This window comes from Micromonospora sp. NPDC126480 (assembly GCF_040302465.1).
Lineage (GTDB): Bacteria > Actinomycetota > Actinomycetes > Mycobacteriales > Micromonosporaceae > Micromonospora.
In genome coordinates, this window is record NZ_JBEORU010000016.1 from 1 (window position 1) to 56,042 (window position 56,042).

53 protein-coding genes, 3 pseudogenes and 1 riboswitch (1 of these 57 running past the window's edge) are annotated in these 56,042 nt (G+C 75.1%); of the genes and pseudogenes, 30 read left to right on the forward strand and 26 right to left on the reverse strand.

All coding sequences use genetic code 11. The annotated features are described in order from the left end of the window. Positions 1-220: 220 nt before the first annotated feature. The 4 genes from ABTW87_RS16570 to ABTW87_RS16585 are packed head-to-tail and all read right to left on the reverse strand — an operon-like array spanning position 221 to position 3,301. Positions 221-1,285, reverse strand: a complete 1,065-nt coding sequence (locus ABTW87_RS16570) for an ABC transporter ATP-binding protein (RefSeq protein ID WP_350651682.1) — start codon at positions 1,283-1,285, stop codon at positions 221-223. Continuing rightward, positions 1,282-2,115: an ABC transporter permease gene (locus ABTW87_RS16575; protein ID WP_350651683.1), complete on the reverse strand. Its 834-nt coding sequence runs from the start codon at positions 2,113-2,115 to the stop codon at positions 1,282-1,284. The genes ABTW87_RS16570 and ABTW87_RS16575 overlap by 4 nt, the downstream gene beginning before the upstream one ends. After that, the gene (gene modA, locus ABTW87_RS16580) at positions 2,112-2,882 is read right to left on the reverse strand and encodes a molybdate ABC transporter substrate-binding protein (protein ID WP_502891596.1); all 771 of its coding nucleotides are present in this window, start codon (positions 2,880-2,882) and stop codon (positions 2,112-2,114) included. Before modA ends, ABTW87_RS16575 begins: the two co-directional genes overlap by 4 nt. After that, positions 2,879-3,301, reverse strand: coding sequence for a TOBE domain-containing protein (locus ABTW87_RS16585; protein ID WP_350651684.1), 423 nt, complete (start codon positions 3,299-3,301; stop codon positions 2,879-2,881). Before ABTW87_RS16585 ends, modA begins: the two co-directional genes overlap by 4 nt. Positions 3,302-3,505: 204 nt before the next feature. On the opposite strand from ABTW87_RS16585, the gene ABTW87_RS16590 reads away from it, so the two are divergent. Continuing rightward, on the forward strand, positions 3,506-3,976 hold the full coding sequence (locus ABTW87_RS16590) for a Fur family transcriptional regulator (protein WP_350651685.1): 471 nt from the start codon (positions 3,506-3,508) through the stop codon (positions 3,974-3,976). Between the two features lie 53 nt (positions 3,977-4,029). On the opposite strand, the gene smpB is transcribed toward ABTW87_RS16590, so the two are convergent. Both smpB and ABTW87_RS16600 read right to left on the reverse strand, forming a co-directional pair. Next, positions 4,030-4,521, reverse strand: a complete 492-nt coding sequence (smpB, locus tag ABTW87_RS16595) for an SsrA-binding protein SmpB (RefSeq protein WP_350651686.1) — start codon at positions 4,519-4,521, stop codon at positions 4,030-4,032. Positions 4,522-4,543: 22 nt separating this feature from the next. Then, the gene (locus ABTW87_RS16600) at positions 4,544-6,766 is read right to left on the reverse strand and encodes a hypothetical protein (protein ID WP_350651687.1); all 2,223 of its coding nucleotides are present in this window, start codon (positions 6,764-6,766) and stop codon (positions 4,544-4,546) included. A gap of 168 nt (positions 6,767-6,934) precedes the next feature. On the opposite strand from ABTW87_RS16600, the gene ABTW87_RS16605 reads away from it, so the two are divergent. Then, positions 6,935-7,474 (forward strand): RNA 2'-phosphotransferase, encoded by a 540-nt coding sequence (locus ABTW87_RS16605; RefSeq protein WP_350651688.1) that lies wholly within the window; start codon positions 6,935-6,937, stop codon positions 7,472-7,474. Positions 7,475-7,484: 10 nt separating this feature from the next. Here the strand turns inward: ABTW87_RS16605 and ABTW87_RS16610 are convergent, their stop codons facing one another. The 3 genes from ABTW87_RS16610 to ABTW87_RS16620 all read right to left on the reverse strand — a co-directional run bounded on the left by ABTW87_RS16610 (position 7,485) and on the right by ABTW87_RS16620 (position 9,074). Continuing rightward, positions 7,485-7,997: an NUDIX domain-containing protein gene (locus tag ABTW87_RS16610; protein ID WP_350651689.1), complete on the reverse strand. Its 513-nt coding sequence runs from the start codon at positions 7,995-7,997 to the stop codon at positions 7,485-7,487. A gap of 73 nt (positions 7,998-8,070) precedes the next feature. Then, the gene (locus ABTW87_RS16615) at positions 8,071-8,712 is read right to left on the reverse strand and encodes an SRPBCC family protein (RefSeq protein WP_350651690.1); all 642 of its coding nucleotides are present in this window, start codon (positions 8,710-8,712) and stop codon (positions 8,071-8,073) included. Then, entirely contained in the window at positions 8,712-9,074 is a 363-nt protein-coding gene (locus tag ABTW87_RS16620) for an ArsR/SmtB family transcription factor (protein WP_350651691.1), read from the reverse strand. The genes ABTW87_RS16615 and ABTW87_RS16620 overlap by 1 nt, the downstream gene beginning before the upstream one ends. Before the next feature lie 198 nt (positions 9,075-9,272). Between ABTW87_RS16620 and ABTW87_RS16625 the strand changes: the two genes are divergently transcribed. Then, entirely contained in the window at positions 9,273-10,412 is a 1,140-nt protein-coding gene (locus ABTW87_RS16625; RefSeq protein WP_350651692.1) for a carboxylate-amine ligase, read from the forward strand. A gap of 45 nt (positions 10,413-10,457) precedes the next feature. Here ABTW87_RS16625 and ABTW87_RS16630 read toward each other — a convergent pair whose 3' ends face one another. Both ABTW87_RS16630 and ABTW87_RS16635 read right to left on the reverse strand, forming a co-directional pair. After that, a complete protein-coding gene (locus tag ABTW87_RS16630; RefSeq protein WP_350651693.1) occupies positions 10,458-12,239 on the reverse strand; it encodes an N-acetylglutaminylglutamine amidotransferase in 1,782 nt (593 codons plus the stop codon). A gap of 177 nt (positions 12,240-12,416) precedes the next feature. After that, on the reverse strand, positions 12,417-13,181 hold the full coding sequence (locus tag ABTW87_RS16635; protein ID WP_350651694.1) for a TetR family transcriptional regulator: 765 nt from the start codon (positions 13,179-13,181) through the stop codon (positions 12,417-12,419). 96 nt (positions 13,182-13,277) lie between these two features. Between ABTW87_RS16635 and ABTW87_RS16640 the strand changes: the two genes are divergently transcribed. From ABTW87_RS16640 to ABTW87_RS16650, 3 genes are all read left to right on the forward strand, one after another. Continuing rightward, positions 13,278-14,201, forward strand: coding sequence for an ABC transporter ATP-binding protein (locus ABTW87_RS16640; RefSeq protein ID WP_350651695.1), 924 nt, complete (start codon positions 13,278-13,280; stop codon positions 14,199-14,201). Further along, a complete protein-coding gene (locus tag ABTW87_RS16645) occupies positions 14,198-15,817 on the forward strand; it encodes an ABC transporter permease (RefSeq protein WP_350651696.1) in 1,620 nt (539 codons plus the stop codon). The genes ABTW87_RS16640 and ABTW87_RS16645 overlap by 4 nt, the downstream gene beginning before the upstream one ends. 280 nt (positions 15,818-16,097) lie before the next feature. Beyond that, positions 16,098-17,051, forward strand: coding sequence for a DUF559 domain-containing protein (locus tag ABTW87_RS16650; RefSeq protein ID WP_350651697.1), 954 nt, complete (start codon positions 16,098-16,100; stop codon positions 17,049-17,051). Between the two features lie 200 nt (positions 17,052-17,251). Here the strand turns inward: ABTW87_RS16650 and ABTW87_RS16655 are convergent. Next, a pseudogene (locus ABTW87_RS16655) lies at positions 17,252-18,223 on the reverse strand (hypothetical protein); the annotation flags it as partial. Positions 18,224-18,432: 209 nt separating this feature from the next. On the opposite strand from ABTW87_RS16655, the gene ABTW87_RS16660 reads away from it, so the two are divergent. From ABTW87_RS16660 to ABTW87_RS16670, 3 genes are all read left to right on the forward strand, one after another. Continuing rightward, positions 18,433-19,002 (forward strand): carboxymuconolactone decarboxylase family protein, encoded by a 570-nt coding sequence (locus ABTW87_RS16660; RefSeq protein ID WP_350651698.1) that lies wholly within the window; start codon positions 18,433-18,435, stop codon positions 19,000-19,002. A gap of 56 nt (positions 19,003-19,058) precedes the next feature. Next, on the forward strand, positions 19,059-20,603 hold the full coding sequence (locus ABTW87_RS16665) for a plasmid pRiA4b ORF-3 family protein (RefSeq protein ID WP_350651699.1): 1,545 nt from the start codon (positions 19,059-19,061) through the stop codon (positions 20,601-20,603). A 116-nt stretch (positions 20,604-20,719) separates the two neighbouring features. Continuing rightward, positions 20,720-20,857 carry a hypothetical protein gene (locus tag ABTW87_RS16670; protein ID WP_350651700.1) on the forward strand — a complete coding sequence of 46 codons (138 nt, stop codon included), beginning with the start codon at positions 20,720-20,722 and terminating at the stop codon, positions 20,855-20,857. A gap of 41 nt (positions 20,858-20,898) precedes the next feature. Here ABTW87_RS16670 and ABTW87_RS16675 read toward each other — a convergent pair whose 3' ends face one another. From ABTW87_RS16675 to ABTW87_RS16690, 4 genes are all read right to left on the reverse strand, one after another. Beyond that, positions 20,899-21,318 carry a PIN domain nuclease gene (locus ABTW87_RS16675; protein WP_350651701.1) on the reverse strand — a complete coding sequence of 140 codons (420 nt, stop codon included), beginning with the start codon at positions 21,316-21,318 and terminating at the stop codon, positions 20,899-20,901. After that, positions 21,315-21,524, reverse strand: coding sequence for a type II toxin-antitoxin system VapB family antitoxin (locus tag ABTW87_RS16680; RefSeq protein ID WP_168002763.1), 210 nt, complete (start codon positions 21,522-21,524; stop codon positions 21,315-21,317). Before ABTW87_RS16680 ends, ABTW87_RS16675 begins: the two co-directional genes overlap by 4 nt. Positions 21,525-21,598: 74 nt before the next feature. Further along, complete coding sequence (locus tag ABTW87_RS16685; protein ID WP_350651702.1) at positions 21,599-22,096, reverse strand: hypothetical protein; 498 nt, start codon at positions 22,094-22,096, stop codon at positions 21,599-21,601. After that, positions 22,093-22,371: a DivIVA domain-containing protein gene (locus tag ABTW87_RS16690; RefSeq protein ID WP_350651703.1), complete on the reverse strand. Its 279-nt coding sequence runs from the start codon at positions 22,369-22,371 to the stop codon at positions 22,093-22,095. The genes ABTW87_RS16685 and ABTW87_RS16690 overlap by 4 nt, the downstream gene beginning before the upstream one ends. Positions 22,372-22,668: 297 nt before the next feature. On the opposite strand from ABTW87_RS16690, the gene ABTW87_RS16695 reads away from it, so the two are divergent. Then, complete coding sequence (locus ABTW87_RS16695) at positions 22,669-22,908, forward strand: winged helix-turn-helix domain-containing protein (protein WP_350651704.1); 240 nt, start codon at positions 22,669-22,671, stop codon at positions 22,906-22,908. Between the two features lie 2 nt (positions 22,909-22,910). Here the strand turns inward: ABTW87_RS16695 and ABTW87_RS16700 are convergent, their stop codons facing one another. Together ABTW87_RS16700 and ABTW87_RS16705 are read right to left on the reverse strand one after the other, a co-directional pair. Continuing rightward, a complete protein-coding gene (locus ABTW87_RS16700; protein ID WP_350651705.1) occupies positions 22,911-23,651 on the reverse strand; it encodes an HD domain-containing protein in 741 nt (246 codons plus the stop codon). A 30-nt stretch (positions 23,652-23,681) separates the two neighbouring features. Beyond that, positions 23,682-24,290, reverse strand: a complete 609-nt coding sequence (locus ABTW87_RS16705) for a glycine zipper family protein (RefSeq protein WP_350651706.1) — start codon at positions 24,288-24,290, stop codon at positions 23,682-23,684. An 85-nt stretch (positions 24,291-24,375) separates the two neighbouring features. On the opposite strand from ABTW87_RS16705, the gene ABTW87_RS16710 reads away from it, so the two are divergent. The 3 genes from ABTW87_RS16710 to ABTW87_RS16720 all read left to right on the forward strand — a co-directional run bounded on the left by ABTW87_RS16710 (position 24,376) and on the right by ABTW87_RS16720 (position 28,822). Next, positions 24,376-25,350: an adenosine deaminase family protein gene (locus ABTW87_RS16710; RefSeq protein ID WP_350651707.1), complete on the forward strand. Its 975-nt coding sequence runs from the start codon at positions 24,376-24,378 to the stop codon at positions 25,348-25,350. A 10-nt stretch (positions 25,351-25,360) separates the two neighbouring features. Further along, complete coding sequence (locus tag ABTW87_RS16715) at positions 25,361-25,837, forward strand: NUDIX hydrolase (protein ID WP_350651708.1); 477 nt, start codon at positions 25,361-25,363, stop codon at positions 25,835-25,837. A 213-nt stretch (positions 25,838-26,050) separates the two neighbouring features. Beyond that, entirely contained in the window at positions 26,051-28,822 is a 2,772-nt protein-coding gene (locus ABTW87_RS16720; protein WP_350651709.1) for a M36 family metallopeptidase, read from the forward strand. 66 nt (positions 28,823-28,888) lie between these two features. On the opposite strand, the gene ABTW87_RS16725 is transcribed toward ABTW87_RS16720, so the two are convergent. The 3 genes from ABTW87_RS16725 to ABTW87_RS16735 all read right to left on the reverse strand — a co-directional run bounded on the left by ABTW87_RS16725 (position 28,889) and on the right by ABTW87_RS16735 (position 31,849). After that, positions 28,889-30,037, reverse strand: a complete 1,149-nt coding sequence (locus ABTW87_RS16725) for an FAD-dependent oxidoreductase (RefSeq protein ID WP_350651710.1) — start codon at positions 30,035-30,037, stop codon at positions 28,889-28,891. Positions 30,038-30,083: 46 nt separating this feature from the next. Next, positions 30,084-30,788 carry an alpha/beta hydrolase gene (locus ABTW87_RS16730; RefSeq protein ID WP_350651711.1) on the reverse strand — a complete coding sequence of 235 codons (705 nt, stop codon included), beginning with the start codon at positions 30,786-30,788 and terminating at the stop codon, positions 30,084-30,086. 74 nt (positions 30,789-30,862) lie between these two features. Then, positions 30,863-31,849 (reverse strand): LacI family DNA-binding transcriptional regulator, encoded by a 987-nt coding sequence (locus ABTW87_RS16735; protein WP_350651712.1) that lies wholly within the window; start codon positions 31,847-31,849, stop codon positions 30,863-30,865. A gap of 164 nt (positions 31,850-32,013) precedes the next feature. On the opposite strand from ABTW87_RS16735, the gene ABTW87_RS16740 reads away from it, so the two are divergent. Further along, a complete protein-coding gene (locus ABTW87_RS16740) occupies positions 32,014-33,231 on the forward strand; it encodes an MFS transporter (RefSeq protein ID WP_350651713.1) in 1,218 nt (405 codons plus the stop codon). Positions 33,232-33,399: 168 nt separating this feature from the next. Here ABTW87_RS16740 and ABTW87_RS16745 read toward each other — a convergent pair whose 3' ends face one another. After that, positions 33,400-34,056, reverse strand: coding sequence for a hypothetical protein (locus ABTW87_RS16745; protein WP_350651714.1), 657 nt, complete (start codon positions 34,054-34,056; stop codon positions 33,400-33,402). A gap of 97 nt (positions 34,057-34,153) precedes the next feature. Here ABTW87_RS16745 and ABTW87_RS16750 point away from each other — a divergent pair, with 97 nt between their 5' ends. The 13 genes and pseudogenes from ABTW87_RS16750 to ABTW87_RS16810 form a co-directional block, all read left to right on the forward strand. After that, positions 34,154-34,495, forward strand: a complete 342-nt coding sequence (locus ABTW87_RS16750; RefSeq protein ID WP_350651715.1) for a hypothetical protein — start codon at positions 34,154-34,156, stop codon at positions 34,493-34,495. Positions 34,496-34,552: 57 nt separating this feature from the next. After that, positions 34,553-34,682, forward strand: a riboswitch (cobalamin riboswitch). A gap of 285 nt (positions 34,683-34,967) precedes the next feature. After that, positions 34,968-38,636 carry a cobaltochelatase subunit CobN gene (gene cobN, locus ABTW87_RS16755; protein ID WP_350651716.1) on the forward strand — a complete coding sequence of 1,223 codons (3,669 nt, stop codon included), beginning with the start codon at positions 34,968-34,970 and terminating at the stop codon, positions 38,634-38,636. Then, positions 38,633-40,795: pseudogene (locus tag ABTW87_RS16760) on the forward strand (VWA domain-containing protein); the annotation flags it as partial. The gene cobN and the pseudogene ABTW87_RS16760, both read left to right, overlap by 4 nt. Before the next feature lie 125 nt (positions 40,796-40,920). Beyond that, the gene (gene cobO / locus ABTW87_RS16765; RefSeq protein ID WP_350651717.1) at positions 40,921-41,532 is read left to right on the forward strand and encodes a cob(I)yrinic acid a,c-diamide adenosyltransferase; all 612 of its coding nucleotides are present in this window, start codon (positions 40,921-40,923) and stop codon (positions 41,530-41,532) included. Then, a complete protein-coding gene (locus ABTW87_RS16770; protein ID WP_350651718.1) occupies positions 41,526-42,884 on the forward strand; it encodes a cobyrinic acid a,c-diamide synthase CobB in 1,359 nt (452 codons plus the stop codon). The genes cobO and ABTW87_RS16770 overlap by 7 nt, the downstream gene beginning before the upstream one ends. Next, entirely contained in the window at positions 42,881-43,630 is a 750-nt protein-coding gene (gene cobI / locus ABTW87_RS16775) for a precorrin-2 C(20)-methyltransferase (RefSeq protein WP_350651719.1), read from the forward strand. The genes ABTW87_RS16770 and cobI overlap by 4 nt, the downstream gene beginning before the upstream one ends. Then, the gene (gene cobM, locus ABTW87_RS16780) at positions 43,627-44,451 is read left to right on the forward strand and encodes a precorrin-4 C(11)-methyltransferase (protein ID WP_350651720.1); all 825 of its coding nucleotides are present in this window, start codon (positions 43,627-43,629) and stop codon (positions 44,449-44,451) included. Before cobI ends, cobM begins: the two co-directional genes overlap by 4 nt. After that, positions 44,448-45,617, forward strand: coding sequence for a cobalt-precorrin-5B (C(1))-methyltransferase (locus ABTW87_RS16785; protein ID WP_350651721.1), 1,170 nt, complete (start codon positions 44,448-44,450; stop codon positions 45,615-45,617). The genes cobM and ABTW87_RS16785 overlap by 4 nt, the downstream gene beginning before the upstream one ends. 146 nt (positions 45,618-45,763) lie before the next feature. Further along, entirely contained in the window at positions 45,764-47,083 is a 1,320-nt protein-coding gene (gene cbiE / locus ABTW87_RS16790) for a precorrin-6y C5,15-methyltransferase (decarboxylating) subunit CbiE (RefSeq protein WP_502891597.1), read from the forward strand. Next, a complete protein-coding gene (cobJ, locus tag ABTW87_RS16795; RefSeq protein ID WP_350651723.1) occupies positions 47,080-48,813 on the forward strand; it encodes a precorrin-3B C(17)-methyltransferase in 1,734 nt (577 codons plus the stop codon). Before cbiE ends, cobJ begins: the two co-directional genes overlap by 4 nt. Then, positions 48,801-49,019: a DUF362 domain-containing protein gene (locus ABTW87_RS16800; protein WP_350651724.1), complete on the forward strand. Its 219-nt coding sequence runs from the start codon at positions 48,801-48,803 to the stop codon at positions 49,017-49,019. Before cobJ ends, ABTW87_RS16800 begins: the two co-directional genes overlap by 13 nt. Then, positions 49,016-49,606, forward strand: coding sequence for a precorrin-8X methylmutase (locus ABTW87_RS16805; protein ID WP_350651725.1), 591 nt, complete (start codon positions 49,016-49,018; stop codon positions 49,604-49,606). The genes ABTW87_RS16800 and ABTW87_RS16805 overlap by 4 nt, the downstream gene beginning before the upstream one ends. Beyond that, a pseudogene (locus tag ABTW87_RS16810) lies at positions 49,603-50,538 on the forward strand (sirohydrochlorin chelatase); the annotation flags it as partial. The gene ABTW87_RS16805 and the pseudogene ABTW87_RS16810, both read left to right, overlap by 4 nt. Positions 50,539-50,673: 135 nt before the next feature. Here ABTW87_RS16810 and crcB (ABTW87_RS16815) read toward each other — a convergent pair. The 3 genes from crcB (ABTW87_RS16815) to ABTW87_RS16825 all read right to left on the reverse strand — a co-directional run bounded on the left by crcB (ABTW87_RS16815) (position 50,674) and on the right by ABTW87_RS16825 (position 52,576). Continuing rightward, entirely contained in the window at positions 50,674-51,033 is a 360-nt protein-coding gene (gene crcB, locus ABTW87_RS16815; protein ID WP_350651726.1) for a fluoride efflux transporter CrcB, read from the reverse strand. Continuing rightward, on the reverse strand, positions 51,030-51,578 hold the full coding sequence (gene crcB / locus ABTW87_RS16820) for a fluoride efflux transporter CrcB (protein ID WP_350651727.1): 549 nt from the start codon (positions 51,576-51,578) through the stop codon (positions 51,030-51,032). The genes crcB (ABTW87_RS16815) and crcB (ABTW87_RS16820) overlap by 4 nt, the downstream gene beginning before the upstream one ends. A gap of 236 nt (positions 51,579-51,814) precedes the next feature. Then, positions 51,815-52,576: a methyltransferase domain-containing protein gene (locus tag ABTW87_RS16825; RefSeq protein WP_350651728.1), complete on the reverse strand. Its 762-nt coding sequence runs from the start codon at positions 52,574-52,576 to the stop codon at positions 51,815-51,817. Positions 52,577-52,798: 222 nt separating this feature from the next. Here ABTW87_RS16825 and ABTW87_RS16830 point away from each other — a divergent pair, with 222 nt between their 5' ends. The 3 genes from ABTW87_RS16830 (at position 52,799) to paaI (ending at position 55,038) form a co-directional block, all read left to right on the forward strand. Continuing rightward, positions 52,799-53,233, forward strand: coding sequence for a DUF6766 family protein (locus ABTW87_RS16830; RefSeq protein WP_350651729.1), 435 nt, complete (start codon positions 52,799-52,801; stop codon positions 53,231-53,233). A gap of 91 nt (positions 53,234-53,324) precedes the next feature. Further along, complete coding sequence (gene paaK, locus ABTW87_RS16835) at positions 53,325-54,632, forward strand: phenylacetate--CoA ligase PaaK (protein WP_350651730.1); 1,308 nt, start codon at positions 53,325-53,327, stop codon at positions 54,630-54,632. Between the two features lie 28 nt (positions 54,633-54,660). Further along, positions 54,661-55,038, forward strand: coding sequence for a hydroxyphenylacetyl-CoA thioesterase PaaI (gene paaI / locus ABTW87_RS16840; RefSeq protein ID WP_350651796.1), 378 nt, complete (start codon positions 54,661-54,663; stop codon positions 55,036-55,038). A gap of 107 nt (positions 55,039-55,145) precedes the next feature. On the opposite strand, the gene ABTW87_RS16845 is transcribed toward paaI, so the two are convergent. Continuing rightward, positions 55,146-56,042 carry the end of an AAA family ATPase gene (locus ABTW87_RS16845; protein WP_350651731.1) on the reverse strand. It continues 1,398 nt past the right edge of the window, so only the last 897 of its 2,295 coding nucleotides appear in the window; its start codon lies beyond the right edge, outside the window; its stop codon occupies positions 55,146-55,148.

Genomic DNA, 56,042 nt, shown 5'->3' on the forward strand with positions numbered 1-56,042 from the left:
AATTGGTGTGGTAACCGTGATCCTCCTGGTCAGGAGCACCCTCATTCACTCGACACGCCCGCACCCAAGCCGAGTACCGGTGGATTCAGGCTGAGCCGCGGCTCCCGGAGCCGGCAGGCCGACCGAGCGCGACGCTTCCGCGCCGACCGAGCGCGACGCTTCCGCGCCGACCGAGCGCGACGCTTCCGCGCCGACCGGGCCGTGCGAGCGGCCGGCGCCGTCACACCGCCGGGTACGCGTGCGTCTCCGCCGCCTTCACGGCCGCCCACACCGGCTGGCCGGGGGCGAGGCGCAGCGCCGCCGCGGCGGCCGGGGTCACGTCCGCGGCGACCGCGATCGGCCCGTCCAGCTGCACACGCAGGTTGTCGCCGTGCCGCTGCACCCCCGCCACGGTGGCGGGCCAGGTGTTGCGCGGGCTGCCGTCGGGCCGGCCCGGGTGCAGGGCCACCGCCGAGGGCCGGAACGCGACGAAGGCGTCCCCGTCGAGACGGTCGGCGACGGTGAGGACGAGCCCGTCGGCGACCCGGACGTGGTGCCCCTCGGCCCGGCCCCGGTGCAGATTCAGGCCGACCAGCCGGGCGACGTAGTCCGTGCGCGGCCGGGCGGTGATGGCGGCCGCGTCCCCCTCCTGCACCACCCGGCCGCCCTCGACGATCACCAGCCGGTCGGCGAGCACCAGCGCGTCGAGCGGGTCGTGCGTGACCAGCACGGCGACGCCGGGATGGGCGGTGAGGTGCCGGTGCAGCTCGGCGCGGGTGTCCAGCCGGGTACGCGCGTCCAGGGCGGCGAGCGGCTCGTCCAGCAGCAGCAGCGCCGGCTCCACCGCGAGCGCCCGGGCCAGCGCCACCCGTTGCGCCTGACCGCCGGAGAGTTGCCGGGGCCGCCGGTGGGCGTGCTCGGCCAGATCCACCCGGGCCAACCAGTCACGGGCCGTCCGCCGCGCCGACCGCCGGTCGGCGCCGCGCCGGCGCGGCCCGAAGGCCACGTTGTCGAGCGCGCTCAGGTGCGGAAACAGCAGATAGTCCTGGAAGACCACGCCGACCGACCGCCGCTCGGTCGGCGTGAACGCGCGCCGGTCCGGCCGGTCCAGGTCGGCGCCGCCGACGGCGACGTGGCCGGCGGTCAGCGGCTGCAGGCCGGCGAGAGCCCGCAGGGCCGTCGTCTTGCCGGCGCCGTTCGGGCCGAGCAGCGCCACCACCTCGCCGGCGGCCACCCGCAGCGGCACGTCCAGCCGGAAGCCGCCCCGGTCCACCACCAGGTGCGCGTCGAGCAGGTCCGCGGTCACGGCGACGTGATCCACCGGTCGCGCAGCGCGGCCAGGATGGCGACCGAGACGACGAGCAGGATCAGGCTGAGCACGACGGCGGCCTGCACGTCCGTCTCCAGCGCCAGGTAGACCGCGAGCGGCATGGTCTGCGTCCGGCCCGGGAAGTTGCCGGCGAAGGTGATCGTCGCACCGAACTCGCCCAGGGCGCGCGCCCAGCAGAGCACCGCGCCGGCGGCCAGGCCCGGTGCCACCAGCGGCACGGTGACGTGGGTGAACGTCGTCCACCGGCCGGCGCCGAGCGTCGCCGCGGCCTCCTCGTACCGGTGGTCGGCGCCGCGCAGCGCCCCCTCCACCGCGATGACCAGGAAGGGCATCGCGACGAACGCCTCCGCGAGCACCACCCCGGCGGTGGTGAACGGCAGGGTGATCCCGAAGGTCTGGTCGAGCCACCCGCCGAGCAGGCCGCGCCGCCCGAACACCAGCAGCAGCGCCACCCCGCCGACCACCGGCGGGAGCACCAGCGGCACGGTGACGAGGGCGCGGACCAGCCGTCGGCCGGGGAACTCCACCCGGGCCAGCAGCCACGCCAGCGGCACCCCCAGCACCAGGCAGAGCAGGGTCGCCAGGGTCGCCGTGACAAGCGACAGCCGCAGCGCGGTGAGCACACCCGGCTCGGCAAGCCGCTGCGGGAGGGTGCTCCACGGCGTACGGGCCAGCAGGCCGGCCAGTGGCAGGATCAGGAAGGCCAGGCCGAGCACCGCCGGCAGCAGCAGGCCCAGCGGTATCCGGGCGCCGCCACGCCGACGGCTCCCGACCGGCGGTCGCGGGGCCCGGTCGAGGGTCGTCACGGCGCCTGGAACCCGGCCTCGGCGAGCACCGCCTGAGCCTGCGCCGAGCGTACGTGGGCCACGAACGCTCGGGCCCCGGTCGGGTTCGGCGCGTCGGCGAGGACGGCGACCGGGTAGTCGTTGACGGCCCGCGCGGACTCGGGGAACTCCACCGCGACGACGTCCGCGGCGGCCCGCGCGTCGGTGCGGTAGACGAGCGCGGCGTCCACCTCGCCCAGGCGCACCTTGGCCAGGGCGCCCTTCACGTCCTGCTCGACGGTCACCGGGGTCAGGGCGACACCGGCGGCGTCCAGGGCGGTGCGGGCCGCCGACCCGCAGGGGACCTGCTCGGCGCAGAGCGCCACCTTCAGCCCGGGCCGGGTCAGGTCGGCGAGGGCGCCGACGCGCAACGGGTTGCCCGGCGCGACCGCGATCACGAGCTGGTTGCGGGCGAAGACGGTCGGTTCGCCGTCGATGTCGCCGGCCTCGGCGACGGTGGCCATGTTGCGGGGTGCGGCGGAGGCGAAGACATCGGCCGGCGCGCCCTCGACGATCTGCGTGGCGAGGGACGAGCTGCCGGCGAAGTTGAACACCACGGTGGTGCCCGGGTTGGCGGCCTCGAAGTCCCGCCCGATCCGGGTGAACGACTCGGTGAGCGACGCCGCGGCGAAGACCGTCACCGTCCCGGTTCCGTCGCCGCCCGCCGAACCGCCGCCGCCTGCGCAGGCGGCCAGCGCCGCGGTGGCGGTGACACCCGCGACGACGGTACGCGCCCAGCGTCCTCTCACGGCGTGGCCTTTCCCCGGGCGCCGGCCGGTGCGGCCCGCTCGACCACCACGGTCGTCGACTTGACGACGGCGACGGCGAGCGACCCGACCCGCAGGTCCAGCTCGTCGACCGCCTCGCGGCTCATCAGGGAGACGATCCGGAACGGGCCGGCCTGGATGTCGACCTGTGCCATCACCGTGTCCTTGACGACGTTCACGACGATGCCGCGCAGCCGGTTGCGGGCCGACGAGGCGTCGGCCCGCTCGTCCGGCTCGGCCGCCTGCGCGCGGGCGAACGCGGCGAGGTCGACTCCGTCGACCGTCCGGTGGCCGTGCTCGTCCCGGGCCGCCCGCAGGCGCCCGGCGTCGACCCACCGGCGCACGGTGTCGGTGCTCACGCCGAGCAGCTCAGCCGCCTCCCCGATCCGGAACCTCGCCACCGGATCACCCTACCGCCGCAAACCCCAGCCAAAAAGCCCCCCACCCCTAGCACCCGCAACCCCCACCCTGCCCATCCCCTAGCACCCACAACCCCCCACCCACGCGGCGATCATGGAGTTGTGGTGCCTGACAACAGCGGCGAAACCGGCCGAAACGCCCACCACGACTCCATGATCGACAGGGGGTGGGGGTGGGTGCGCATAATGGGGGGCAGCCGAGGGTGGGGGCCGAGAGGCGGTCCGGACAGGGGAGATGGCGGTAGCACGGTGACGCAGGCGATCCCGAACGTGACCCGGAACACCCGGCAGCGCGCCGAGGTGCTCGCGCTGCTCCGGGAGGTCGAGGGCTTCCACACGGCGCAGCAGCTGCACCGGATGCTGTGCGACCGGGACGCCCGGGTCGGCTTGACCACGGTCTACCGCACCCTTCAGCTCCTGGTCGACGCCGGTGAGATCGACTCCACGCGGCTGCCCGGCGGCGAGCAGCTGTTCCGCCGGTGCAGCCAGAGCCGCCACCACCATCACCTGGTCTGCCGCTCCTGCGGCCGGACGGTCGAGGTGGCCGGCCCGGCGGTGGAGCGCTGGGCCGAGCAGGTGGCCGCCGAGCACGGCTTCACCGACGTGGGCCACACCCTGGAGATCTTCGGCACCTGCGCGGTCTGCGCGAAGGCCTGACCCGACTGCCCCTGGCGGCCGGCGGGGGCGGCACCCCGCCGACCGCGTGCGGGTCACCGGTCGCGCTGCCGGCGGCCCTTGAGGCGGCGGCCCAACTCGCGGGCGATCTCCCGCTGCGCGTCGCGTTCGGCGAGCGCCTGCCGCTTGTCGTACGACCGCTTCCCCCGGGCCAGGGCCAGCTCCACCTTGGCCCAGCCGTTGGCGAAGTACATCGACAGCGGCACCAGCGTGATCCCGCCGTCGCGCAGCTTCTCCCGGATCCGGTCGATCTCGACCCGGTGCAGCAGCAGCTTTCGGGTGCGCCGGGGCGCGTGGTTGGTCCAGGTGCCGTAGCCGTACTCGGCGATGTGCAGCCCGTAGAGCAGCAGCTCACCGTCGCGCTCCTGCGCGAACGCGTCCACAAGCGACGCCCGCCCCGCACGCAGCGACTTCACCTCCGTGCCGGCGAGCACGATCCCCGCCTCGTACGTCTTGAGGACGGTGTAGTCGTGCCGGGCCTTCTTGTTGGCGGCGATCAGCGTGCGTTCCGGCTTCCGGCTGCTCACCCGGTGCAGGATATGCCGCCGGTCAGGGCGACCGGCGCAGCCGGTCCACCAGCTCCCGTACGGCGTCGGCGAAGCGCGGGTCGGACTCGGCCGGCCAGTGGCCGAGGATCGGCGGCGGGACACTGTCGTCGGGCGGGACCACCACGTCCGCCGGGTCGCGCAGCCGGCGGTCCACCACGCCCGCCGGCCCGGCGACGACCGTCGGCTCGCCCGGCCGGTGCGGCGAGAACATCCACCCCCCGAGCGGGTCGGTGTCCCGCCACAGGTTGAGCCACCGCCAGCCCACCCGCCCGCCGATCTCGTCCAGCACCTCCGGATTCACGTACGCGGGGAACCACCGCGAGTAGAGGCGGCGCAGCGGCGACCCGTACGTCAGCAGCGCCACCCGATCGCCCGCACCCGGCTCCAGCTGGAGCACGGTCGCGGCCAGCAGCACCGAGCCGTGACTGTGTCCGGTGAGCAGCACCCGGTGACCCTGGCCGGTCAGGTACGCGATCCGGCGGGCCAGCTCCGGCACCGCCCGCTCCGCATAGCAGGGCGGGGCGAACGGGTGCGCCATCCGGGGCCAGAACGTGCCCAGGTCCCACAGCACGCCGACGTACCGGCGGAACTCGGCCGTCCGGTACGCGAAGAGCCCGCCGATCACCAGCGCCAGCACCAGCGCGGCGATCACCCAGCTGCCCGTGGCGATCCCGAAGTGCACAAACGCGGCGGGGATCTCGAGCCACCCCTCGATGAGGGTGCCCGGTTCCAGACCCAGCAGGCCCACGGTGCTTGTCGCCATGCCGAAGCCGGCGAGCCAGGCGTACGAGATGGCCAGCGGGACCAGCCGCTCCGTGAAGCGGGCCCGCGCGATCGCCCGCTGGACCTGTCGCAGGCGCGGCGCGGCGCCCGGCGGCGCGTCCGGGAAGTCCCGCCCGGTGATCGCCGTGGCCGCCCGGCACCGGGCGCGCCGGGTCAGCACGCCCACCACGGCGGCGAGCGCCGACGCGCCCAGCACCGCGAGGAAGAACCCGAAGATCGCCCACTTGTACGCCAGCGGCGGGCCGACGGCGATCGGCTCGGCCCCCGGGTCGGTGCGGTCCAGCAGGTCCGCCGCCCGGTAGACCAGTTCGGCGGAGAACGCCACCGCGAGCCCGGTCGCCACCGCGCCGAGCACCGGCGCGCCGAGCGCCCGCAGCGGCCGGCCGCCACCGGTCCCGGTCCGGGCCCACAGCACCGCCGCCCAGAGCACGAGCAGAAGGAGGGTCTGGGCGGCGAACATCCCGGCCACCGTCACGGCGTACCCGGGCAGGCCGGCGCCGGACCGCCAGGGCGCGGGGTCGGTGCCGACCGCCACCAGGACCACGGCGGTGAGCACGCAGGCGAACGCCCGCAGGATCCGGATCAGCCGGTCGACCCGGCCCGGCGCGGGCGGGGTGATGGCGGCGTGCCAGCAGACCAGGACGGCGCAGGTGGCCAGTACGGCGCCGGCCGGCACGCCCAGGACGACAGCGACGCTGGAGGCGCCGCCGCCGCCGGCGCGGGCGCTGAGCAGGACGGCGTCCAGGGTGGCGAACGCGGCGGTGACGTGGATCGCACGCAGCCGCCAGACCACCGGCGCGGCGTCCCACTGACCGACCGCGGCGAGCTGGTGCGCGGACACCGTGCTGGTCGGCGGCGTGCGGAAGGCCTCGAAGGTCTGCGCGGGCCGCGCACCCAGCCACCACACCAGCCCGATCGCCGCGGCCGGCACGAGCGCGAGCACCGCCAGCCGCAGGCCGACCGGTTGCCCGCCCAGCCAGGACAGCCAGCTCCGCCCGGCCAGGCAGCGTGACGACGCCATGCACTTCCAGGCGACCAGGTCCAGCGCCACGCCGGCGACCGAGAGCACGTACAGCGCGGTCAGCAGCAGCGCCAGCAGGCGGCAGAGCGCCTTGACGAGGAGTTCCCGGGCGCCCGTGCCGGCCGGGCGCATCCAGAACGCCACGTTGCAGAGCATGAACGGCAGCAGGAACACAAGCGACAGGGTCCGGACCGCGGTGCCCGACGGCAGGTCGCTCCACCGGTACGCCTCCAGGACCACGCCACCCGGCCCGTGCGTGTCCGGATAGCCGGGGCGGGGCCGGAAGAAACCGCCGTTGCGGTCACCCGCGACCTGGGTCAGATTCGGCCGGTCCAGCACCTGTTCCGCGCTGGCGCCGGAGACGCCGTGCACGCGCAGCTCCACGACGTCGTCCGTCGGCGGTGCTGGCGGGTCCGGCATCGGCACCCCCGGAGGCCGTACGGCGTGGCGGCACGGCCGCCCGGGCCGCGCCGGCCGTCTACCCGGTCCCGCGGCGCTCACGCCTGCCGTGGCACCGGCCCCCGGTCGACACCGCCACGACCGGACCGGCGGGCGCCGGTGGGCCGCCCGACAGGTGACAATGTCGCCGTGGATCGTCAGGAACTGGTCCGGCTGAGCAAGCGGATGTCCCTCGCCCTGCGGCACCGCCCGGACCGCGTCGGGCTGGCCCTCGACGAGGCCGGCTGGGTGCCGGTCGACGACCTTCTCGCCGCGCTGCGCATCCGCCGGGCCGACCTCGACGCCGTCGTCGTGAGCAACGACAAGCAGCGGTTCGCGGTGGAGCGCGGCCCGGACGGCGTGGAGCGCATCCGCGCCAACCAGGGGCACTCCGTCCCGGTCGACCTGGGGCTGGCGCCGGCGGACCCGCCCGCGCTGCTCTACCACGGCACCGGCGCGGCCGCTCTCGACTCGATCCGAGCCGCCGGGCTGCACCGGGGCGGGCGGCACCACGTACACCTCTCGCCGGACGTGGAGACCGCGCGGCGGGTGGGGACACGGCGGACCGGTCCCACCGTGGTGCTGACCGTGGACGCCGCCGGCATGGCCCGCGACGGCCACGTCTTCTACCGCAGCGCCAACGGCGTCTGGCTGACCGACGCGGTGCCCGCCCGCTACCTGGCCGGTTGAGCCGGGCCGCTCAGCCGGCGTGCCGGGCGAGGAAGTCGGCCAGGACCCGGGTGTGAGTGTCGAACGCCAGCTCGACCGGTTCGGTGAGCACCAGCCACTCGGTCGCCTCCTCGGTGGGCGCCGACGGCGGCAGCGACGCGGCGGGCCGGGCGGGCAGCTCACCGAAGACCATCATCGTCCCCCCGGCCGGGGCGCTGTGCACCGCGAACAGCGTCGCGTCGGCCGGGTCGGCGAGCAGGCCGGTCTCCTCGTGCAGCTCCCGCACCAGGGCGTCCCGCCACTCCTCCCCGTACTCGACGAAGCCCCCCGGCAGCGCGAGCCGCCCCCGTGCCGGCTCGATGTCGCGGCGGACGACCACCACACCCAGGCCCGCGTCGGTCCGCACCGGCAGCACCGCCACCGCGACCGGCAGCGGGTTGCGCCAGACGGTCTGCCCGCAGGCCACGCAGACCCGCGGCCACCCGGCGGCCGGCGGGTAGGCCGTGCCGCAGTAGGAGCAGTGCGAGTACGCGGTGCCGGTCATGCCGCCGAACGTTACCCGGCCGCCGGCCGCCCGCCGCGGTCCCCGCCGGCCTGCCCGGACGGGTCCGGAACGGTCAGGCCTCCGGGGCGCCCGTGTAGAAGGCGGTGGTGCGCTCGGCGGCGGCCCGGGCGGCGTCCGGGTCGGTGCCGTCGGCGATGCTCGCCGCGCACCACTGCTCGCTGCTGGCCGTCATGAACCGGCGGCCCTCGTCGGAGGCGGACCACTCGGCGGCCTGCTCCGGCGTGACGCCCGACCCGTCCGCGGCCAGGTAGGTCGCGAGGCCGAGCAGCGCCAGGTCCCAGCCGACGCCGACCGCCCCGGGGCCGAACTGCGCCCAGCGGTCGTCGTCGACGTGCGCGACGTGGTCGAGCTCGAACCGGGTCCGCCCGTCCTCCACCGGTGCGAGCCGCAGCTCGATCCAGCTGACCTCGTCCCCGAACTCCCACGTGGCGGCGAAGCCCTTCGGCGGGTCGCAGCGCTCCACCGTGCCGCCGGCGTTGCCCTCCAGCTGGTAGCGGCCGCCCAGCCGCAGGTCCCCGGAGACCGGCATGAACCAGCGGGGGATGCGTTCCGGGTTGGTGCAGGCGTCCCACACGTCCTCCACGGACGCGTCGTACGTCTGGCTGACGGTCATCACCCGGGCCTCGCCGGCCTCGAGGACGCGCCGGCCGAGCTGGCGGCGCACCTTGCTGATCTGGCTGGTGGCGTCGATCATCATTCACTCCTGTCATCGGGGGGAGGCTGCCCGCGCAGCCGCCGTTCGCGCTGACCGCGGGCCAGCTCGGTGGCCAGGGCCTGCAACGGGTTGGTCCAGAACCGGCGGAAGTTCTCCAGCCAGTTGTCGACCTCGCGCAGCGGGCGGGCGTCCAGGGCGTACAACCGCCGCGTGCCCGCCGCCCGCACGGTGGCGAAGCCGCTGTCCCGCAGCACCCGCAGATGCTGGGACACGGCCGGCTGGGAGATCCCGAACTCCGCCCGCACGACCTCGACCAGGTCGCCGGCGGCCAGCTCGCCGTCGACGAGCAACTCGAGGATCCGGCGACGGACCGGGTCGCCGAGCACATCGAACGCGTGCACGAACCCTTTATATCAGCCCCAACTTATCTTAGCGAGCGCTGATGGAAGGAAGGGCCCCTTTTTAACGCCTGCGGTAGCGGAAGGGCCCCTTCTTAACACCTCGCCGGCAGCGTTTCCCCCTGCGGCCACCGGGAACGCGGGGGAGCACCGGCAGCGCGGCGCCCGGCGCGCCGCCCGACGAACGGACGCCGACCGCCCATGACGTACCGTCCGGCCACCGCACCGCCCGACCTGGCCACGCTCACCCTCGGCGTCGAGGAGGAGTACCTGCTGCTGGACCCCGGGACGGGCGAGAGCATGCCGGTCGCCGACGGGGTGCTCGACCGGCTGTCCGGCACGGCGCGCGACCAGAGCCGCCAGGAGTTCCGGCACAGCATGATCGAGATGGTCACGCCGGTCTCGGCGGACCTGGCCGAGCTGCGGAAGCACCTGGTGGCGCTGCGTACGGCCGCCGCCGACGCGGCCGAGGCCGCCGGTGCCCGCCTCGTCGCCGTCGGGGCCACGCCGGTGAACGAGGCGCACCGGACCGTACCGGACAAACCCCGCTACCACGCGATGTCCCGGCGGTTCGGGCCGGTCGCCCACGACCCGGCGGTGTGCGGCTGCCACGTGCACGTCGGCGTGCCGGACCGGGAGCTGGCCGTCCAGATCTGCAACCACCTGCGCCCCTGGCTGCCGGTGGTGCAGGCGATCACCGCGAACTCGCCGCTGCACGACGGGCGCGACACCGGGCACGCGAGCTGGCGGTCGATGCAGCTGGAGCGCTGGCCCAGCATCGGGCCGACTCCCCATTTCGAGTCGGTCGCGGACTACGACGCCACCGTCGAGGACCTGATCAAGGCGGGCATCATGCTGGACGCCGGGATGGTCTACTGGTACGCGCGCCCGTCCGCCGCGTACCCCACGGTGGAGGTCCGGGTCGGCGACGTGTGCCCTACGGTCGACGACACCGTGCTGGTCGCCGGCCTGGTGCGGGCGCTCGTCGCGACCGTGACCGACGACGTCCGCGCCGGGGTTCCCGCGCCCCGGATCCGCGACTGCCTGGTCTCCGCGGCGCACTGGCGGGCCGCCCACGACGGGCTCGACGGCGACCTCATCGACCTGCGTTCCGGCCACGCCCGGCCGGCCTGGGACCTGGTCGACGACCTGTTCGCCACCGTCGCGCCGGCGCTGGTGCGCCACGGCGACCACCGGTACGTGCTCGACCAACTGGCCCGGGTCCGCGCCGAGGGCAACGGCGCCGCACGGCAGCGCCGCATCCTGGAGCGGACCGACTGCGACGTACGCGCAGTGCTGGACCACCTGGCGGCGCAGACCCGCCCGGTGCCCGCGTGTTAACAAGGGGCCCTTCTACAACGCCAGGCGTTAACAGGGGGCCCTTCCTTACACCCTGTGGGTTTGCAGCCACAGTTCCAGGAGGCCGAGCTGCCACAGCTTGTTGCTGCCGGCCGCCGCCTGCGCGGCGTCCGGGTCGGCGAGCAACTGCTCGACGTAGGTCGGCCGGAAGAGGGCCCGCTCCCGCGCGGCCGGCGCGCGCAGCGCGTCGACGATCAGCTCGCGTACCGCGCCGTCGACGTTGCGCAGCGCCGGCACCGGGAAGTAGCCCTTCGGCCGGTCGATGACCTCGGCCGGCAGCACCTCCCGGGCCACCTCCTTGAGCACGCCCTTGCCGCCCTGCGCCACCTTGTGCTCCGGCGGGCAGGCCGCCGCCAGCGCCACCAGGTCCTGGTCCAGGAACGGGGTACGCACCTCCAACCCCCACGCCATGCTCATGCTGTCCACCCGCTTGACCGGGTCGTCGGGAAGCATCCGGTGGGTGTCCAGCCGCAGGACCGCGTCCAGCGCGGTCCCGGCGCCGGGCGCGGCCAGCTCGGTGACGAGCAGCTCGCGGCTGGCGTCCCGGTCGCAGGCGTACGCCGGGTTGACCACCCGGGTCAGCTCGGCGTGGTCGCGGTCGAAGAACACCGCCGCGAACGCCTCGGCGGCGCCGTCGCGGGGCACCGTGGCGAGGGGCTGGTGGTAGCCGTACCCGGCGAACACCTCGTCGGCGCCCTGCCCCGACTGGGCCACCTTGACGTGCCGGGCGACCTGTTCGCTGAGCAGGTGGAAGGCCACCACGTCGTGGCTGCCCATCGGTTCGGTCATCGCGCCGACGGTCGCCCGTACGGCCGGCACGAGGTCGTCGTCGGCGAGCCGGATCCGCTGGTGGTCGGTGTCGTATGTGCGGGCCACCAGGTCGGAGAACCCGAACTCGTCGCCGGCCTCGCCGCCCCGGCTGTCGAACCCGATGCTGAAGGTACGCAGGTGGTGCTGGCCGGCCTCGGCGAGCAGCGCCACGATGAGGCTGGAGTCCAGCCCGCCGGAGAGCAGCACCCCGACCGGGACGTCGGCCACCAGCCGGCGGCGTACCGCCGTGCGCAGCGCGCCGCCGACGGCCGCCTGCCAGTCGCGGGCGTCCATGCCGGAGTGGGCGGGGTCGCGGGTGTACTCCGGCTGCCAGTAGACACGCTCGCGGCAGCGCCCGTCGGCTTCGACGACCCGCAGCGTCGCGGGCGGCAGCTTGCGGACGCCGCGCAGCACGGTCCGGGGCGCCGGGACGATCGAGTGCCAGGACAGGTAGTGGTGCAGGGCGACAGGGTCGATGCCGGTGTCGACGTCGCCGCCGCGCAGCAGCGCGGGAAGTGTCGAGGCGAACCGCAGCCGACCGGGGGTCTCGGTCAGGTAGAGCGGTTTGATGCCGAGCCGGTCGCGGGCCAGCACCAGCCGCCGCCGGGTACGGTCGACCAGCCCGATGGCGAACATGCCGACCAGGTGGTCGACGAACGCCTCGCCCCACTGCGCGTACGCCACCAGGATGACCTCGGTGTCGCTGGTGGAGCGGAAGGTGTGCCCGGCGGCGCGCAGCTCCTCGCGCAGCTCCGGGTAGTTGTAGACGCAGCCGTTGAAGACAAGCGCGAGGCCCAGGTCCTCGCGCACCATCGGCTGTGCGCCGGCGTCGGAGAGGTCGATGATGGTGAGCCGTCGGTGCCCGAGGGTCACCCAGCCGTCGCTCCACAGCCCTTCGCCGTCGGGCCCGCGTGAGCGCATCGCCTCGCTCATCCGGGCCACCGCGTCGGCGTCCGGCACCGACCCGTCGAACCGCGCCTCCCCGCTGATGCCGCACATGGTCAGAACCCGTCCGACCCGGTCGACACCGGAGCCATGCGTCCACCGTCCCGTCGTGCCGGCCACCCGGGTGCGTGACCCGGTCCCGTCCGCAGGACGGGCGCGTCGGCTACCCGGGTGTGCCCAGCTCAAACCCGGTCGGCGCCCAGTCGCAAAACCGTCGCGAAACCTGTCTCATTATTCTGCGCCGTGCGGCGTCAGGTGCCGGTACACCGTCGCCCGGGAGACCCCCAGCGCAGCGGCGATCTCGTCCACCGAGTGGGTGCCGGCGTCGTGCAGCCGCCGGGCGGCGCGCACCTGCTCCGGCCCCATCGACCGGGGACGTCCCGGCCGCCGCCGGCCCGGCCCGCGCGCGACGTCCGCCGCCGGCTCCGCGCCGCCGCCCGGCCCGGCGCCGCCGGTCTCACCCAGCAGCCGGCGTACGCCGTCGAGCATGTCGGCCCGCAGGGTCTCCTCGGGTACGTCGACGAAGAAGACGACCGGGTCGCTGCACATGGCGATCGCCTGCACGGCGCGGACCCGCTCCCGCAGCCCGGCGTCCGGGCCGGCCACGATCTCGTTGGCCCGCATGGCGATGCGCATGAGCCGGTGGTAGGTCGCGCCGCGGCTGACGATCGCGAGGTCGTGCATGAGCATGCCGAGCGAGCGGCGGTGCGCCAGCAGGGTGTCGACCCAGCCGGGGAGCAGCAGCTCGCGCGCCTGCGCCGTCGGCAGCGCCCCGGCCCGGTCCAGAAGGGCCTCCAGGTCGACCAGCAGCGGCTCGCTCAACGCGGTGAGCAGGTCCTCCTTGGTCGGGAAGTGGTAGAGGATGGCGGCCTTGGTCAGCCGCAGCCGTTCGGCGATCTGCCGCAGCGAGGTGCGCTGGTAGCCGTACTGGCTGAACAGGTCCAGCGCGACCCGCAGGATCCGGCTGCGGGTGTCGTCGGGCGCCTCGGCGGTCATGCCGCCAGCGTAGCCGCCGCACTGACCGCCGGGTTGAACATGCTGACCGGCGGTCAGTACCCTTGGCGTGACGAACCGGCTGCCACAGGAGGTGCCATGCCCGTCATCCAGATCGACGGCCTGGTCAAGAGCTTCGGTACGGTCCGCGCGCTCGACGGGCTCGACCTGCGGGTCGAGGCGGGGGAGGTGCACGGCTTCCTGGGGCCCAACGGCTCCGGCAAGTCCACCACCATCCGGGTCCTGCTCGGGCTGCTGCGCCGCGACGCCGGCGAGGTCCGGCTGCTCGACGCCGACCCCTGGCGCGACGCGGTGGCGCTGCACCGCCGGCTCGCGTACGTGCCGGGCGACGTGAGCCTGTGGCCCAACCTCTCCGGCGGCGAGGCCATCGACCTGTTCGGGTCGCTGCGCGGCGGGCTGGACCGGCGCCGCCGCGACGAGCTGCTCGAGCGGTTCGACCTCGACCCCACCAAGAAGTGCCGCGCGTACTCCAAGGGCAACCGGCAGAAGGTGGCGATCGTCGCCGCCTTCGCCTCCGACGTGGAGCTGTACGTGCTGGACGAGCCGACCTCCGGCCTCGACCCGCTGATGGAGGCGGTGTTCCAGGAGGAGGTGCGGCGGCTCACCGGCGACGGCGCCACCGTACTGCTCTCCAGCCACGTCCTCGCCGAGGTCGAGGCCCTCTGCGACCGGGTCAGCATCATCCGGGCCGGCCGCACCGTCGAGTCCGGCACGCTCACCGAGCTGCGGCACCTTGCCCGCACCACGGTCACCGTCGAGACGGCGCGCCCGCTCACCGGCGTCGAGAACCTGCCCGGCGTGCACGAGGTCCGTCCGGTCGACGGGCGGGTCAAGCTCGAGGTCGAGCCGGAGCACCTCGACGGTCTGCTCGCCCACCTGGTCCGCTTCGAGGTGCGGGCGTTGACAAGCGCCCCGCCCACGCTGGAGGAACTGTTCCTGCGGCACTACGACGGCGCTGCGAACGGCCGCCTGGCCGCGACCGCCGCGGAGCAGGGTCGATGAGCGCGTACGCCGGGACCGGCCGGCTGGCCCGGCTCGCCCTGCGCCGCGACCGGGTCAAGCTCGGCATCTGGGTGCTCGGCACACCGCTGCTCGGCGTCGCCCTCGCCGGCAGCGTCGCCGGCGTCTACCCCGACGAGCAGTCCCGGATCCTGTACGCCGAGACCGCCGCCACCAGCGTCGTCGCCCGCGCCTTCAACGGGCCGATCGTCAGCGCCGACCTGGGCGCCGTGGTGGTCGCCGAGACGTACATCACCCTGGCCCTGCTCGCCGCGCTGCTCAGCACGTTCGCGGTCGTCCGGCACACCCGGCAGAACGAGGAGACCGGCCGGGCCGAGCTGCTCGGCGCCGCCGTCGTCGGCCGGCACGCGCTGCTCACCGCAGCGCTGATCGTGGTCGTCGGCGCGAACCTGGCCGCCGGCGTACTCCTCGGGTTGTCGTTCGCCGCGACCGGCCTGCCGCTGGCCGGGTCGCTCGCCGCGGCCGGCGCCATCGCCGGGGTCGGCGTCGCGTTCACCGCCGTCGCCGCGGTCACCGCCCAGCTCTCGACCACCTCGCGCGGTGCCAACGCGCTCGCGGCGGCCACCGTCGGCGTGGCGTTCCTGCTCCGCGCCGCCGGTGACGTCCTCGGCGAGCGCGCCGGACTGCGGGTGGAGAGCGCCTGGCCGTCCTGGCTGTCCCCGCTCGGCTGGGGCAACCAGATCCGCGCCTTCGGCGACGAGCGCTGGTGGGTGCTGGCGCTGCCGGTGGCGCTGCTCGCGGCCGGCGTGCTCGCCGCCTTCGCGCTCGCCGACCGGCGGGACGTCGGCGCCGGGCTGCTCGCCGCCCGCCGCGGGCCGGCCCGGGCCGCGACCGGCCTGCTCAGCCCGACCGGCCTGCTCTGGCGGCTGAACCGGGGCTCGCTGCTCGGCTGGGCGGTCGCCGTGGCGGTCCTCGGTATCTCGATGGGCGTCGCCGCCGACGAGGTCAACAACATGATCGCCGAGAACCCGGCGGCGGCCGAGGCGATCGCCGCGATGGGCGGTGGCACCGACCTCGTCGACGCGTTCCTCGCCGCGATGCTCGGGCTGTTCGCGCTGACCATCGGCGCGTACGTCGTGCAGGCGCTGCTGCGCGGCCGCGGCGACGAGTCCGACGGGGTTCTGGAGGCCGTGCTGGCGACCTCGGTCAGCCGGCACCGGTGGTTGGGGACGCAGGTGGCGGGGGCCGTACTCGGCGCGGGCGCCCTGGTGCTGCTCGCCGGGGTCACGACCGGCCTCGGCTACGGCCTGGCCGCCGGCGACCCGGTCGGGCGCGCTCTCGAACTGGGCGGGGCGGCGCTGCTGCGGCTGCCGGCGCTGCTCGTCGTCGCGGGCGTGGTGACCGCGGCCTTCGGGCTCCTGCCCCGCTGGTCGGTGGCGCTGTCCTGGACGGCGCTGATCGGGTTCCTGCTGCTGGGGCAGCTCGGCGCGGTGCTCGACCTGCCGCAGGCGGCGCTCAACCTGTCCCCGTACACGCACGTGCCGTCAGTGCCGGCGGTCGAGGTGACGGTGCTGCCCCTGGTGGTGCTGACCGGGGTCGGTGCGGTGCTGCTCGCCGCCGGCCTGGCCGGCTTCCGCCACCGCGACGTCCCCAGCTGAGCGCTGCGCGGGGCGGAGCGGGCGCTGGGCGGAGCGGGCGCTGGGCGGGGCGCTTACGGATGATGGTCAGCCGGTCATGGAGTGTGCCCGGCGGCGAGGGCCGTACGGATGATGGTCAGCCGGTCCGAACCAGGCCTGAGCCCAGCTCAGCATCATCCGATCATCAAAGGCCATATCACAGGGCGAGTCGGCGTGGGGCGTTGTCCACAGTCGGCGGTCTGTCCACAGGCGAGGGACCGTGGGGCTGCGGCGGCGGTCGGCGCTCGGGCACCGTCGCCGCGTGAACTCGGAACTGAAGGCGCTGGTACGGCGAGGTGACGGGCTGGTGGTGCGGCGGGAGGCCCTGGGCGTGGTGCCGCGCTGGGTGCTCGACGACGCGCTTCGTGCGGGTCACCTGGTCCGCCTGCTGCCCGAGGTCTTCGCCGACGCCGCCCTGCTCACGCCCTCCGCGTCGCTTCCGGCGCTCGCCCGGGTCCCGCGCCCGCTGGCCGGCCGGGCGGCACTGGTCTGGGCCCGGGGACACGGTGCGCTCAGTGGCTTGACCGGTCTGGACGTGTGGGGCCTGCGCCGGCAACCGGACGACGAGCCGGTGCACCTCGACGTGCCGATGACGTCAGGGCTGCGCAGCCGTCGGCATCTCGTCGTCCACCACCGCCGGAGCTTCCTGGCGGAGTCGTCGGCCGCCTCGCGTCCCTACGCCGTCACCCGGCGCGGCTTGCAGGTGACCCGGGTGGAGGCGACGCTTGTGGAGTCGTGGCCGCTGCTGCCGCCGGACGAGCGCCACGGGCCGGTGATCCGGGCGGTGAACGAGTGGCTCACCACGCCCGAGCGACTGCGTGCCGTGCTCGCATCCCGGCCGCGAATGCCCGGTCGTACCGGCCTGCGGATTCTGATCGGTCGTCTCGCCGACGGTTGTCGCAGTCCGCTGGAGATCTGGGGGCACGACAATGTCTTCACCGGACCCGGCATGCCGGAGTTCCGGCGGCAGGCGCGGATGCGGGTCGGTGGGCGCACGATGTACCTCGACCTGTACGCCGAACGCGAGCGGGTCGACGTCGAACTCGACGGGGCCACCACGCACGGCGATCGCCGGCAGCGCGAGGTCGACCTGCGGCGCGACGCACTGCTCGCCACGGCCGGCATCCTGACCGTCCGCTTCTCCCACCGCCGTCTGGTCCACGAACCCGACGAGGTACGCCGCGAGACCCTCGCCATCCTGAACAGCCGCCGCTGACCGGCGACTCAGCCACCCGTCGGACTCGGCGGCGGGGCCAGGTCGTCCGGCTGTGCCGCGCTCGTCGGCGGGGTGGGGGTGGCCCGGTCGGCCCGGCCGGTGGTCTGGCTCGGGGGCCGCGGAACCTGGGTCGGCCCGTCGGCTCGGTCGTCGGGCTGGGACGGGGGTCGCGGGGTGGCGTCGGGCTGGGACGGGGGTCGCGGGGTGGCGTCGGGGTCGGTGGACGGTTCGAACAGGTCCGCCTTGTGACGGCGTCGGCGCAGCAGCTCGCCGGTCCACTGCGCGGCGGCCCGCTGCTCGGACACGGTCTGCTCGCGGAGCCGGGCCAACTCCTCGCGCAGCGCCTCGGGCACGTCCGCGCCGGCCATCTCGTCGAGGATCGCCGACCAGCGTTGGTTGAGCTGCTCGGCGTACCGGGCGCGGCGCAGCATCTCCTCGTGCCGGCAGTCCAGCGCGATCATGCGTTCCCAGTACGGCTGGAGGGTCTGGCGGACCCGCTCGTCGAGGCGTACCCACGCCTCGGGCCGGCAGGTGACCGTGTGCCCGCCGCGCTCGAAGGACCACGGCTCCTGTTCGTTGAGCAGCCGTTGCAGCCGCTCCTCCAGGTCGTCGGCCCGGTGGGGCGGGACGGTGCGGGCCAAACCCGCGGCGATCCGGGTCAGCCGCTGGATCGCCCGCGGCGCGAAGTAGTGGGCGTACCAGGCCAACTGGTCCGGCCGCAGGCCCTGAACGCGCCAGGTGAACGCGGCCTGGACCGCGAAGGTGAACACGTGCCCTCGCGCGAAGACGGTGATCGGGCCGGCCAGCTCACGCCGCTCGATCGGCTCCTCCGGCGGGGGCGGCGCGGGGCCTTCCTTCGCCGCCGCGTCCACCTTGCGGGCGACGGAGAGCAGCCACCGCCACACTCGACGGGACACCGCGACCAGCCGAGGGCCGTGTCGCCGCACCTTCGTCTGGGACCACCGGCGCAGGCGTCGGAATGCTGAAGCCAGCCGAGCCCTCGCACGCCGGGACACGGCGGCCGACCGAGCGCTCGCCCGTCCGGGCACCGCGACCAGCCGCGCCTTGAGGCACCGGAGTCTCCGGATGGTGCCGGACCACGCTCGGTGAGCCCGGGCGGCGCGGGGCTGCCGGTCGGGCCGGTTCACCTCCTCCGGCTCGCCATCGGCCATGTCCCCTCCGTGTCCGTGCATCGTCCCTGCCCCGACGTGTCCGGGCCGGGGCCGTGCCGGGGCGAGGGGAAGCCCGGCATCGGCGATGCCGCTGACGTTAACAATCCGGTGGCCGATCACCGGGCATCCGTACGGCGCGCCGGTTTTCCGGACAGCACCGGTGCGCCGCGGCGGCGTATTGTCAGCGGTCGACCGGACGGAGGCGTCGGATGAGTCATCTGCGGGCGGCTGAGCAGTCGCCGGACACGGACCGGATGTTCGGCACGGATACCGAGGCGATGGGCTACCTGCCCAACTACACCCGGTTGTTCGCGCACAGCCCGGCGGCTTACCTGGCGTGGCAGCAGCTCAACGGTGCGGTGAAAACCGGGATGGAGCTGCGCCGCTACGAGCTGGCGACCCTCGCCGCAGCCCGGGCCCTGAAGTCCTCCTACTGCGGGCTCGCTCACGGGAAGGTGCTGCGGGACAGGTTCTTCGACGCCCCGACCGTCGCGGCCATCGCGAGGGATCACGGCAGCGCGGGTCTCTCCGCGCAAGAGGTCGCGGTCGTCGACTTCGCGGGCAAGGTCGCGGCCGACCCCAACTCGGTCACCGAGGCCGACGTCCTCGGGCTGCGCAATCACGGTCTCGACGACACGGAGATCTTCCACGTGATACTCGCGGCGGCCGCCAGATGCTTCTTCAGCACCGTCCTGAGCGCCGGCGGGGCCGAGCCCGATCCTCAGTACGGGGAGAGCCTCGACGTGGACCTGCGGCAGGCGCTGAGCTTCGGCGGCTAGCAGTCCGGCGTGTCGCCGGTTGCGGTCAGACCCGCGGTGTGCGGCAGACTGGGCCGGTGAGTCCAGTCAGCCGAGGCCGTCGACGCAAGGGAAAGAACCGATCGGTACGCGCTGGTGCGCCACTCGCCGTGGTACGCGCGCCGGTGGAGTGCGACTGCCCTCACTGCGCGGCGGCGCCGCTGCCGGGGCAGATCGAGGACCTTCTCCCGCAGGCGGTCGACCTCGAGTCCATGCACGATCCGACCGAGGTCGAGATCGTCGCCTCGATGCTGCTGGCGACCGGGGCGGCGATGGGCGATGGCTTCGACGCCGCGATGGTCGACCTGTTCGTGCCGGCGTTCGAGGCGAAGGCCACCCCGGAGGCGCGGGCGGTGCTGGCGGCGATCGCCTCGGTCGCCGACGGCGCGGTCGCTCAGGCGGCGGCGGAAGCGGCCCGCCGGCTCGCCGATGCCGACGTCAACGCGCCGCCCTGGCTCGCCGACCTGGACGCTCCGGTCACCGTTCACGATTGCCGCCGTCTCGTGAATCCCTGGGGCGAGACGTGCCTGCTGGCCGGCAGGTTCCAGCGGGCCGGCCGATCGCACGCGGTCTTCGTCACCGTGGACAGCGAGGACTGCGGCGCCGCCGCGCACATCCTGCTGTTCGATCCCGATCAGTGGGACGAGGCGCGCGAGGGGCTCCTGGCCGACATGCGTGCCGAGGGTGCCGACGTCACGGAGAAGAAGCTTCGTCCGGGGGACTTCCGCCGGGCTGTCGAGGACGCGCTGGACGTCCGCGCCGAACACGACGACGACAACCCGGAAGTGCTGGAAGAACTCCTCGATGAGGACGGGCCGGGCTTCCAAGCGCTGGCGCTGTTGCTGCGCAGCTGGATTCGGTCGCTCCCCGAGCCCCGGCCCCGCAAGCGTGGACCCCTGCACGACGCGGAACGCGATGTCGCGTCGATATTCGCGCTGCTCGACCGCATCGAGCCGAGCCCGCGCGGTGGTCTCGTACCGGTCCAGCGTCGTCCCGCCAGCCTGCCACCGAAGCGCAAGAAGGCCGCCGGCCCGGCACCGATCTATCAGATCAAGGTTGGCCTGCGCGGAGCCCGCCCGCCGATCTGGCGGCGACTCGAGGTGCCCGCCGACGTCACCCTCGCCCGGTTGCACGAGATGATCCAGGTCGCCTTCGGCTGGCAGGACAGCCATCTGCACGTCTTCGAGACGCCGTACGGCAGCTTCGGCCACCCCGATGCGGACCTGGGCCACCGCGCCGGTTCCCGGGTCACCCTGGAACAGGTCGCTCCCGGGGCGGGCGACAAGGTGCGGTACACGTACGACTTCGGGGACAACTGGGAGCACGACATCCTGGTGGAGAAGGTCCTCGACCGGGACGGCGCAGTGGCGTACCCGCGCTGTGTCGGCGGGCGGCGGGCCGCGCCGCCGGAGGACTGCGGCGGCGTGTGGGGGTACGCCGAACTGGTGGAGATTCTCGGCGACCCCACCCATCCGGAGCACCAGGACCGGCTGGACTGGCTCGGCCTGGACAAGCCGAGCGACTTCGACCCGGCCCGTTTCGACGCGAAGGCGGTGACCGCGGCGCTGCAGCAGCGACGCTAGGGCCGCCGGTTCGCCGGTGACCGGCGTCGTGACCTCAGGGTCTCCTGCATGCAGGCGAGCAGGTGGACGAGGTCACCCATGACCGACGCGGCACGTGGTGGGAAGGGCGACGTGTGGTGCTCTGCCCGAGGGAGGACCCGGCGCTGCCGCCCAAGCTGAAGGGTGTCGTGGCGCGGGTCGGCGACAACGAGTGGATCGCTCTCCCCGACGCCTGGGTCGCCAACGCTCACCGCAGCGCGGTGGCGGCTTCCTGACGCCGTTTCGGCAGTCAACGATCGCGGGTTGACTCCTCGTCTCAGTCCGCCGAGCCGGCCGGCACCACCCAGGTTGTCGGCTGACCGGTGATTGCCGTGATCATGTCAAAGTCGCCGTCGTAATGCAGCACCGTGGCGCCGTGGCGCTCGGCGGTTGCGGCGATCAGCAGGTCCGCCATGGACAAGGCTCGGTGGTTACCCTTGTGGATCGCCTGGACCTGGACATCGATTGCCCGATCCCAGATCTCGTCAGGCATGGCGAGCCGCTGGAAGCCGCCGAGCAACCAACGCGCGCGCTGCGCGTCCTTGGCCGTGCGAGCACTGTGGATCACCTCGATCTCCACCGCTCCGCACACCGCCAGCAGCCCTCGGTCGGACAGCTCGTCAAGCACGGGAGCTACTGCGGGCTTGGGCCAGCGGGCGAGCGCCGACTTGTCGAGGAGGTACAGCTCGCGACTCACGCCGCATCCGGCTTGGCCGCACCGGCTCCGCCGGTCAGATCCGGAAGTCCGCCAGTCTTCAGCCAGTCGGCAAACTCACGTCGCTTCTCCCGGTTGACCACGGCCTCAAGAGCGGCGTTGACTGTCGCCTTCTTGGTGGTGGTGCCGAGGATCTTCGCCGCTTCCGCGAGCAGGTCGTCGTCAACGTCCAGGATCGTTCGTGACATGGTACGGGCTCCTCTGCTGGCAGTCGGCGTCGATGATATCAAGAATCGCCCACCGTGATATCACGGGCACGTATTCATGACTGATTGATGGCTTCCGTCGACGGCTTCAGGTCGGTCACCATGGCGATTCGATCCTCTCGGGGGACCGACGCTGCACGGGAGAAGTGCGCGTGCGAATCGCTGGAGCGGTGCCGATGAACACCGTGCTGGACGAACTGCGGGCCGGGCGGATGGTGTTCCACTCGGAGGCGGACTTCCAGCGCCGTATCTGCACGGGACGGTCGTGCCGGCACTGCGCGCGGCACATCAGTTCCACCGCGCCGGGTGACCTGGCGCGCTGGCGCCTGCTGCGGCGTGCGGCGGAGGCCGGAGAGTTGGACGTAGATCTCGCGCTTGGCGGTCGCCTCGCCGCGCCGGTCGAGGACGTACCCGGTCAGCCAGATCCACCCGTGGTACGTCGGCTGGTCGGACACCGACACGACCCGGAAGGTCAGCGCGCGGTCCCCGGCGAACTGCACCGAGGCGCGGCCGTCGACGGTCAGCAGGTCGCCGGGAGAGGGGCGCGCGGTCACCAGTGGCCGGAGTTCGGCGGCCGGCACTCGCGGGCGTGCATGGTCTGCCAGTCGCGCAGCGCCCGCTTGAGCCGCTCGTTCTCCTCGGTCAGTCTGCGGACCTGCCCGTGCAGGTCGGCCAGTTCGTCGGCGACAAGCGCCTGGAACTGGCGTACCTCATCGGGGTCGACGCCGCGTCGGCGCGGCGTGAAATCGCGGGTCCGCACCTCGTGCGGGGTCAGCCGGGCCGGGTGGCCGGTCCCGTAGAGCTGGCCACCTCGGTACACCTGAGCCACGTCGGTCCTTTCCGGTGCAGCCGGGAACTGGTGGGGTGGAAGGGCGGGCCGTCCGCACGCCGGCCGCGCACGGCCCGCCCGCTCCGCCGCCGCAGCTCGAATCAGCGGTACGACAGCGGAGCAGTCCGGAGGGTCGGGACGGGCACGCGCACCCGCCCCGACCAGGGGGATGAGCCGGACTCGTTGCCACGCGAGGAGCGGCTCGGAAGAAACATAACTAGGGAACACAGGGAAGTAAAGGCCATTGTTTAGGTGTCACGGTTGTGATCGAATTCGGGATGCCACGCGAGGAGTGACATGCCCGAATCAGCCGAATATCTACGCATCGCTGACGACGTCATCGCCGACGTCAGAGCGGGGAAGCTCAAGCCAGGCGACCGGCTCCCGTCGATCGCCGACACACGCGCGGCCTACCGCGTCAGCTACGGGACTGTGCAGCTGGCTTACGTCCGACTTGAAGCCCTGCGGGTCATCCGCCGCTTGCAGGGCAAGGGTGTTTTCGTCACCGATCCGAAGACCTGGATGCGGGAGCCTTAGGCTCAGATCGGCTGCGGGTCCAGGATCGCGCTGAAGCGCTCCTCGGCCAGGTCGAGCTGACCGAGGATGTGCTGCTTCACCGCCGCCGACAGTGGCGTGTCCGGCCGGGTCACCAGTTCCCGAAGCACCGGCACCAGCGGCCGGTACTTCGCCGCCCACGTCGGCACCTTCGGCCCGACCGAGTAGACCACGCCCACCCCGTTGTCGGTGAAGTCGGAGATCTTGATGACCCGCGCCCACGGTTCCCGGTCGAGGCTGGCGGCGACGTGCTCGCGGTACTGCTCGTGGCGGTCGCGCGAATCGTCGTACACCGGGTTGGTGACGGCGGCGACGAGGCGCGCGACGCGCGGGCCGAACCGTTCGGCGAGCGTGGCCAGCGCGGCCGAGCGGACGTCGGCGCCGGGCTCGACAGCGGCGGCAAGGCCCGCGGCGGCCAGCTCGGCGGGGTGGTCCTCGACCGCGTCGTGCAGCAGGCCGGCGACGATGACGTCGACGTCGCGCACCTGGTAGTGGTGCAGCATGCGGATGGCGACCCGCAGCAGGTGGTTGAGGTACGGCTCGCGGACGCGTCGGTCGTCGCGGTGCAGGTGGGCGGCCAGGTCCAGCGCGTCGGTGAGCCGGGCCCGCGCCGCCTCGTCGAAGCCCGCGATCTCCAGCCGGAAGCGGGCGGTCAGGCCCGGCTCGCCGTGGATCTCGGTGATCGCGTGCAGCGGCATGGTCGCGAGGTGCGCGGGAAACTCCATGACCCACTTCTACCCGATTCGTGCCACGGGTCAACGCGGCGGGCGGCCCTGCACCCGGTACGCGTGCGCCTCGTGCCAGACGTGCGGGTACACGCCGACCTCGAAGTACCGCCGGAACCGGTTGATCGGGGCGCCCGCGTGGTCGTGCCACAGCCACCACACCGGCGCGACGGTGAACAGCGCGTAGTTGGCGGCGACCAGCGGCAGGTAGAGCGGGCCGAGCAGCCGCGCCTGGAGGATGTGGGTGTCCTCGTGCCGCTGTACCCGCGGGCCGGAGCCGGCGCAGACCGTGCCGAGGGTGGTGGCGTAGCGGGCCCAGACCGGCTCGACCACGTTGACCCGGCAGGCGTGCCGCGAGCCGGGCCGGTCGAGGGTGTGCCCGGCGGCCAGGTGCAGGGCCAGGTAGACGGCGCCGAGGACGGTGTTCGGCAGGCTCCAGGTGTGGTCGACCAGGAACAGCAGGAATCCGCGCCGGCCGCGCGGGTAGACGCCGGCCGTGGCGACCGCCCCAGCGAACACGGCGCCGGGCACGAGGCCGGCCATCGCGCCGGCGAGTAGGCCGACCGGACCGGCGAGGAGGCCGCCCAGCGTGGCCCCGGCGACCGTGTTGACGACCGCGCTGACGATCCCGGCGACCATGGCGCGCTCCTCCCCGCTGCACCTTTCGATCCATGGTGGCACCGCCGTCCGCGAGGTGCCGTCGGCTTTCGGCCACACTGGTGCGGTGCCGAAACCGAAGATCGAGTTGCACGTCCACCTGGAGGGCACGGTCCGCCCGGCCCTGCTCGCCGACATCGCGGTCGGCAACGGGATGGCGCCGCCCGCGCCGAGCCCCGGCCGCTTCGCCGACCTGCACGACTTCATCGTCACCTGGAACGCGACCACCGGATGCCTGCGGACGCCTACGGACTACCGGATCGCCCTGCTCGCGTACGCCGAGGAGGCCGCGGGGCACGGCGCGGTGCACATCGAGCCGATCGTGGACGCCGAGCCCCGGCTCGGGCTCGACGGATGGGCGGACGTGCTGGCCGCCTGCGTGGACGCCGCTGCCGAGGCGCGGGAGCGGTACGGGGTGTCGGTCGGGTTGACCCCGCAGGTCTTCCGGGGACAGGACGTCGGGTACGCCGAGGAGGCCGCCCGGATCGCCGTCCGCTTCGCCGGGCGGGGTGTGGTGGGGTTCGGCCTGTCCGGCGCGGAGGGGCGGCACCCCACCCTGCCGTACGCCCGGGCGGTCGCGCTTGCCCGCGACGGTGGGCTGCCGTTCGTCCCGCACGCGGGGGAGGCGGCCGGGCCGGAGGCGGTACGCGAGGTGCTGGCGATGGGCGCGGCCCGGATCCGGCACGGCGTGCGCGCGGTCGACGACCCCGACCTGGTGACCGAGCTGGTCGAGCGCGGGATCGTGCTGGACGTCTGCCCGACGTCCAATCTGCGACTGCGGGTGGCCGACCCGGGCCGCCCGCATCCGCTGACGCTGCTGCACCATGCCGGCGTCCGCTGCTCGGTGTCCACCGACGACCCGGCGCTGTTCGACATCACGCTCTCCGACGAGTACGCCGTGGCGGCCGGGCTGGGCGTGGACGCGGCCTCGGCGTACGCGGCGGGGCTCGCCGGGATGCTCGGAACGGACACCGACCGCGCGCGGCTGGTCCGCATCGGCCGCGCGGCTTTCGGCGGCATCGATGTCGGGCCCGCTAGCTAGGCTGCCCGGCATGATTCCGATCTCCTGCGTGCTGCTCGTGGATCCGTCGGGCCGGCTGCTGATGCAGCTGCGCGACGGTGAGGCGGCGTACTTCCCGCACATGTGGGGGCTGCCCGGTGGCCACGGCGAGCCGGGGGAGAGCCCGGAGGAGACGGCCCTGCGCGAGCTGCGGGAGGAGACCGGGCTCGCGCCGACCGGGCCGCTTGTGCTGTTCGGCCGGCAGGAGCTGCCGGAGCAGGGTCGGGTCAAGCACTACTTCTGCGCCGCCACCCGGGCGCGGCAGGAGGACGTGACAGTCGGCGAGGGCGCCGCGATCGTCTTCCTGACCGCCGACGAGCTGCGTGACGGGCGCCCGTACACGCCCGGCACCGCCGAGATGCTGGCACGCTTCCTCGACTCGCCGACGCACGCCGAGCTGACCGCCCGCGCCGGCCAGCCGCCGGAGTCTTCCGCGACAGGTGTAGGACGTATCGATCAAAATCTTTGACATTCGTCGGATGACCTGGCCCGGGGCGAACCGTAGCGTCGGGACCACTCACATCGCCAGGCGCAACTACCTATCGTGATCGATGGCTGGGCGGCGCGGACCACGCGCCGGACCGCGCCGGTGGTCGTGAGCGGCATCGTCGCCAACCTCCCGGAGGGAGTAGCCGTGCCCCCGACTATCCGTCCATCCCGTGGCCGCCGAAGCGCGGCCCTGTTGTTGTCCACGACTCTTGTCGTCGCGCTGACCTCGCTTCCGACGTCGTCGGCGTCGGCCGCGCCGGAGGAGGGCGCGGCGCGGTCGAATCCGCTCTTCCTGACCGGTCCGAACGAGGGGACGCCGGACGCCATCGCCATCGACTACCTGCGGGCGAACCCGGGGCGGTACGGCGTGGGCAAGGCCGATCTCGGCGACCTCACGGTGGCGTCGCGGTACACGAGCCGGCACAACGGTGTCACGCACGTGAACCTGGCGCAGCGGTACCAGGACCTGGAGGTTTTCGGTGCCACCGCGACGGTGAACGTCGCCCGGGACGGCAGTGTCGTCTTCGTCGGTGACACCCTGGTGGCGGGCCTGTCGGAGCAGGTGTCCGGGACCGCGTCGCTAAACGCCGTGCAGGCGGTGGAGGCGGCCGCGGAAGGCCTCAAGCTCGCCGAGCCGAACAGCCCGCGGGTGATGAGCCGGGCCAGCGGTGCGGCGAAACGGACCGTGGTGTCCGGCAGCGGAATCTCCGACCAGCCGATCCCGGCGAAGCTGGGCTGGCAGCCGACCGACGAGGGACTGCGGCTGGCGTGGCAGCTGGTGATCGACGACTCCTCCGACGCGCACCTGTGGAACGCCACCGTGGACGCCCAGACCGGTGAGCTGCTCGCCGCCGACGACTGGACCACCCACGAGCACGTCGACCAACTGAACGGCACGCTCAGCCAGGTCAAGGGCCGGACGTTGGCGACCTCCGCCGGCGGCCTGGGCACCCGCAACCCGGTGCCGGACGGATCGAGCTACCGGGTCTACGGCTACCCGACGGAGAGCCCGAACGACGGGCCGCGCACCCTGGTGACCAACCCGGCGGACGCGACCGCGTCCCCGCACGGCTGGCACGACACCGACGGCGCCCCGGGCGCCGAGCACACCACGACGCAGGGCAACAACGTCCACGCGTACCAGGACCAGGACGTCGACAACACCGCGGACTTCGGCAGCAGCCCCGACGGCGGACCCGGCCTGACCTTCGACTTCCCGCTCGACCTCGCGGAGAACCCGCAGAACTACCGGGCCGCGGCGACGGCGAACCTCTTCTACTGGAACAACATCATCCACGACGTCTCCTACCTCTACGGCTTCGACGAGGCGTCGGGCAACTTCCAGGTCGACAACTACGGTCGCGGCGGCGCGGCGGGCGACCACGTGCGGGCCGAGGCCGCCGACGGCAACGGCACCAACAACGCGAACTTCTCGACGCCGGCGTTGGACGGTACCGGTACCCCCCGGATGCAGATGTACCTGTGGCCCGGTAACCAGTTCGGCGCTCAGAACCAGGTCGTCGTCGACGGCGTCGGGTCCTTCGACGCGTCCTGGTCGCGGTTCAGCCCGGCGCTGTCGGCGGCCGGCCGGTCCGGCCGGTTCGTCCACGGCGGCACCGGCTGTGCGGCCGACGCGTATGCCGGCACGCCCGGCGGCGACTGGATCGCGGTGGTCGACGGCGGCACGGCGGCATGCAGCTACCTGCAGCGCACCCAGGTCGCCGAGTCCCTCGGCGCCGCGGCGGTCGTGGTCGCGCACAACGCGGCCGGGGTCGCGCCGGTGCTTGCCGGTTCCATGACGACGGCGCCGGTCACCATTCCGGCCGTCGCCGTTACCCAGGCCGACGGGGCCGCCATCAAGGCCGCGATCGCCGCGGGCGACGTCACCGGCACCGCGCGCAAGCACCCGGACCACCCGGGCATCCGCGACGGCGACCTCGACGCCGGGATCATCATCCACGAGTACGGGCACGGCATCTCCAACCGGCTCACCGGCGGCCCGACGATCAACTGCCTGACCGGCGACGAGCGGATGGGCGAGGGCTGGAGCGACTACTTCGCCGTCACCACCCTGCTCAACCCGGAGCTCGACACGGCCGACGGTCAGCGCGGGCTGGTGCCGTACGTGCTGTTCCAGGAGAACCGGAGCGGTGCCGGGCTGCGGCCGCGGCCGTACTCGCGCAACATGGAGGTCCAACCGTTCACCTACGACAGCATCAGGACCGGCGGCTGGCTGAACGGCACGTCGCTGGCGGCGCCGCACGGCATCGGGCACGGCTGGGCGGCGGTGCTGTGGGACATGACCTGGGACCTCGTCGACCGGCACGGGTTGAACCCGAACGTCTACGACGCCTGGAACACCGGCGGCAACAACCTCTCGATGCAGCTCGTGATCGACGGGTTGAAGATGCAGGGCTGCGGTCCGGGCTTCGTGACCGGCCGCAACGCCATCATCGCCGCCGACGCGGCGCTGACCGGCGGGGAGAACGCCTGCACGCTGTGGGCGTCGTTCGCCCGGCGCGGTCTCGGTTACAGCGCGGTGCAGGGCACCACGAACCGCGACGACAACACCGAGGCGTTCGACACGCACCCGTCGTGCCGCGGTGACTTCACCGGCCGGGCGGCGCAGCCGGCCCTGAACACCGTCGACGCCGGCGACGCGGTGCCGATGAGGTTCAAGCTGGCCGGCTACCGGGGCCTGGACATCCTCGCCAGCAACTCGCCGTACTCGCGGCTGGTCGACTGCGACACGCTCGCCACGGTGAACCCGGACGGGTCGATCACGCCCCGGCCGGTTCCGGTCGCGGCGGCGACGCCCGGCAACGCGAAGCTGTCCGGCAACGCCAACGGTCAGTACCTGTACCCGTGGAAGACCGACCCCGCCTGGGCCGGCACCTGCCGCGAGTTCGTGCTGACCCTCGACGACGGATTCCAGTACCGCGCCTACTTCACGTTCACCGGCTGACATCCGGTCCCGCGTGAGCGACGGGGGAGCGGCCGCACCGGCCGTTCCCCCGTCCTGCGAAGCGCGTCAGGCGGGTGGCCGCCAGTCGGCGTACCGGGCCATGCCGCGCAGCGACGCCCGGGCCGGGGTCAGGCGCAGCAGCGCGTTGCGCGCGGCGATCGCCACCGGCTGGCGCAGCTGCTGGCCGAACCGCCCCATCCGGTACGAGGCGCGGGCGATCTCCTGGCTGCGGGGCCGGCGCTGCCGGTCGTACGTGGCCAGCGCGGCCGGCACGTCGTCGTCGGTGGCGCCCGCGCAGGCCGCGCCGAGCACCACCGCGTCCTCCACGGCCTGACCGGCGCCCTGCCCCAGGTTGGGGGTCATCGCGTGCGCGGCGTCGCCGAGCAGCGCCACCCGACCGTGCACGTACGACGGCAGTGGTGTGGCGAGGTGGTACAGGTCGGTGCGGATCACCGCCTCCGGCGGGGTCGCCGCGAGCAGCGCCGGGATCGGGTCGTGCCAGTTGCCGAACCGTTCCCGCACCGCCCCCAGCTCGTCCGGGGCCGCCGTGCCGGGCGGAGCGCTGACCGCGGCGAACCAGTAGAGCCGGTCCCCGCCGATCGGCACCATGCCGAACTCGGCGCCGCGCCCCCAGCTGATCGCGGTCGGCGCCGGCCCGGGCATCGCGGTCACCGCGCGCCAGGCGGTGCTGCCCGCGTACGACGGGAGTGGCGTCGCCGGCCAGAGCTGCGACCGCAGGACGCTGCGCAGCCCGTCGGCGCCCACCACCAGGTCGGCCCGGAGGTCGGTCGAGCCGGGCACGCTCACCTCGCCGGTGTCCGGGTCGACGCCGGTCACCTCCGACCCGGTACGCAGGGCGTCGGGCGGCAGCGCTTCGCACAGGATCCGGTGCAGATCGGCCCGGTGGATGCCGAGCGCGGTGGTGCCGAGCAGCCGGGTCATGTCGGCGGCCTCCACCCGGGACAGCCAGCGACCGGTCGACGTGCGGAGCCCGCCCGGCGTGTCCGGGGTGCCCCGGGACCGGACCGCCGCACCGACGCCGAGCGCGTCCAGCGCGCGCAGCGCGTTCGCCATCAGGGTGAGCCCCGCGCCCACCTCGCCCAGCTCGGGGGCGCGTTCCAGCACCGTGACCCGCCACCCACGCCGGTGCAGGGCGACCGCCGCCGCGAGCCCGCCGATGCCGCCACCCACCACGATCGCGTGCCGGTCCGCCATGCCGGTCAGCCTGGCACGGCTGCACCGAGCCGGTGCCTGCGGGGGTTCACACCCCGCCGGTGAGCCAGGCGACCGCCTCGGCGCGCAGGCCGGCGGGGACCTCGTGCCCGTCGGGGAACTCGCGGTAGGTCACGTCGTAGTCCAGCGACCGCAGCCGGGGCACCAGCCGCCGGCTGCAGGCGTCGACCGGCAGCACCGGGTCGGCGGCGCCGTGCGACACCCACACCCGGGGCCGGCCGTGGGTGACCAGCGGCGCGGCGAAGCCGGGGGAGAAGGCCACCACCGCGTCGACCAGGTCGCCGTTGGTCAGGCCCAGCGAGAGGGCGTACGAGGCGCCGTCGGAGAAGCCCGCGAACGCCACCCCGTCGACCGGGTGACCCGCGAAGACCGAGGCCAGCAGCGTGTCGATGCGGCGTACGTCGACGCCGAAGCCCTCGACGATCACGTCCCAGCTGGAGGCGGCGGCCTGCGGGGCGACGAGCAGCAGGCGGTGCGTGTCGGCGTGCGGGAGCAGCAGGTCGAGACCCTGCCGGGCCGAGCCGCCGGCCCCGTGCAGCAACAGGACCAGACGGTACGGCGTTCCGTCGGCGGGCTCGGGCGCGTACACCAGGGCCGGCGGGCCACCGTGGGCGTCGGGCGCCGGGACCAGCCCGGTCCCGCCGCGGACCGAGGGCGGCCCGGGCCGCGCGGTGAGCCGGCCGTGCCGGGGGTTCTCCTCCGGCGCCCGGTGCGGCGGCGCGGGTTCGGCCACGGGCTCACGTCCTTCGGTCGGCGCAGCGTACGGCCGGCGCTTACCCGCCGGCGCGGCCGCCAATCCCGCCCGGGTCAGCCGCTCGTGCGGCGGACCGGTCGGGACGGGAAGACCGTCGGCGGGCGGACCGCGCCGCCGGTGAGCACGGCGGTCGCCGCGGCGGCGGCGATCTCGGCGACCGGGTGGGTGGCGGTGGTGAGGGCGGGGGTGGTCATCGCGGCCAGCGGGATGTCGTCGAAGCCGGTGACGGCCACGTCTCCGGGCACCTGGGCGCCGTCGCGGTGCAGCCGGTCGATCACGCCGAGCGCCGTGGCGTCGCTGACGCCGACGATCGCGTCGGTGTCGGGCCACCGGTCCAGGATCTCCCGCGCCGCGACCCGGCCCCGGTGCGCGGTGAAGTCTCCCCGGACCAGTCGGGAAGGCAGCCCGGCCTCGTGCATCACCTGCCGGTACGCGTGCACGGAGCGGCCGGCGCAGGGCAGCCAGCGGGGCCCGCTGACCATGGCGATGCGGCGGCGGCCGGTGGCGTACAGGTGCCGGACCAGGGCCGCCGTGCCACCGCCGTTGTCGACGTCGAACGAGGACACCAGCGGCGAGCCGACGCCGATCGAGGCGACCCGGCCGCGCATCGCCCCGGGCACGGCGGCCAGCACCGGTGCGGTCGTGTTGAGCAGGATCAGCCCGCTCACGCCCCGGTCCTCGGTGAGCTCGCGCAGCCGGCCCGGTTCCCGCGTCGGAAGCCAGTGCAGGGTGACGCCCACGCCGTGCGGGGCGCAGACCCGGGCGGCGGCACCGACGAACCGGTCGACGTACGGGTCGTCGAGCACCCGTGGCGAGGTGCCGCAGACGACCGTGGCCAGCCGCACGCCGGTGCCCCGGACCAGGGCGCGGGCCGCCGGGTCCGGGACGTAGCCGAGCCGGTCGGCGGCGGCGGTAACCCGGTCCCGGGCGCCGGGAGAGGCGTACCCGGTGCCGCCGAGCACCCGGGAGGCGGTGGCTCGGGACACGCCGGACGCCCGGGCGACGTCCTCCAGGGTCGGTGGCCGGATCGGCTTGCGCATGGTGGTTCCCCCGTCCTCGCGGCCGGTGAGGCGGCCCGCGTCGTGTGAGCATCATCGCCCGTCGGGCGCCCGCCGGGTAAGGGGCGATCCGGCTTGTGGTGGGAGCGTTCTCAGATGTGCGATCGTGCAGCAGGCAACATCGCGTGAGGAGAGGAACCCCGCCCGTGAGCAGCGTCACCGCCCCGGCCGCCCCACCCGTCGTACCCCGGTCGGTGCTGGCCGCCCGCAACGGCGTCGTGGCGGTGTTCGCTCTCAACGGCCTCGCCGTCGGCTCGTGGTTCTCCCGGGTCCCGGCGGTGCGCGAGGCGCTCGACCTCACCGCCGGCCGGCTCGGGCTGCTGCTGCTGGCCATGTCGGCGGGCGCGATCCTCGCGATGCCCACCTCCGGCCTGGTCGCCCAGCGGCTCGGCACCGCCCGGACGGTCGTGGTGGCGACCGCGCTGGTCGCCGCCGGCCTGGCGGTCGCCGGAGTCTCGGCGAGCGCGGCCGGTTGGCTGCCCGGCGTGGCCCTGGGCCTGTTCGCCTTCGGCTACGGGTCCGGCACCTGCGACGTCGCGATGAACATCGAGGGTGCCGCGGTGGAGCGGCGGCTCGGCCGCACGATCATGCCGCGGTTCCACGCCGCGTGGAGCCTCGGCTCCGTCGCCGGGGCCGGCCTCGGCGCCGGGGCGGCGCGAGTCGGCCTGCCGGTGGCCGTCCACCTGTCGGTGATCGCGGCGGCGGTGCTGGCCGGCACGGTGCTCGGCGTCCGGGCGTTCCTGCCGGTGGCCGAGACGACGCCGGCCGCCGAGGGGACGTCGCCGGCGACCCGCCGCCGGGCGCTGCTCGCCGCCTGGCGCGAGCCACGGACCCTGCTCATCGGCCTGTTCGTGCTGGTCGCGGCCTTCACCGAAGGCGCCGCCAACGACTGGGTCGCGGTCGCGTTCGTCGACGGGTACGACCTCAGCGAGGCCGCCGCGGCCGCCGTCTTCGGGGTGTTCGTGGTGGGCATGACGCTCGGCCGGACGGTCGGCACCGTCGCCCTGGACCGGTGGGGCCGGGTGCCGGTGCTCTCCGGCACGATCCTGCTCGCGGTGCTCGGCGCGGGCCTGGCGGTGCTTGCCGGTTCCGGGCCGGTGGCGGTCGTCGGCGTGGCGCTGTGGGGACTCGGGGCGTCGCTCGGCTTCCCGGTGGGGATGAGCGCCGCGGCGGACGAGGAGGACCGGGCTCCGGCCCGGGTCAGCGTGGTCGCCGTGATCGGGTACACCGCCTTCCTCGCCGGCCCGCCGCTGCTGGGCCTGCTCGGCGACCGGGTCGGCACGCTGCAGGCGCTGCTCGTGGTGCCGATCCTGCTGCTGCCGACGCTCGCCCTGGTCCCGGTCACCCGCCCGCCGGCCCGCTGAGACGCGAGTGACGCGGCGTGTCGGGGACGCGGCGTGTCACGCGTGGTGGGCGGTTCGCCGTCGAGCAGTATTCCTGTCCGGCATGAATATGCCTCTCCGTCATATCGCTCGTCAGCGAATGGTTCTCGGCGGCCCGTCGGAGCAGCCGGGGGGCCGCGGGGCATCAGGTCAGTCGTGGAGCCAGACCCGCAGGGCCCCGGCGGTGCGGAAACCGACGCGCTCCGCCGCCACCAGGTCGTCGCCGGACTCGTAGCCGACGAGCGCGTCGGTGGCTGGCAGCGCGGCCCAGATCTCCGCCGGCCCGACGGTGCGGGCGAAGACGTTGGAGACTCCGACCAGCGGCCCGCCCCGGTGCAGGATCGCCCCGCCGGCCACCCCGGTCCCGTCGAGGCGGGCCAGGACCGTCACCCGGGGATCGGCGAGCAGGGCCGGGCGGAACAACTCGCCCCCGCCGTGTGCCTCGGCCCATCCGGCGAGTGCCGCCGGCGTGCTCACCGGGGTGAGGGGCACCCCGGGCAGGGGCGTGGCGCCGGCGCGACGGTGGATCCACCGCGCGCCGAACAGGACCCGGAAACCGTACGGCGCGAGATCGAGGTCGGCGAAGCTGTCCTTGACCGACGCGCCCGGACCGGTCTCGATCCGGCCGAGCAGGGTGGCCGCCGCCACGCCGGGGCGGAGGGTCACCGCGTCCGGGTACCAGGTCGGCGACCGGTGCGGAACCGACCAGGCGTCGTCGTCGGCGACCCCGGCCAGCCCGTGCGTACGGCACACCAGGTCGCACCAGGCGGCGTTGTCCCGTACCGCGCCGATCGTCGTGTCGTCCACGCGGGCACCCTAACGTCATCGGATCACCAGGCGACGTACAGGAGACTGCCAGGAACAGGTGGTGAACTGGAGGTCGGGCCGAGGAGAGGAGATCGGCATGGGCTGGTTCAGCCGGCGGTCGCGTACCCGGGGATCCGACGGGGTCCCGACGAAGCTCGACCGGGAGGCCACCCGCGAGGACCTGGCGGCCCTGGAGGCGTTCGTGGCCAGCCACACCGGGGTCGAGTTCTACCTGGAGCCGGAGACCACCGCGACCGACACGACAGTGGTGGCGATCGCCCACGACGGTGAATGGATCCGCCGCCGCACCGGCTCGCCGCGGGTCGCGGCGGCGCTCGCGCACCGCCTGGCCCTGCCGCTGTACGAAGCGGCGAAGACCGGCTACCCGGAACGGATGCGCGCCTGGAACCGGGCCCACCCGGAACGCCGCGCCCGCTAAGCGCCGCGTTGACCGGGCCGCCGGCGGTGTGGCAGAGTTCGCGGCCGGACGGCAGTGAAGGAAGCCGGTGCGAATCCGGCGCGGTCCCGCCACTGTCACCGGGGAGCGATCCCCCCTCGCGAGTCACGGCCGCGCGTGCGCGGTTGGAAGACCGGGGGTGAGCGTCGATCCGGGAGCCAGGATACTTCGGCCGTCGGTGCACCCCAGGGCGTGGACACCCGAGGAGGACCCGATGACGCGCAGCGTCCCTGCCATCGACGATGATCGTCGTTCCCGTTCCGGTCGCCGCCGCGTGTTCCGGCTCCGCCGCCGCGCCGGCCGCTCCGCACACGCCTGACGAGGCCACTCCCGGCCGATCCGGCGCGCCCCGGCGCGCAGCGGTGACCCGCCGCAGCCGCTGACCTGGCCTCGCCCCTCGCCCCTCGCCCCGCCCGGCCCGCGCCGGCCCGGGCGTCACTCTCCGGAGCCACCTGTGCGCATCCTGCTGCTGTCCACCGCCGACACCGACCTGCTCGCCGCCCGGGCCAGCGGCGGCGACTACCGCCTGGCCAACCCCGCCCGGGTCGGGGCCGAGGTCGTGCCCGGGCTGCTCGACGGCGCCGAGCTCGCCGTCGTACGCCTGCTCGGCGGTCGGGCGGCGTGGCCGGACGGGCTGGCCGCGGTGCTCGCCTCCGGCGTGCCGACCGTGGTGCTCTCCGGCGAGAGCCTGCCGGACGCGGATCTGATGGCGGCGTCCACCGTGCCCGTCGGAGTGGCCACCGAGGCGCTGTCCTACCTGGTCGAAGGCGGTCCGGAGAATCTGGCGCAGCTGGCCCGGTTCCTGTCCGACACGGTGCTGCTCACCGGGGAGGGGTTCGCGCCACCCGCCCGCACCCCGGCGTACGGGGTCCACGGCGACCGGCCCGCCGACCCGGACCGGCCGACCGTCGGGATCGTCTTCTACCGGGCGCACGCTCTGGCCGGCAACACCGGGTTCGTGGACGTGCTCGCCGACGCCGTCGAGGCGGCCGGCGCCAACGCGCTGCCGGTCTTCTGCGGCTCGCTGCGCGGGCTGACCGCCGGAGCCGGCCCGCTGGGGCTGTTCGCCCGCTGCGACGTGCTGCTCGTCACCGTGCTCGCAGCCGGCGGCACGGTCGCCGCGGACGCCTCCGGCGGCGGCGACGAGGACGCGTGGGACGTCGGCGCGCTCGCCGCGCTCGACGTACCGGTGATCCAGGCGCTCTGCCTGACGAGCACCCGTGAGCAGTGGGCCGGCAGCGACGCCGGACTGTCTCCACTGGACGCGGCGATGCAGGTGGCGGTCCCCGAGTTCGACGGGCGGATCATCACCGTGCCCTTCTCGTTCAAACGGATCGACGCCGACGGGCTGTCGGCGTACGAGCCGGATCCGGAGCGGGCCGCCCGGGTCGCCGGCGTCGCGGTGCGGCACGCCCGGCTGCGGCAGGTGCCGAACGCCGCCAAGCGGGTGGCGGTGATCCTCAGCTCCTACCCCACGAAGCACTCCCGGGTCGGCAACGCCGTCGGCCTGGACACCCCGGCCAGTGCGGTGCGGCTGCTCGCCGCGCTCGCCGACGCCGGGTACGACCTGGGCGACCCGCCGGTTCCCGACGACGGGGACGACCTGATCCACACCCTCATCGCCGCCGGCGGGCACGACGTCGAGTGGTTGACCCCGGAGCAGCTCGCCGCCGCGTCGGCGCGGGTGCCGGGGGCGACCTACCGGCGGTGGTTCGCCGAGGTGCCGGCGGAGCTGCGCGCGGCGATGCGCGAGCACTGGGGCGAGCCGCCCGGCGAGCTGTACACCGACGGCGGGGACATCGTGCTGGCCGGGCTGCGCCTCGGCAACGTGGCCCTGCTGATCCAGCCGCCGCGCGGTTTCGGGGAGAACCCGGTCGCCATCTACCACGACCCCGACCTGCCGCCGAGCCATCACTACCTGGCCGCGTACCGGTGGCTCGCCGCGCCCGTCGGGGACGGCGGGTTCGGCGCGGACGCCGTGGTGCACCTCGGCAAGCACGGCACGCTGGAGTGGCTGCCCGGCAAGGGCCTCGGGCTGGCGGCCGACTGCGCCCCCGACGCGGTCCTCGGCGACCTGCCGCTGGTGTACCCGTTCATCGTCAACGACCCGGGCGAGGGCACCCAGGCCAAGCGCCGGGCGCACGCCGTCGTCGTCGACCACCTGGTGCCGCCGATGGCCCGCGCCGAGACGTACGGCGACCTGGCCAAGCTGGAGCAGCTCCTCGACGAGTACGCGACCGTGCAGGCCCTCGACCCGGCCAAGGTCCCCGTCGTGCAGGGCCAGATCTGGGACCTGGTCCGGGCCGCCGAGCTGCACCAGGACCTGCACGTCGACGCCATGCCGGCGGCGGACGACTTCGACGACTTCGTGCTGCACCTCGACGGGTACCTGTGCGAGGTCAAGGACGTGCAGATCCGCGACGGCCTGCACGTGCTGGCCGCCGCGCCGGCCGGGGAGACACGGGTCAACCTGGTGCTAGCCGTGCTGCGCGCGCCGCAGGTGTGGGGCGGTGCCCGCGCCCTGCCCGGCCTGCGGCAGGCGCTCGCCGCGAGCTACGGCCTGGACGAGGCCGCGCTGCTCGCCGCACCCGGCGAGCGGCTGGCCCTGCCCGAGGCGCTCACCGAGGCGGCCGACGGTCCGGCCGCCACCGCCGCCGACGCCGTCGACCTGGTCGAGAGCCTGGCGCGGCGCCTCGTGCTGGGGATGGAGACGCTCGGCTGGGACGCCGACAAGGCCGACGCGGTGGTCGCGGAGGTCACCGGCCGGCCCGTCCCGGACGCCGTCGCGGTCCTGCGCTTCGCCGCCACCGAGCTGGTGCCGCGGCTGGAGCGCACCACCGACGAGATCGACCGGGTGCTCGCCGCGCTCGACGGGGGGTTCGTGCCGCCCGGCCCGTCCGGCTCACCCACCCGGGGCCTGGTCAACGTGCTGCCCACCGGCCGCAACTTCTACTCGGTCGACCCGAAGGCGATCCCGAGCCGCAACGCCTGGGACGTCGGCGTGGCGCTCGCCGACTCGCTGCTGGCCCGGCACCTCGCCGACACCGGCGGGTACCCGCGCTCGGTCGGGCTCACCGTGTGGGGCACCAGCGCCATGCGCACGCAGGGCGACGACATCGCCGAGGTGCTCGCCCTGCTCGGCTGCCGGCCGGTCTGGGACGACCGTTCCCGCCGCGTCACCGGCTTCGAGGTGCTGCCCCTGACCGAGCTGGGTCGCCCCCGCATCGACGTCACGGTCCGCATCTCCGGCTTCTTCCGGGACGCCTTCCCGCACGTCGTAGCGCTGCTCGACGACGCGGTGCGGGCGGTGGCCGCCCTCGACGAGCCGGCCGCGGAGAACTTCGTCAAGGCCCACGTGGACGCCGACGTCGCCGAGCACGGCGACGAGCGTCGGGCCACCGCCCGGATCTTCGGGTCGAAGCCGGGCGCGTACGGGGCCGGGTTGCTGCCGCTTATCGACGCGCGCAACTGGCGCAGCGACGCCGACCTCGCCGAGGTGTACGCGGTGTGGGGTGGCTACGCGTACGGGCGGGGGCTCGACGGACGGGCGGCGCGCGGCGACATGGAGCGCTCCTTCGCGCGCATCGCCGTGGCCGTCAAGAACCAGGACACCCGCGAGCACGACATCGTCGACTCCGACGACTACTTCCAGTACCACGGCGGGATGGTGGCGATGGTCCGCCACCTCACCGGCGCCGCGCCGGCCGCGTACGTCGGGGACTCCGCGACGCCGCACGACGTACGCACCCGCACGCTCGGCGAGGAGACCCGGCGGGTGTTCCGGGCCCGGGTGGTGAACCCGCGCTGGATCGCCGCGATGCGCCGGCACGGCTACAAGGGCGCCTTCGAGCTGGCGGCCACCGTGGACTACCTGTTCGGTTACGACGCCACCGCCGGCGTGGTCGACGACTGGATGTACGAGCGCCTCGCCGAGGCGTACCTGTTCGACGACGAGACCCGCGCGTTCCTGGAGCGGTCGAACCCGTGGGCGCTGCGCGGCATCACCGAGCGGCTCCTGGAGGCCGCCGACCGGGGCCTGTGGGCCGAGCCGGAGCCGGCGACGCTGGACCGGCTCCGCGAGACGTACCTGGCCAGCGAGGGCGACCTGGAGGACCGGCGGTGAGCGCGAGGAGTGAGCCGGGTTTGCGAGCCCCGCAGTCGCGAACGGAAGGCGGTGCGGTGAGCGGGTACCCGTTCTCGGCGGTCCTCGGCATGGACGACATGCGCCTCGCCCTGCTGCTCAACGCGGTCAGCCCGGCGATCGGCGGGGTGCTCGTGCGGGGGGAGAAGGGCACCGCCAAGTCGACCGCCGTGCGGGCGCTGGCCGCCCTGCTGCCCACGGTGGACCGGGTGGCGGGCTGCCGCTTCGCTTGCGACCCGGCCGCGCCCGACCCGCGCTGCCCGGACGGGCCGCACCCGCGCGGGGCGTCCGTCGAGCGCCGCCCGGCCGCCCTGGTCGAGCTGCCGGTCGGCGCCGCCGAGGACCGGGTGGTCGGGTCGCTCGACCTGGAGAAGGCCCTCGCCGAGGGGGTACGCGCCTACGAGCCGGGCCTGCTGGCCGCCGCGCACCGGGGGGTGCTCTACGTCGACGAGGTGAACCTGCTCCATGACCATCTGGTCGACCTGCTGCTGGACGCCGCGGCGATGGGCCGCTGCCACGTCGAGCGGGAGGGGGTGTCGGTCAGCCACGCGGCCCGGTTCCTGCTCGTGGGCACCATGAACCCGGAGGAGGGGGAGCTGCGCCCCCAACTGCTCGACCGGTTCGGGCTGGCCGTGGAGGTGACCGCCAGCCGCGACCCGGCCGTACGCGTCGAGGTGGTGCGCCGCCGGCTCGCCGCCGACGCCGACCCGGCCGGTTTCGCCGCCCGCTGGGCGGACGCGGACGCGGCGGTGGCCCGCCGGGTGGCTGACGCCCGTGCCCGCCTCGACCGGGTGGTCTTGACCGACGCGGCGCTGCGGCAGATCGCCGAGGTCTGCGCGGCGTTCGACGTGGACGGCATGCGCGCCGACATCGTCACCGCGCGTACCGCCGCCGCGCACGCCGCCTGGAAGGGCCGGGAGCGGGTGGGCGCGGAGGACGTCCGGGTCGCGGCTCGGCTCGCCCTGCCGCACCGGCGTCGCCGGGACCCGTTCGACACGCCGGGGCTGGACGAGGAGCGTCTGGACGAGGCGTTGCGGCGGGCTCGGGAGGAGCACCCCGACGACCCGGACGACGACGGCCGGGACACCGGGGGTTCCGGGCCCGACGGCGGGCCGTCCGGTGGCTCCGGGCCGGGCGGCGGAGACGGTCCGGCGGGCGGAGACGGTCCGGCGGACGGGTCCGGCGGACCAGGGCGCGGCGGCAGCACGGACGTCGCCGACCCCATCGACGGTGGGCCGATTGACGGTGGGCCGGCCGACGGTGGGCGGGCCGACCAGGGTGCACGTCCGGATCGGACCGCCGGCGAGCAACGGTCGGACGGCCGGCGCCCGGACGGCGGTGCGGTGGCCGTACCCCAGGGTGGGTTGCGGGCCCGGGTGTTCACCGCGCCCGGCGTCGGCGAGGGGGTGCCCGGCCGGCGGTCGCGGGCGCGCACCGGGCGGGGGCGCACCACCGGGGCGCGGCGGCCCGTCGGGCGGCCCGGCGCGCTGCACCTGCCGGCGACGGTCCGCGCCGCCGCCCCGCACCAGGTCGCCCGGGGACGGGCCGGCGGGCCGCTACGGCTGCGCCCGGCCGACGTGCGGGAGGCGGTCCGCGAGGGGCGTGAGGGCAACCTGGTCCTCTTCGTCGTCGACGCCAGCGGCTCGATGGGCGCGCGGCAGCGGATGAGCGCCGTCAAGGGCGCCGTGCTGGCGCTGCTCACCGACGCGTACCAGCGCCGGGACAAGGTCGCGGTGATCGCCTTCCGGGGCACCGGCGCGCAGGTACTCCTGCCCGCCACGTCCTCGGTCCTCGCGGCGTCGGCCCGGCTGGCCGAGTTGCCGACGGGTGGGCGTACGCCGCTGGCCGAGGGCCTGCTCGCCGCCGCCGACCTGCTGCGCCTGGAACGCCTTCGCGACCCGAGACGGCGTCCCCTGGTTCTGATCGTCACCGACGGCCGCGCCACGGCCGGCCCCGACCCCCTGCGCCGGGCGGAGGCGGCGGCGCGGGTGCTGCGCTCGACGGGTGCCTTCTGCGTCGTCATCGACTGCGAATCCGCCCCGGTCCGCCTGAACCTGGCGAACCGTCTGGCCACCCACCTGGCGGCGACCCACCACCCGCTGGCGCAGATCACCGCCACGAGCGTGACCACCCTCGCCACCCCCTCGCCGCCGCGATCACGCACTTCCGGCCCCGGCATACCGGGCGGAAGCGCAGAAATCGGGGGCCACAACTGCAAGATCGACGCACGCGGTGGGGCGGCGGCGTCGGGAAGGAGCACCGTCTGATGCCGCAGGGGAAGCCGACGCACGTGCCCGCGGACGGGTTGACGACCCGGCAGCGACGGAACCGGCCCCTACTGGTCGTCCACACCGGACAGATGAAGGGGAAGTCGACGGCCGCCTTCGGGTTGGCGCTGCGGGCGTGGACCGCCGGGCTGCCGGTCGGGGTGTTCCAGTTCGTCAAGAGCGCCAAGTGGCGGGTGGGAGAGGAGAACGCCTTCCGCGCCCTCGGCGAGGTGCACGCCCGTACCGGCCAGGGCGCTCCGGTCACCTGGCACAAGATGGGCGAGGGCTGGTCGTGGATCCAGCGCGGCGGCGAGGCCGACCACGCCGCCGACGCCCGCGAGGGGTGGCGGCAGATCCAGCGCGACCTGGCCGCCCAGCGGTACGGCCTGTACGTGCTCGACGAGTTCACCTACCCGATGAAGTGGGGCTGGGTGGACGTCGACGAGGTGGTCGACACCCTCGCCGGCCGGCCCGGCTTCCAGCACGTCGTCATCACCGGCCGCGACGCCGACCCCCGCCTGGTGGCCGCCGCCGACCTGGTCGCCGAGCTGACCAAGGTGAAGCACCCGATGGACGCCGGCCAGAAGGGGCAGAGGGGCATCGAGTGGTGATCGCGCCCCAGCCGATGCCCCGCGTGGTCGTCGCCGCACCGGCCAGCGGGCACGGCAAGACCACCGTCGCCACCGGACTGCTCGCCGTGCTGCGCCGCCGCGGCCTCACGGTCAGCCCGCACAAGGTCGGCCCCGACTACATCGACCCCGGGTACCACGCCCTCGCCGCCGGCCGGCCCGGCCGCAACCTCGACCCGTGGCTCGTCGGGGAGGCACGGGTCGCGGGCCTGCTGCGGCACGGCGCGACCGTCCCCGTCCCCGCCGACGTCGCGGTGATCGAGGGCGTGATGGGGCTGCACGACGGCGCGGTCGGCCACCGGGGGTACGCCTCCACCGCCCACGTCGCCCGGCTCGTCGACGCGCCCGTGCTGCTGGTGCTCGACACCACGGCGCAGGGTCGCAGCGCCGCGGCGCTGGTGCTCGGCATGCGCGCGTTCGACCCGGCCGTGCGGATCGGCGGGGTGATCCTCAACCGGGTCGGCTCGCCCCGGCACGAGTCGCTGCTGCGTGACGCGCTGGCCGAGGTCGGCGTACCGGTGCTGGGCGCCGTCGCCCGGACGGCCGGGGTGGCCGCCCCGGCGCGGCACCTCGGGCTGGTGCCGGTCGCCGAGCGGGCCGCCGAGTCGCGGGCGCTCGTCGACGCGCTGGCCGACCTGGTCACGTCCACCGTGGACCTGGACGCCGTGCTCGACCTGGCCCGGGGTGCCCCGCCGCTGGCCGCGCCGGCCTGGGACCCGGTCGCCGCCGTCGGCGGCCCGGCCGGGTCGGCCCGTCCGGTCGTCGCTGTCGCCGGTGGTCCGGCGTTCACCTTCGGGTACGCCGAGACGGCCGAACTGCTCACCGCCGCCGGCGCGGACGTCGTCCGGTTCGATCCGCTGCGCGACCCGGCGCTACCGGCCGGCACCCGTGCGGTGGTCCTCGGCGGTGGCTTCCCGGAGGTGCACGTCGACGCGCTCGCCGCCAACACCGGGCTGCGCGCCGACCTGGCCGCGTTCGACGGGCCGGTGGTCGCCGAGTGCGCCGGACTGCTCTACCTCGGTCGCGAACTGGACGGCGTGCCGATGTGCGGGCGGCTCGACCTGACCGCCCGGATGACCGGCCGGCTCACCCTCGGGTACCGGGCGGCCGTCGCCGCCGCCGACTCGCCGGTGCACACCGCCGGCGAACCGGTACGCGGCCACGAGTTCCACCGCACCGTCACCGACCCCGGCCACGGCGACCGGCCGGCGTGGCGCTGGGACGGCACCCGACACGGCTTCGTCAGCGATCGGGTGCACGCCTCCTACCTGCACACCCACTGGGCCGGCCAGCCGCACGCCGCCCGCCGGCTGGTCGAGGCGGCGGCCCGGTGACCGCCACCCTGACCGGGGTCGGGGTCGGCCCCGGGGACCCGGAACTGCTCACCCTGCGGGCGGTACGCGTGCTGCGCGAGGCCGACGTGGTGTTCGTACCCGTCCTGGACCGGCCCGCCGCCGACGGCACCGCGACGCCCGGGCGGGCCGAGACCACCGTCTCACCGCACGTGCCGCCGGACCGGCTGCGCCGGCTGCCGTTCGCCCTCGACGACCGGGGCGGGGTGACCGTGCGCCGGGAACGCGCGTGGGACGCCGCCGCCCGGACGGTGACCGCCGCCGTCGACCGGGGCGCCCGGGCGCTCGCGTTCGCCACGATCGGCGACCCCAACGTCTACTCCACCTTCGGCTACCTGGCGCAGACCGTGCGCGCGCTGCGGCCCGAGGTCACCGTGCGGACCGTGCCGGGGGTCACCGCGATGCAGGAGCTGGCCGCCCGCAGCGGGATCCCGCTGTGTGAGGGGCGGGAGCCGCTGACGCTGCTGCCGGTCACCGCGGGCCTGGCGCTGTTCGCCGACGCGGTCGCCGGGCCCGGGACGGTGGTCGCCTACAAGGGCTGGCGCCGCCATCCCGAACTGCTGGCCGAGCTGCGCCGGCAGGGCCGCCTCGCCGACGCCGTGCTCGGCAGCGGACTCGGCCTGCCGGGTGAGCTCGTCGGCCCGGCCGCCGGGACCGAGGGCGAACCGCCGTACCTGTCCACGCTGCTGGTGCCGGCGCGCCGCCGGCGTCGGGGCGGCAAGCTGTGAGCGGCGCGGTGTGGTTCGTCGGCGCCGGCCCCGGCGCGGCGGACCTGCTGACCCTGCGGGCGGCCCGGGTGATCGCCGCCGCCGACGTGGTGGTGTGGGCGGCCAGCCTGGTGCACCCCGACGTCCTCGCCCACGCCCGCCCGGACGCCGAGCTCGTCGACTCCTCCCGGCTGCCGATCGAGGGTGTGCTGCCGCTGTACGAGCGGGCCGCCGCCGAGGGTCTCACGGTGGCCCGGATCCACTCCGGCGACCCGGCCCTGTGGGGCGCGGTACAGGAGCAGCTCGACCTGTGCCGGGCGCTCGGCCTCACCGTGGAGATCGTGCCCGGGGTCTCGTCGTTCACCGCGGTCGCCGCCCGGGTGGGCCGGGAGCTGACCGTCCCCGAGGTCGCCCAGTCGGTGATCCTCACCCGCCTGGAGGGCGGGCGCACGCCGATGCCGCCGGGCGAGCGGGTACGCGAGTTCGCCCGGCACGGCACCACCATGGCGCTGTTCCTGTCCGCCGCCCGCTCCCAGCAGGTGCAGGCCGAGCTGCTCGCCGGCGGTTACCCGCCCGACACCCCGGCGGTCGTCGCGTACCAGGCGACCTGGCCGGACGAGCTGATCGTCCACTGCACCGTGGGCGACCTGGCGGCGACGGTGAAGGAACACCGCCTCTGGAAGCACACGCTGATCCTGGTCGGCCCGGCCCTGGCCGCCTCCGGCACCCGCTCGCACCTGTACCACCCGGGCCACTTCCACAGCCACCGCAGGGCCGAGCCGGCCGCCCGGGCCGCCCTGCGTCGCTCGCGCGTCGCCGCCGACGAGGGCTGGACCGGATGACCTGGGACGGGCCGCCGCTGCGCGAGCCGGACCTGCCGCGTACCGCGAAGGTCCGGCCCACCGCGCTGCGTACCGGATGGACGACCGGCGCCTGCGCGACCGCCGCTGCGAAGGCCGCCCTGACCGCCCTGGTCACCGGCGTCCCGCAGGGCGAGGTGGAGATCGGCCTGCCGGCCGGGCGGCGGGTGCGCTTCCCGGTGGCCCGGTGTGCCGTGGAGCCGGCGGGCGGCGGTGCGCCCGGCCGGGCGGCGAGGGCGGAGGCGGTGGTGGTCAAGGACGCCGGGGACGACCCGGACGTCACCCACGGCGCGGAACTGACCGCCACCGTGAACTGGCGGGACGTCCCCGGACTGGCCCTGGAGGGCGGGCCGGGCGTGGGCACGGTGACGAAGCCCGGGCTCGGGCTGGCGGTCGGCGGCCCGGCGATCAACGACACCCCGCGCCGGATGATCGACGCCGCGGTCGGCGAGGTGATCGACCTGGCCACGGTCGGCGTCCGGGTGGTGATCAGCGTCCCGCGCGGGGAGGTCATGGCGCGCCGGACCACCAACCGCCGGCTCGGCATCCTCGGCGGCATCTCCATCCTGGGCACGACCGGCATCGTCCGGCCCTTCTCCACCGCCTCCTGGCGGGCGAGCGTCGTGCAGGCGGTGCACGTGATGGCCGCGCAGGGGGAGCGGACCGCGGTGCTGTGCACCGGCGGGCGCACCGAGCGGGCCGCCCGCGGGCTCCTGCCGGACCTGCCCGAGGTGTGCTTCGTGGAGGTCGGCGACTTCACCGGGGCAGCGGTCACCGCGGCGGTCGCCGACGGCCTGACCCGGCTGGTCTTCGTCGGCATGGCCGGCAAGCTGGCGAAGCTCGCCGCCGGGGTGCTGATGACCCACTACACCCGCTCCAAGGTCGACCTGTCCCTGCTCGGCGCGGTCACCGCCGAGGCGGGCGGTGACGCCGACCTGGCCGCCGCCGTCACCGCCGCGAACACCGGGCGGCACGCGTACGAGCTGTGGGAGGCCGCCGGCCTGCTCCGGCCCGCCGGCGACCTGCTGTGCCGCCGGGTCCGGGCCGTGCTGCGGCGCTTCGCCGGTGACGCGCTCGACGTCGACGTCGCCATGGTGAACTTCGCCGGCGCGCGGGTGGTCGCCTCCTCCGGGCGGTGGGACCGGTGACCTTTCCCGACGAACCGCGGAGTGGGGCGGGCAGCGTCCCCGACAGCCGGATCACGGACCGTGCTGGGCGGCGGACATCACCCGCTGTCGAGCGGTATGACCGACAAGCATATTCATGCCTGGCAGGAATATCGCTCTACCGCGACATGCCTTCGGGTGTGCGACCCGCCGACGCTGCTCCGGCTGCCGCCGACGCTCGGGGTGCCGCCGAGACGGGCCCGGCCCTGGTGACCGTGGCCGGGATGGACGTGGCCGGCAACCCGCCGCACCCCGAGCTCGCGGCCGCGCTGGCGCGGGCCGGGCTGGTGATCGGTGCGGCCCGGCACCTCGCCGCGGTCACGGTCCCGGCGCGGGCCCGGACCGTCGTGCTGGGGCCGCTGGCGCCGGCGGTGGAGCGGCTGGCCGCCGCTGTCGCCGCCGGCACGCCGGCCGTGGTGCTGGCCAGCGGCGATCCGGGGTTCTTCGGGATCGTCCGGCGGCTGCGGGCGGCCGGGCTGCCGGTACGGGTCCTGCCGGCGGTGTCCAGTGTGGCCGCCGCGTTCGCCCGGGCGGGACTGCCGTGGGAGGGCGCAGCCGTGGTCACCGCCCACGGGCGGGACGTGCGACCGGCCCTCAACGCCTGCCGCGCGCTGCCGCTGGTGGCGGTCCTGACGGCGCCGGGCGCGGGGGCGGCCGAGGTCGGCGCCGGCCTGGTGGGCTGGTCGCGCCGGCTGCTGGTCGCCGAGCAACTCGGCACCGGCCCCGAACGGCTCACCTGGACCACCCCGCCGGAGGCCGCCGCGCGGGCCTGGGCCGACCCTCACGTGGTGGTGAGCGTCGCCGCCGGGCCGCCCGCACCCGGCGGGGAGCCGCACGCCGACGACCGACGGACAGCCGGGGCGATGCGCGTCGACGACCAGCCCGCCGCAGCGCCCGCCGGGGGGTGGGCGCTGCCCGAGACCGCGTACGCGCACCGCGACTCGATGATCACGAAGGCGGAGGTGCGGGCCCTGGCCGTGGCCCGTCTGCGACCCCGGCTGGGTCGGCTGGTGTGGGACGTCGGCGCGGGCAGCGGCTCGGTCGGCATCGAATGCGCGCTGCTCGGCGCGGCCGTGATCGCCGTCGAACGGGACCCGGCGGCCGCGGACCTGGTACGGGCCAACGCCGCCCGGCACCGCGTCGACGTGCGGGTGGTCCCCGGCTCCGCGCCGGCCGCCCTGGACGGGCTGCCCGAGCCGGACGCGGTCTTCGTCGGCGGGGGCGGCGCCGGCGCGCTGGCCGCCGTCGTGACCCGGCGGCCGGCCCGGGTGGTCCTCGCGCTCGCCGCACTGGACCGGGTCGTCGTGGCCCGGGACCTGCTGCGCGGCGCCGGCTACGCCGTCGAGGGCGTGCAACTGTCCGCCGCCCGCCTCGCCGACCTGCCCGGCGGGTCGGTCCGTCTCGCGGCCACCAACCCGGTGGTCGTCCTCAGCGGGGAGCGCCCGTGACCCACACCCGCGGCACCGCCGAGCCACGCCAGGTCGGGCTCGTCGCCGCCACCGCCGCCGGCCGGCGGCACGCGTCGGTCCTCGCCGACGCGTGGCCGCACGCCCGCCTGGTCGAGGCGGGCAGCGCCGCCGACGCGCTCCGGGACGCCTGGACGCGGTACGACGCGATCGTGGCGTTCCTGGCCACCGGCGCGGTGGTGCGGATCCTCGCCCCGCTGCTCGGCGACAAGCGCACGGACCCGGCCGTCGTCGTGGTCGACGAGGCCGCCGGGCACGCGGTCGCCCTGCTCGGCGGGCACGCCGGCGGGGCCAACGCGCTGGCCGCCGAGGTCGGGGCGCTGCTCGACGCCGTACCGGTGGTCACCACCGCCACCGACGTCACCGGCCTGCCCGGGCTGGACACCCTCGGCTGGCCCGTCGAAGGGGCGGTCGCCGCGGTGAGCCGGGCGATCCTCGACGGCGAGCCGGTCGCGCTGGTCGCCGACACCGCCTGGCCGCTTCCCGCCCTGCCGGACAACGTCCGCGTCGTGCCGCCACCGCCCGCCGGACGGGCCGCACCCGGCGGGCACCGGCTGCTGGTCACCGACCGGCTCGTGCCGCCGGACGGGCGTACCGCCGTGCTCCGGCCACCGTCTCTGGTCGCCGGCGTGGGGGCCAGCCGGGGCGTGCCGGCCGGCGAGGTGCGCGCCCTGCTGGAGCGGGTGCTCAACGCGGCGGGGTTGAGCCCGGCGAGCCTGCGCTGCCTGGCCAGCGTCGACGTCAAGGCCGACGAGGTGGGCATCCGCGCGACCGCCGACGCGTTGCGCGTACCCCTGGTGACCTGGCCCGCGGCGGAGCTGGCCGCGGTCGACGTGCCCAACCCCAGCGACATCGTCCGCGCCGCGGTCGGCACCCCGAGCGTCGCGGAGGCCGCGGCCCTGCTCGGCGGCGGCGCGGAGCTGCTGGTACCGAAGACCGCGAGCGCGATGGCCACCGTCGCGGTGGCGCGGCACGCGCCGCGCGGCCGGCTCGCCCTCGTCGGCCTCGGCCCCGGCGCTGCCGACCTGCGCACCCCCCGGGCGGTGACCGAGTTGCGGCGAGCCGCCGTGGTGGTGGGACTGGACCAGTACGTCGAGCAGGTCCGCGACCTGCTGCGCCCCGGCACCCGGGTGCTCGCCAGCGGGCTCGGCGCCGAGGAGGAGCGGGCCCGGACCGCCGTCGCCGAGGCCACCGCCGGCCACGCGGTCGCCCTCGTCGGGTCCGGCGACGCCGGTGTGTACGCGATGGCGAGCCCCGCCCTGGAGTACGCCGACGAACGCGTCGACGTCGTCGGCGTACCCGGGGTGACCGCCGGCCTCGCCGCCGCGGCCCTGCTCGGGGCGCCGCTCGGCCACGACCACGCCTACCTCAGCCTGTCCGACCTGCACACTCCGTGGGAGGTCATCGCCCGGCGGGTGACCGCCGTGGCGCAGGGCGACCTCGTGGCGTTGCTCTACAACCCGCGCAGCCGCAGCCGGGACTGGCAGCTGCCGGAGGCGCTGCGGCTGCTCGGGGCGCACCGGCCCCCGGAGACTCCGGTGGGCGTCGTGCGCAACGCCAGCCGGGCCGGGCAGCGGGTGCACCTGGCCACCCTGGCCACCCTCGACCCGGCGGTGGTCGACATGTACAGCGTCGTCGTCGTGGGCAGCAGCCGCACCCGCGTGATCGCCGGCCGGATGGTCACCCCGCGCGGCTACCGGTGGCGCGGATGACCGGCGTCGCCCCGGTGGCCGTGCACGCCTGCCAGGGCTGCGGCGCCTGCCTGCTGACCTGCCCCACCCACGCCCTCCGGCCGGTCACCGGCGGCCTCGTCGTCCGCGCCGACCGCTGCACCGGCTGCCTCGAGTGCCTGGAGATCTGCCCGGTGGACGCCATCCGCCCCACCGGCACGGACCACAGTGGAGAGGAGCGCGGGTGATCCGCGTCGTACATCCGATCGAGGTCGAGTCGTACCGGATCCTGCGCGAGCGGATCGACCTCGGCCACCTGCCCCCGCTGAGCCGCGCGGTCACCGAACGGGTGGTGCACGCCAGCGCCGACCTGGCGTACGTGACCGACCTGGTCTGTGACGAGACCGCCCTGGCCGGTGGGCTGGCCGCGCTGCGGGCCGGCGCGCCGGTCGTGGCCGACGTGGCGATGGTCGCCGCCGGGATCACCGGCCGGGTGGTGACCTGCCCGATCGCCGAGCCGGCCACCGCCGCCCTGGCCCGGGCGGCCGGGATCACCCGCTCGGCGGCGGCGATGCGGCTCGCCCTCGACCGGGTCGGCCCCGGCGCGGTGTGGGTGGTCGGCTGCGCACCGACCGCGCTCGACGAACTGCTGAGCCTGCCCGCGCGCCCGGCGCTGGTGGTCGGCCTGCCGGTGGGCTTCGTCGGGGCCGTCGAGTCGAAGGCGGCGTTGCGGGCCAGCGGCCTGCCCGCCGTGTCCAACCAGGGTGAGAAGGGCGGTTCGGCGGTGGCCGCCGCCGCCCTCAACGCCCTGCTCCACCTGGAGGGGGAACAGTGACCGGACTGGTCATCGTCGGCCACGGCACCCGCAGCGCCGCGGGAGTAGCCCAGTTCGCCGCGCTGGTCGAGCGGGTCCGCCGCCGGGCGGCCGGCGCGGTCGGCGACGTCGAGGGCGGCTTCATCGAGCTGTCCCCACCGCCGCTCACCGACGCGGTCGGCGCGCTTGTCGCCCGGGGGCACCTGTCGCTTGTGGCGTTGCCGCTGGTGCTCACCGCCGCCGGACACGGCAAGGGCGACATCCCGGCCGCGCTGGCCCGCGAGCGGCAGCGCCACCCCGGCCTGCGGTACGCCTACGGGCGGCCGCTCGGCCCGCACCCGCTGCTGCACACCGTCCTCGAGGAGCGCATCGACGCCGCGCTCGCCGGGCACGACCGCGCCGGCACGTGGGTCGCGCTGGTCGGGCGTGGCTCCACCGACCCCGACGCCAACGCCGAGGTGGCCAAGGTGGCCCGGCTGCTCTGGGAGGGCCGCGGCTACGCCGGCGTCGAACCGGGCTTCGTCTCACTGGCCGAGCCGTCCGTGCCGGCGCTGCTGGACCGGCTGCGCCGGCTCGGGGCGCGGCGGATCGTCGTCGCGCCGTACTTCCTCTTCGCCGGGGTGCTGCCGGACCGGATCGCCGCCCAGTCGCGCGCCTTCGCCGCCGAGCACCCGGAGCTGGACGTCCGGGTGGCCGGCCTGATCGGTGACTGCGACGCGCTGGCCGAGCTGGTCCTGGAACGGCACGCCGAGGCCCGCCGGGGTGACATCCGGATGAACTGCGACACGTGCGCGTACCGGGTGTCGCTGCCCGGCTTCGCCGACAAGCTGGGCCGGCCGCAGACGCCGCACCACCACCCCGACGACCCGGCCGGGCACGGCCACGGGCACCACCACCACCACCACGAGCCGGCGGTGCCGGCGTCGGGTGCGCCGGCTGTGTCTGCGTCGGGCGCAGATCACGCTCGAATAGCGAAGTAGTGGCATCGGTGCGCCGTGGAGGGCACTACTTGTGCGATCGAGCACGATCTTGGCGCGGGGCGCGGGGCGCGGGGCGCGGGGCGCGGGGCGCGGGGCGCGGGGCGCGGGTCAGGACAGCGGGGCGGCCGCGGCGTAGCCCAGGCTCGCCGCCGCGACGCAGGCGGTGACGCTGAGCAGCGCGTTGGTCAGTGCGGCGCGGGCCCGGCCAGTGGTGGCCAGGCGCAGCGTCTCGTAGCTGAACGTCGAGTAGGTGGTCAGCGCTCCGCACAGGCCGGTCCCGAGCAACGCGGCGGCGGCCGGCGGGACCGGGAGGCCGACCAGGAACCCGAGCAGCAGTGAGCCGGCCACGTTGACCGTCAGCGTGCCCCACGGAAAGGCGGTGCCGAGGCGGGCCTGCACCGCCCGGTCGGTCAGGTAGCGCAGCGGCGCGCCGACCGCCGCGCCCAGCGCGATGAGCAGCGCGGTCACCGGTCGGCCCTGCCGCTGCCCCGGTCGCGCCGAGTCAGCCGGCCGGCCCGGACCGCCACCCGGCCGGCGGCGGAGCGATCGGCCCGGCCCGCCAACCGGTCGGCGGCGGAGTGACCGGCCCAGACGGCCAGCAGCGCCCCGGTCAGGGTCGCCGCCAGGTAGGCCAGGGCGGTCGTCGTCGCGCCGGCGGCGAGGAGTTGTCGCGCCTCGACTGCGTAGGTCGAGAACGTGGTGTAGCCGCCCAGCACTCCGACACCGAGGAACGGCCGGGCCAGGGCGGGCCCGCCGGCACGCCGCGCGAGGAGCGCCATCAGCACCCCGATCAGCAGGCAGCCGCTCAGGTTGACCGTGAAGGTCGCCCAGGGGAAGCCGGCCGGGCCGGGCGGGAACGCGTACCCGAGGCCGGCCCGGGCCAGCGCCCCGAGCGCACCGCCGACGGCGACGGCCCCGAGCAATGCGGCGGGACGGGCGGGCAGCTCCGTCCGGTCGGCGGGGACGTGCAGGTCGACATCGGGATCGACGCGCCGCTGCTCCGGTCCCGACACCCACCCGTTCCTTCCGCGCCATCGCCGGCCTGGCCCGGGCCCACCCTACCGGCGGACGCGAGGACCGGGGCCGGCACGCCCTGATCGACTCCGTGCCGGCGGCATCGCGGCTTCCGGCCCGCCCGGCACCCGCCATGCTGGCGCCATGGAGCCGATCATGACCGGTCGGCCGGACGTCGGCCACCGCCAGCCGGACGCCGGTCAGCCGGCGCCGGTCACGGTCGGCCGGACGTCGGTCAGCGGACGCCGGCCACGGCGGCGTCGACGCTACCCCGCCACACGGTGCCGACCTCGGTGAACCCGGCCTGTCGGAGCGCCGCCAGGTGCCACGACACCGGCGGGTTCCACTCCGGACTGTGCCCGGTGGGGTAGATCCGGTGCCGCTCCGCGACGGCCGGTGCGAGGGCGGGGTCGGCGCCGGCCCGTTCCCACCACTCCGACCAGGAGAGCGCGGCGCCGGCCGCGTACCGGGCCTCCCGCCGGGTGCGCGCCCGGTCGAGCAGGCGCTTCGTCAGGTCGGGCAGCGCGTCGTCCGGCATGTGGTCGGCGTTGACCAGCACGCCGCCGGGCCGCAGCAGGTCGCGCAGTTCGGCGTAGAGGCCGGTGAGGCGCTCCGCGGGGAGCCAGTGCAGCGCGGTCGCGGTGAGGACCGCGTCGTACTCGCGGTGGGGGAGCGCGCCGAGCCAGTCCGGCTGGCCGAGGTCGGCGGTGACGATGGTGACCCGGCCGTCGAGCGAGGCCCGGGCGAGGGCGAGCAGCGCCGGATCCAGATCGACCAGGGTGACCCGCGCGTCGGGGAAGCGCCGCAGCGCGCGGGCCGAAATGCTGCCGGTGCCGCCGGCCAGATCCAGCAGGCGCAGCGGACGGTCGGCGTCGTGTACGGCGTCGACGACGTCGAGCATGGCGGTGAACCGGTGCTCCCGGTCCGGCAGGTACGCCTCCTGCTGGCGGTCCCAGCTCTCCTGCCAGGCCGCCGCATCCGCGATGTAAGGACTCATAGACATGAGGCTAGTTACTCACGCCGAGCCCTGTCCAGACCTTCTTGCCACAAGTTTGCAACTAGGAGAGAATGGCAACGCGATGATCGGCGCGGGTGGGTCGGGGCGGGTGCTCCGGCCCACCCGCGTGTGCGACCCCTTCCTGCCCCGGTGCTGCGTCGTTTCGGCACGATCGCCGCGGGGCACTGTGCCGACCTGGGGATGCGTCGAAAGGGGATCGTCATGGCCGACACCACGGCGGCAGCCGACTCGGCTCGGCCCGCGTCCGGCGACCGGAGCGCGCGCGGTCGCGGCGAACGGGCCTCCGGCCCGCCGTTCCGCAAGCCGCGGTGGCCCAGGGCGTACGCGTTCGCCCTGGTCACCGGCGCGCTGTTCCTGTTCTCCTGGCTCGGGCAGTTCCTCTTCCAGATGACCGTGGCCGGCAACCAGGCCAGCCAGCACGGTCAGTCGTTCGCCTGGGCCGAGTTCCTGCCCGAGTTCCTCGCCAGCACCTTCGAGAACTGGCAGTCCGAGTTCCTGCAGCTGGTCTGGCAGGCCGCCGGGCTCGCGCTGTTCTACCACTGGGGTTCGTCGCAGTCCCGGGAGTCCGACGAGCGGATCGAGGCCAAGCTGGACGCCCTGCTGCGGGAGCGGAACCTGGACCCCGGCAACCCCTGAGCCTCGTGCTGGTGCCGGTCCGGGGGCGGGGCGTACCGTACCCAAGATCGGCGGAATGTCCCTCCGCCCGGCACCCCTGAGGAGGGCAGCGATGGAGGACCGCACGCCCCGCCCGGAGGAGCTGGAGCCGATCGAGCGGGCGGGTGTCGACGAGCTGCGGGCGTTGCAGCTGGAGCGGCTGCGCCGGTCGCTGCGGCACGCGTACGAGAACGTGCCCCACTACCGCCGTGCCTTCGACGACGCCGGCGCCCACCCGGACGACTGCCGCGACCTCACCGACCTGGCCCGCTTCCCGTTCACCACGAAGGCCGACCTGCGCGCGAACTACCCGTACGGGATGTTCGCGGTGCCGCGCGAGCGGGTCGCCCGGCTGCACGCCTCGTCCGGCACCACCGGCCGGCCCACCGTCGTCGGGTACACGGCCGAGGACGTGCGGACCTGGGCGCGGCTCATGGCCCGTTCGATCCGCGCCGCCGGCGGCCGGGCGGGCGACCGGGTGCACGTCGCGTACGGGTACGGGCTGTTCACCGGCGGGCTCGGCGCGCACTACGGCGCCGAGGAGCTGGGCTGCACCGTCATTCCGGTCTCCGGCGGGATGACCGAGCGGCAGGTGCTGCTGATCCGCGACCTGGAACCCGACGTCATCATGGTCACTCCCAGCTACCTGCTGGCCATCGTCGACGAGCTGGAACGCCAGGGCGTGGACCCGCGGTCCACCTCCCTGCGGGTGGGCATCTTCGGCGCGGAGCCGTGGACCGAGGACATGCGCCGGGAGATCGAGGCGCGCCTCGACATGCACGCGGTCGACATCTACGGCCTGTCCGAGGTGATGGGCCCCGGCGTCGCCGTCGAGTGCGTGGAGACCAAGGACGGTCTGCACCTGTGGGAGGACCACTTCTACCCGGAGATCATCGACCCGGTCAGCGGGGCGGTGCTGCCCGACGGCGAGCGCGGCGAGCTGGTGCTCACCTCTCTCAGCCGCGAGGCGATGCCGGTCGTCCGCTACCGCACCCGCGATCTCACCCGGCTGCTGCCCGGCACCGCCCGGCCGATGCGGCGGATCGAGAAGATCACCGGCCGCACCGACGACCTGATGATCGTGCGGGGCGTCAACGTCTTCCCCACTCAGATCGAGGAGCTGATTCTGCGTACGCCGCAGCTGTCCCCGCATTTCCAGTGCGTCCTGGACCGGCAGGGCCGGATGGACACCCTCACCGTACGGGTGGAGCGGCGCGCCGGCGCGGACCCGGAGGCCGCCGAACAGGCCGGCGCCGCGCTCATCGGCCTGGTCAAGAACACCATCGGGGTCAGCGTCGCCGTGGAGGTGCTCGCCCCGGACGGGGTGGAGCGGTCGATGGGCAAGATGCGCCGAATCGTCGACCAGCGGCGGGGTGCCTGAGGTGGGGGAGCGCAACGCCGCGTACGACATGTTCGACGCCGACGTCGCCTCGCGCGCGCTCGGCATCGAACTGGTCGAGGCCGGTGACGGGGCGGCAGTGGCCCGGATGCGGGTGACCGGGGCGATGGTCAACGGGCATGCCATCGCCCACGGCGGCTACGTGTTCCTGCTCGCCGACACCGCGTTCGCCCTGGCCTGCAACAGCCACGGGCCGGCGACCGTCGCCGCCGGCGGCGACATCACCTTCGTCCGGCCGGCCCGGGAGGGCGACCTGCTTGTCGCACGCGCCACCGAACGCACCCGGTACGGCCGCAGTGGCATCTACGACGTGACCGTCACCCGGGGCGCGGACGGCGAGGTGGTCGCCGAGTTCCGGGGTCGCAGCCGCACCCTGAACGGGGCGTGAGCGGCGGCGGTCGAACCCCCGTGACCGGGTACGCCGCAGCGGCACGACACGCCGCGCGGTCTTGTCCGATCACGCGGTCCCGCCACCGGCTGCGGCGCGGCGCGACCTCAGGCCGCCTGTGCGGTGCTGCGCTGCCGGGGATCGGATAAGTCCGGCCGCAGCCCCGTGAGGCCGTGCCGCCCGGGGCCGGCGGGCCGCCGGTCGACGAGGTCGTCGGGGTTCCGGCGCGCCAGGCGGCCGGCGGAGCGGGGTGGCGCGGCGGCTCCGGCGGAGCGGGGTGGCGCGGCGGCTCCGGCCGACCAGGGCACCGCAGCGGCGACGGCCGGGCGGTACGGCGCGACGGCCGAGCCGGGTGGTGCGACGGCCGATCGGGGCGGTGCGACGGCCGATCGGGGCGGTGCGACGGCTCCGGTCGGGTGGACGGTGCTGCGGCCGGACCGGGCGGACGCCGACCGTATGCCCGGGCGCGCCACCGGTCCGGCCGCCGGCCGTCCGACAGTGCTGCCGGGACGGGCTCCGGCGCCGGGTGCGCCGCCGCCCGGCGGTCCGACCACGGCCCGCAGTGGTGCCGCGGTCGGACCGCCAGGACCAGGTCGGGCCGAGGTGGCGGCGGGCAGCGGCTGGGCGAGGGCCGCGGTACGAGTGGCGGGCGTGCCGGAGGCGGCTTCCGGCCGCCCACGCCCGGCGCGTTCCACCGATGGTGTCACCTGGGCGGCGGTGCCGAGGCCGGCGCGGGCGAGCAGGTCGGCGCGGGTCGCCCGGGTGAGGCGGGCGGCGGCGACGGCGGCGACCACCGGATCCGGCACGGCGTACCCGCCGGGTCGCGGAGTCAGCAGGTCCCGGGCCGCCAGCTCACGCAGCGCCGCGACCGACCGGCCCGGTGTCCAGCCGAGCGCCCGGTCCACGGTGGCGGCGTCGACCGGCGCGCCGACGGCGGCGGCGACCATGAGAGCGGCCCGCTGCGGACCGTCCAGCCGGTCCAGCCGGGCGTCGAGCGTCCGGCG

Coding starts and splice junctions, on each gene's coding strand:
- ABTW87_RS16590 (WP_350651685.1), top strand. CDS start 3,506: ATGGGGGGCAGCCGAGGGTGGGGGCCGAGAGGCGGTCCGGACAGGGGA.
- ABTW87_RS16600 (WP_350651687.1), bottom strand. CDS start 6,766: ATGCCGGACCCGCCAGCACCGCCGACGGACGACGTCGTGGAGCTGCGC.
- ABTW87_RS16610 (WP_350651689.1), bottom strand. CDS start 7,997: ATGACCGGCACCGCGTACTCGCACTGCTCCTACTGCGGCACGGCCTAC.
- ABTW87_RS16615 (WP_350651690.1), bottom strand. CDS start 8,712: ATGATCGACGCCACCAGCCAGATCAGCAAGGTGCGCCGCCAGCTCGGC.
- ABTW87_RS16625 (WP_350651692.1), top strand. CDS start 9,273: ATGACGTACCGTCCGGCCACCGCACCGCCCGACCTGGCCACGCTCACC.
- ABTW87_RS16630 (WP_350651693.1), bottom strand. CDS start 12,239: ATGTGCGGCATCAGCGGGGAGGCGCGGTTCGACGGGTCGGTGCCGGAC.
- ABTW87_RS16635 (WP_350651694.1), bottom strand. CDS start 13,181: ATGACCGCCGAGGCGCCCGACGACACCCGCAGCCGGATCCTGCGGGTC.
- ABTW87_RS16640 (WP_350651695.1), top strand. CDS start 13,278: ATGCCCGTCATCCAGATCGACGGCCTGGTCAAGAGCTTCGGTACGGTC.
- ABTW87_RS16645 (WP_350651696.1), top strand. CDS start 14,198: ATGAGCGCGTACGCCGGGACCGGCCGGCTGGCCCGGCTCGCCCTGCGC.
- ABTW87_RS16660 (WP_350651698.1), top strand. CDS start 18,433: ATGAGTCATCTGCGGGCGGCTGAGCAGTCGCCGGACACGGACCGGATG.
- ABTW87_RS16680 (WP_168002763.1), bottom strand. CDS start 21,524: ATGTCACGAACGATCCTGGACGTTGACGACGACCTGCTCGCGGAAGCG.
- ABTW87_RS16695 (WP_350651704.1), top strand. CDS start 22,669: ATGCCCGAATCAGCCGAATATCTACGCATCGCTGACGACGTCATCGCC.
- ABTW87_RS16700 (WP_350651705.1), bottom strand. CDS start 23,651: ATGGAGTTTCCCGCGCACCTCGCGACCATGCCGCTGCACGCGATCACC.
- ABTW87_RS16705 (WP_350651706.1), bottom strand. CDS start 24,290: ATGGTCGCCGGGATCGTCAGCGCGGTCGTCAACACGGTCGCCGGGGCC.
- ABTW87_RS16715 (WP_350651708.1), top strand. CDS start 25,361: ATGATTCCGATCTCCTGCGTGCTGCTCGTGGATCCGTCGGGCCGGCTG.
- ABTW87_RS16725 (WP_350651710.1), bottom strand. CDS start 30,037: ATGGCGGACCGGCACGCGATCGTGGTGGGTGGCGGCATCGGCGGGCTC.
- ABTW87_RS16735 (WP_350651712.1), bottom strand. CDS start 31,849: ATGCGCAAGCCGATCCGGCCACCGACCCTGGAGGACGTCGCCCGGGCG.
- ABTW87_RS16750 (WP_350651715.1), top strand. CDS start 34,154: ATGGGCTGGTTCAGCCGGCGGTCGCGTACCCGGGGATCCGACGGGGTC.
- cobO (WP_350651717.1), top strand. CDS start 40,921: ATGCCGCAGGGGAAGCCGACGCACGTGCCCGCGGACGGGTTGACGACC.
- ABTW87_RS16785 (WP_350651721.1), top strand. CDS start 44,448: ATGACCTGGGACGGGCCGCCGCTGCGCGAGCCGGACCTGCCGCGTACC.
- cbiE (WP_502891597.1), top strand. CDS start 45,764: ATGCCTTCGGGTGTGCGACCCGCCGACGCTGCTCCGGCTGCCGCCGAC.
- ABTW87_RS16825 (WP_350651728.1), bottom strand. CDS start 52,576: ATGAGTCCTTACATCGCGGATGCGGCGGCCTGGCAGGAGAGCTGGGAC.
- ABTW87_RS16830 (WP_350651729.1), top strand. CDS start 52,799: ATGGCCGACACCACGGCGGCAGCCGACTCGGCTCGGCCCGCGTCCGGC.
- paaK (WP_350651730.1), top strand. CDS start 53,325: ATGGAGGACCGCACGCCCCGCCCGGAGGAGCTGGAGCCGATCGAGCGG.
- paaI (WP_350651796.1), top strand. CDS start 54,661: ATGTTCGACGCCGACGTCGCCTCGCGCGCGCTCGGCATCGAACTGGTC.